Source organism: Nonomuraea sp. NPDC002799 (assembly GCF_053592075.1).
This window is the reverse complement of record NZ_JBSFVA010000008.1, coordinates 1-57,671: the sequence shown is the minus strand read 5'-3', so window position 1 is coordinate 57,671 and position 57,671 is coordinate 1. Positions and strand designations below refer to the sequence as shown.

53 protein-coding genes, 1 tRNA gene and 2 pseudogenes (1 of these 56 running past the window's edge) are annotated in these 57,671 nt (G+C 66.7%); 26 read left to right on the top strand and 30 right to left on the bottom strand.

The window, feature by feature from the left end:
- The 3 genes from ACWD0F_RS17270 to ACWD0F_RS17260 all read right to left on the bottom strand — a co-directional run.
- Positions 1-227: the 5' portion of a caspase, EACC1-associated type gene (locus ACWD0F_RS17270; protein ID WP_449876431.1), read on the bottom strand. Its footprint begins 1,426 nt before the window's first position; the window shows 227 of its 1,653 coding nt (coding positions 1-227); it begins with the start codon at positions 225-227; its stop codon lies off the left edge, out of view.
- Positions 224-574, bottom strand: a complete 351-nt coding sequence (locus tag ACWD0F_RS17265) for an effector-associated constant component EACC1 (RefSeq protein ID WP_449876429.1) — start codon at positions 572-574, stop codon at positions 224-226. The genes ACWD0F_RS17270 and ACWD0F_RS17265 overlap by 4 nt, the downstream gene beginning before the upstream one ends.
- An 868-nt stretch (positions 575-1,442) precedes the next feature.
- Complete coding sequence (locus tag ACWD0F_RS17260; RefSeq protein WP_449876428.1) at positions 1,443-1,679, bottom strand: hypothetical protein; 237 nt, start codon at positions 1,677-1,679, stop codon at positions 1,443-1,445.
- Positions 1,680-2,108: 429 nt separating this feature from the next.
- On the opposite strand from ACWD0F_RS17260, the gene ACWD0F_RS17255 reads away from it, so the two are divergent.
- The gene (locus ACWD0F_RS17255; RefSeq protein WP_449876426.1) at positions 2,109-3,092 is read left to right on the top strand and encodes a hypothetical protein; all 984 of its coding nucleotides are present in this window, start codon (positions 2,109-2,111) and stop codon (positions 3,090-3,092) included.
- Positions 3,093-3,245: 153 nt separating this feature from the next.
- Positions 3,246-3,605 (top strand): hypothetical protein, encoded by a 360-nt coding sequence (locus ACWD0F_RS17250; protein ID WP_449876425.1) that lies wholly within the window; start codon positions 3,246-3,248, stop codon positions 3,603-3,605.
- A gap of 235 nt (positions 3,606-3,840) precedes the next feature.
- Here ACWD0F_RS17250 and ACWD0F_RS17245 read toward each other — a convergent pair whose 3' ends face one another.
- Both ACWD0F_RS17245 and ACWD0F_RS17240 read right to left on the bottom strand, forming a co-directional pair.
- The gene (locus ACWD0F_RS17245; protein WP_449876423.1) at positions 3,841-5,139 is read right to left on the bottom strand and encodes a UDP-glucose dehydrogenase family protein; all 1,299 of its coding nucleotides are present in this window, start codon (positions 5,137-5,139) and stop codon (positions 3,841-3,843) included.
- 228 nt (positions 5,140-5,367) lie between these two features.
- A complete protein-coding gene (locus tag ACWD0F_RS17240; protein WP_449876422.1) occupies positions 5,368-6,204 on the bottom strand; it encodes a helix-turn-helix transcriptional regulator in 837 nt (278 codons plus the stop codon).
- A gap of 156 nt (positions 6,205-6,360) precedes the next feature.
- Between ACWD0F_RS17240 and ACWD0F_RS17235 the strand changes: the two genes are divergently transcribed.
- Both ACWD0F_RS17235 and ACWD0F_RS17230 read left to right on the top strand, forming a co-directional pair.
- Entirely contained in the window at positions 6,361-6,981 is a 621-nt protein-coding gene (locus tag ACWD0F_RS17235; protein WP_449876420.1) for an NADPH-dependent FMN reductase, read from the top strand.
- A 38-nt stretch (positions 6,982-7,019) separates the two neighbouring features.
- Complete coding sequence (locus tag ACWD0F_RS17230) at positions 7,020-7,676, top strand: DsbA family oxidoreductase (protein WP_449876418.1); 657 nt, start codon at positions 7,020-7,022, stop codon at positions 7,674-7,676.
- On the opposite strand, the gene ACWD0F_RS17225 is transcribed toward ACWD0F_RS17230, so the two are convergent.
- Positions 7,665-8,846, bottom strand: a complete 1,182-nt coding sequence (locus tag ACWD0F_RS17225) for a hypothetical protein (RefSeq protein WP_449876416.1) — start codon at positions 8,844-8,846, stop codon at positions 7,665-7,667. The two genes, ACWD0F_RS17230 and ACWD0F_RS17225, sit on opposite strands and share 12 nt — an antisense overlap.
- Before the next feature lie 142 nt (positions 8,847-8,988).
- On the opposite strand from ACWD0F_RS17225, the gene ACWD0F_RS17220 reads away from it, so the two are divergent.
- Genes ACWD0F_RS17220 through ACWD0F_RS17205 form a run of 4 tightly spaced genes read left to right on the top strand, consistent with a single transcriptional unit; the run spans position 8,989 to position 12,530 of the window.
- Positions 8,989-9,636 (top strand): ABC transporter permease, encoded by a 648-nt coding sequence (locus ACWD0F_RS17220; protein ID WP_449876415.1) that lies wholly within the window; start codon positions 8,989-8,991, stop codon positions 9,634-9,636.
- Entirely contained in the window at positions 9,629-10,804 is a 1,176-nt protein-coding gene (locus ACWD0F_RS17215; protein WP_449876413.1) for an ABC transporter ATP-binding protein, read from the top strand. The genes ACWD0F_RS17220 and ACWD0F_RS17215 overlap by 8 nt, the downstream gene beginning before the upstream one ends.
- Entirely contained in the window at positions 10,801-11,580 is a 780-nt protein-coding gene (locus tag ACWD0F_RS17210; protein ID WP_449876411.1) for an ABC transporter permease, read from the top strand. Before ACWD0F_RS17215 ends, ACWD0F_RS17210 begins: the two co-directional genes overlap by 4 nt.
- A complete protein-coding gene (locus tag ACWD0F_RS17205; RefSeq protein ID WP_449876409.1) occupies positions 11,577-12,530 on the top strand; it encodes a glycine betaine ABC transporter substrate-binding protein in 954 nt (317 codons plus the stop codon). Before ACWD0F_RS17210 ends, ACWD0F_RS17205 begins: the two co-directional genes overlap by 4 nt.
- A 55-nt stretch (positions 12,531-12,585) precedes the next feature.
- On the opposite strand, the gene ACWD0F_RS17200 is transcribed toward ACWD0F_RS17205, so the two are convergent.
- Positions 12,586-13,011, bottom strand: coding sequence for a VOC family protein (locus ACWD0F_RS17200; RefSeq protein ID WP_449876407.1), 426 nt, complete (start codon positions 13,009-13,011; stop codon positions 12,586-12,588).
- Between the two features lie 138 nt (positions 13,012-13,149).
- Between ACWD0F_RS17200 and ACWD0F_RS17195 the strand changes: the two genes are divergently transcribed.
- The 4 genes from ACWD0F_RS17195 (at position 13,150) to ACWD0F_RS17180 (ending at position 15,594) form a co-directional block, all read left to right on the top strand.
- Positions 13,150-13,497, top strand: a complete 348-nt coding sequence (locus ACWD0F_RS17195; protein ID WP_449876405.1) for a hypothetical protein — start codon at positions 13,150-13,152, stop codon at positions 13,495-13,497.
- 12 nt (positions 13,498-13,509) lie between these two features.
- On the top strand, positions 13,510-14,346 hold the full coding sequence (locus tag ACWD0F_RS17190; protein ID WP_449876403.1) for a universal stress protein: 837 nt from the start codon (positions 13,510-13,512) through the stop codon (positions 14,344-14,346).
- Positions 14,347-14,532: 186 nt separating this feature from the next.
- Positions 14,533-15,129, top strand: a complete 597-nt coding sequence (locus ACWD0F_RS17185) for a LuxR C-terminal-related transcriptional regulator (RefSeq protein WP_449876401.1) — start codon at positions 14,533-14,535, stop codon at positions 15,127-15,129.
- Between the two features lie 18 nt (positions 15,130-15,147).
- Complete coding sequence (locus tag ACWD0F_RS17180; RefSeq protein ID WP_449876399.1) at positions 15,148-15,594, top strand: L-2-amino-thiazoline-4-carboxylic acid hydrolase; 447 nt, start codon at positions 15,148-15,150, stop codon at positions 15,592-15,594.
- Between the two features lie 50 nt (positions 15,595-15,644).
- Here ACWD0F_RS17180 and ACWD0F_RS17175 read toward each other — a convergent pair whose 3' ends face one another.
- From ACWD0F_RS17175 to ACWD0F_RS17165, 3 genes are read right to left on the bottom strand one after another with little or no spacing between them, the layout of a single operon-like run.
- Positions 15,645-15,794 carry a hypothetical protein gene (locus tag ACWD0F_RS17175; RefSeq protein ID WP_449876397.1) on the bottom strand — a complete coding sequence of 50 codons (150 nt, stop codon included), beginning with the start codon at positions 15,792-15,794 and terminating at the stop codon, positions 15,645-15,647.
- The gene (locus ACWD0F_RS17170) at positions 15,769-17,949 is read right to left on the bottom strand and encodes a peptidase domain-containing ABC transporter (RefSeq protein WP_449876396.1); all 2,181 of its coding nucleotides are present in this window, start codon (positions 17,947-17,949) and stop codon (positions 15,769-15,771) included. Before ACWD0F_RS17170 ends, ACWD0F_RS17175 begins: the two co-directional genes overlap by 26 nt.
- Entirely contained in the window at positions 17,946-18,077 is a 132-nt protein-coding gene (locus ACWD0F_RS17165; protein WP_449876395.1) for a hypothetical protein, read from the bottom strand. The genes ACWD0F_RS17170 and ACWD0F_RS17165 overlap by 4 nt, the downstream gene beginning before the upstream one ends.
- A 122-nt stretch (positions 18,078-18,199) precedes the next feature.
- Between ACWD0F_RS17165 and hemH the strand changes: the two genes are divergently transcribed.
- A complete protein-coding gene (gene hemH, locus ACWD0F_RS17160) occupies positions 18,200-19,189 on the top strand; it encodes a ferrochelatase (protein WP_449876393.1) in 990 nt (329 codons plus the stop codon).
- Positions 19,186-19,647: a hypothetical protein gene (locus ACWD0F_RS17155; RefSeq protein WP_449876392.1), complete on the top strand. Its 462-nt coding sequence runs from the start codon at positions 19,186-19,188 to the stop codon at positions 19,645-19,647. Before hemH ends, ACWD0F_RS17155 begins: the two co-directional genes overlap by 4 nt.
- A gap of 44 nt (positions 19,648-19,691) precedes the next feature.
- Here ACWD0F_RS17155 and hemF read toward each other — a convergent pair whose 3' ends face one another.
- Complete coding sequence (gene hemF, locus ACWD0F_RS17150) at positions 19,692-20,606, bottom strand: oxygen-dependent coproporphyrinogen oxidase (protein WP_449876390.1); 915 nt, start codon at positions 20,604-20,606, stop codon at positions 19,692-19,694.
- Between the two features lie 252 nt (positions 20,607-20,858).
- On the opposite strand from hemF, the gene ACWD0F_RS17145 reads away from it, so the two are divergent.
- Positions 20,859-21,914, top strand: a complete 1,056-nt coding sequence (locus ACWD0F_RS17145; protein ID WP_449876388.1) for a cellulose binding domain-containing protein — start codon at positions 20,859-20,861, stop codon at positions 21,912-21,914.
- Here the strand turns inward: ACWD0F_RS17145 and ACWD0F_RS17140 are convergent, their stop codons facing one another.
- The 4 genes from ACWD0F_RS17140 to ACWD0F_RS17125 form a co-directional block, all read right to left on the bottom strand.
- A complete protein-coding gene (locus ACWD0F_RS17140; protein ID WP_449876386.1) occupies positions 21,915-22,415 on the bottom strand; it encodes a YbaK/prolyl-tRNA synthetase associated domain-containing protein in 501 nt (166 codons plus the stop codon).
- Positions 22,405-22,707, bottom strand: a complete 303-nt coding sequence (locus tag ACWD0F_RS17135; protein ID WP_449876384.1) for an ArsR/SmtB family transcription factor — start codon at positions 22,705-22,707, stop codon at positions 22,405-22,407. Before ACWD0F_RS17135 ends, ACWD0F_RS17140 begins: the two co-directional genes overlap by 11 nt.
- 49 nt (positions 22,708-22,756) lie before the next feature.
- Positions 22,757-23,425, bottom strand: coding sequence for an AIM24 family protein (locus tag ACWD0F_RS17130; protein ID WP_449876382.1), 669 nt, complete (start codon positions 23,423-23,425; stop codon positions 22,757-22,759).
- Positions 23,426-23,686: 261 nt separating this feature from the next.
- On the bottom strand, positions 23,687-24,073 hold the full coding sequence (locus tag ACWD0F_RS17125; RefSeq protein WP_449876380.1) for a response regulator transcription factor: 387 nt from the start codon (positions 24,071-24,073) through the stop codon (positions 23,687-23,689).
- A gap of 115 nt (positions 24,074-24,188) precedes the next feature.
- Between ACWD0F_RS17125 and ACWD0F_RS17120 the strand changes: the two genes are divergently transcribed.
- Positions 24,189-24,260 (top strand) — tRNA-Arg (locus ACWD0F_RS17120).
- A 122-nt stretch (positions 24,261-24,382) separates the two neighbouring features.
- The gene (locus ACWD0F_RS17115; RefSeq protein ID WP_449876379.1) at positions 24,383-24,733 is read left to right on the top strand and encodes a hypothetical protein; all 351 of its coding nucleotides are present in this window, start codon (positions 24,383-24,385) and stop codon (positions 24,731-24,733) included.
- A gap of 342 nt (positions 24,734-25,075) precedes the next feature.
- On the opposite strand, the pseudogene ACWD0F_RS17110 reads toward ACWD0F_RS17115, so the two are convergent.
- Together ACWD0F_RS17110 and ACWD0F_RS17105 are read right to left on the bottom strand one after the other, a co-directional pair.
- A pseudogene (locus ACWD0F_RS17110) lies at positions 25,076-25,540 on the bottom strand (recombinase family protein); the annotation flags it as partial.
- Between the two features lie 748 nt (positions 25,541-26,288).
- Entirely contained in the window at positions 26,289-27,227 is a 939-nt protein-coding gene (locus ACWD0F_RS17105; RefSeq protein ID WP_449876377.1) for a DNA-methyltransferase, read from the bottom strand.
- 497 nt (positions 27,228-27,724) lie between these two features.
- On the opposite strand from ACWD0F_RS17105, the gene ACWD0F_RS17100 reads away from it, so the two are divergent.
- The 7 genes from ACWD0F_RS17100 (at position 27,725) to ACWD0F_RS17070 (ending at position 37,642) form a co-directional block, all read left to right on the top strand.
- Entirely contained in the window at positions 27,725-28,780 is a 1,056-nt protein-coding gene (locus tag ACWD0F_RS17100) for a hypothetical protein (RefSeq protein WP_449876376.1), read from the top strand.
- A 152-nt stretch (positions 28,781-28,932) separates the two neighbouring features.
- Positions 28,933-30,384, top strand: a complete 1,452-nt coding sequence (locus ACWD0F_RS17095; RefSeq protein ID WP_449876374.1) for a conjugal transfer protein TrbL family protein — start codon at positions 28,933-28,935, stop codon at positions 30,382-30,384.
- Positions 30,381-31,322 carry a PrgI family protein gene (locus tag ACWD0F_RS17090; RefSeq protein WP_449876372.1) on the top strand — a complete coding sequence of 314 codons (942 nt, stop codon included), beginning with the start codon at positions 30,381-30,383 and terminating at the stop codon, positions 31,320-31,322. The genes ACWD0F_RS17095 and ACWD0F_RS17090 overlap by 4 nt, the downstream gene beginning before the upstream one ends.
- Positions 31,319-33,070, top strand: a complete 1,752-nt coding sequence (locus ACWD0F_RS17085) for a VirB4 family type IV secretion system protein (RefSeq protein ID WP_449876370.1) — start codon at positions 31,319-31,321, stop codon at positions 33,068-33,070. Before ACWD0F_RS17090 ends, ACWD0F_RS17085 begins: the two co-directional genes overlap by 4 nt.
- Positions 33,067-35,436: a type IV secretory system conjugative DNA transfer family protein gene (locus tag ACWD0F_RS17080; RefSeq protein WP_449876368.1), complete on the top strand. Its 2,370-nt coding sequence runs from the start codon at positions 33,067-33,069 to the stop codon at positions 35,434-35,436. The genes ACWD0F_RS17085 and ACWD0F_RS17080 overlap by 4 nt, the downstream gene beginning before the upstream one ends.
- 14 nt (positions 35,437-35,450) lie before the next feature.
- Positions 35,451-36,347, top strand: a complete 897-nt coding sequence (locus ACWD0F_RS17075; RefSeq protein WP_449876366.1) for a replication-relaxation family protein — start codon at positions 35,451-35,453, stop codon at positions 36,345-36,347.
- Positions 36,344-37,642: a C40 family peptidase gene (locus tag ACWD0F_RS17070; RefSeq protein WP_449876364.1), complete on the top strand. Its 1,299-nt coding sequence runs from the start codon at positions 36,344-36,346 to the stop codon at positions 37,640-37,642. Before ACWD0F_RS17075 ends, ACWD0F_RS17070 begins: the two co-directional genes overlap by 4 nt.
- Positions 37,643-37,824: 182 nt before the next feature.
- Here ACWD0F_RS17070 and ACWD0F_RS17065 read toward each other — a convergent pair whose 3' ends face one another.
- The 13 genes and pseudogenes from ACWD0F_RS17065 to cas2e form a co-directional block, all read right to left on the bottom strand.
- Positions 37,825-38,166 (bottom strand): histone-like nucleoid-structuring protein Lsr2, encoded by a 342-nt coding sequence (locus ACWD0F_RS17065; RefSeq protein ID WP_449876362.1) that lies wholly within the window; start codon positions 38,164-38,166, stop codon positions 37,825-37,827.
- A 364-nt stretch (positions 38,167-38,530) separates the two neighbouring features.
- Positions 38,531-39,013, bottom strand: a complete 483-nt coding sequence (locus ACWD0F_RS17060) for a hypothetical protein (RefSeq protein WP_449876360.1) — start codon at positions 39,011-39,013, stop codon at positions 38,531-38,533.
- Positions 39,014-39,104: 91 nt separating this feature from the next.
- Positions 39,105-40,205 carry a DUF932 domain-containing protein gene (locus ACWD0F_RS17055; RefSeq protein ID WP_449876358.1) on the bottom strand — a complete coding sequence of 367 codons (1,101 nt, stop codon included), beginning with the start codon at positions 40,203-40,205 and terminating at the stop codon, positions 39,105-39,107.
- Positions 40,120-41,181 (bottom strand): integrase core domain-containing protein, encoded by a 1,062-nt coding sequence (locus tag ACWD0F_RS17050; RefSeq protein WP_449876356.1) that lies wholly within the window; start codon positions 41,179-41,181, stop codon positions 40,120-40,122. Before ACWD0F_RS17050 ends, ACWD0F_RS17055 begins: the two co-directional genes overlap by 86 nt.
- A 20-nt stretch (positions 41,182-41,201) precedes the next feature.
- Complete coding sequence (locus ACWD0F_RS17045) at positions 41,202-41,546, bottom strand: hypothetical protein (RefSeq protein WP_449876354.1); 345 nt, start codon at positions 41,544-41,546, stop codon at positions 41,202-41,204.
- 242 nt (positions 41,547-41,788) lie between these two features.
- The gene (locus ACWD0F_RS17040; RefSeq protein WP_449876352.1) at positions 41,789-43,237 is read right to left on the bottom strand and encodes an ATP-binding protein; all 1,449 of its coding nucleotides are present in this window, start codon (positions 43,235-43,237) and stop codon (positions 41,789-41,791) included.
- A gap of 5 nt (positions 43,238-43,242) precedes the next feature.
- Positions 43,243-44,286 (bottom strand): DUF4192 domain-containing protein, encoded by a 1,044-nt coding sequence (locus ACWD0F_RS17035; protein WP_449876350.1) that lies wholly within the window; start codon positions 44,284-44,286, stop codon positions 43,243-43,245.
- A 157-nt stretch (positions 44,287-44,443) separates the two neighbouring features.
- Positions 44,444-44,605 carry a hypothetical protein gene (locus ACWD0F_RS17030; protein ID WP_449876348.1) on the bottom strand — a complete coding sequence of 54 codons (162 nt, stop codon included), beginning with the start codon at positions 44,603-44,605 and terminating at the stop codon, positions 44,444-44,446.
- A gap of 137 nt (positions 44,606-44,742) precedes the next feature.
- Positions 44,743-45,168, bottom strand: coding sequence for a hypothetical protein (locus ACWD0F_RS17025; RefSeq protein WP_449876346.1), 426 nt, complete (start codon positions 45,166-45,168; stop codon positions 44,743-44,745).
- Positions 45,169-45,916: 748 nt separating this feature from the next.
- Complete coding sequence (locus ACWD0F_RS17020; RefSeq protein ID WP_449876344.1) at positions 45,917-46,741, bottom strand: hypothetical protein; 825 nt, start codon at positions 46,739-46,741, stop codon at positions 45,917-45,919.
- 1,124 nt (positions 46,742-47,865) lie between these two features.
- A pseudogene (locus ACWD0F_RS17015) lies at positions 47,866-48,282 on the bottom strand (2'-5' RNA ligase family protein); the annotation flags it as partial.
- An 18-nt stretch (positions 48,283-48,300) separates the two neighbouring features.
- A complete protein-coding gene (locus ACWD0F_RS17010; RefSeq protein ID WP_449876342.1) occupies positions 48,301-48,432 on the bottom strand; it encodes a hypothetical protein in 132 nt (43 codons plus the stop codon).
- A gap of 31 nt (positions 48,433-48,463) precedes the next feature.
- The gene (gene cas2e / locus ACWD0F_RS17005; RefSeq protein WP_449876340.1) at positions 48,464-48,715 is read right to left on the bottom strand and encodes a type I-E CRISPR-associated endoribonuclease Cas2e; all 252 of its coding nucleotides are present in this window, start codon (positions 48,713-48,715) and stop codon (positions 48,464-48,466) included.
- Between the two features lie 469 nt (positions 48,716-49,184).
- On the opposite strand from cas2e, the gene ACWD0F_RS17000 reads away from it, so the two are divergent.
- Positions 49,185-56,696, top strand: coding sequence for a LamG-like jellyroll fold domain-containing protein (locus ACWD0F_RS17000; protein ID WP_449876338.1), 7,512 nt, complete (start codon positions 49,185-49,187; stop codon positions 56,694-56,696).
- A gap of 2 nt (positions 56,697-56,698) precedes the next feature.
- Positions 56,699-57,130, top strand: a complete 432-nt coding sequence (locus ACWD0F_RS16995; protein WP_449876336.1) for an Imm1 family immunity protein — start codon at positions 56,699-56,701, stop codon at positions 57,128-57,130.
- The last annotated feature ends 541 nt before the right edge of the window (positions 57,131-57,671 follow it).

The window sequence follows — 57,671 nt, the reverse complement described above, 5'->3', positions numbered from 1 at the left end:
TTAGCCTCTTCTCGAGCCTGCCACAACGGATCCATCATTGCGTCTACCGAGGTGGGGTTATGGACAACCGTGCAGTGCTCTGCCGGCAAGCCCCACAGGTCAGATCGCTGCAGAAGCCCACTCAGCGCCTGTAGGTTGTTTTCAACTGCAGGGAGAGAACCAAGGTAACTGTACTTACTCGTGCCAATCAGAACAGCACGCGACGTCAATGGGTCGGGGAGATTCACCCGTGATCCTTCATAGCCTTGAGAATCTGGACAATGAGCTCCGACTCTGCCTCAGACACCACGACGACAGTCCCCCCACGTTCAATGGTCACCTGTGGACGATGACGCCGCGTTCCACGCCACTGCGATAGTGTCTCGATGAATGCCGGCCATTGCAATCCGCTTGTCATAACCAAGGCAATGAGATCGAGCGTGTCACCCATCTCGCCGGGCTCTGGATCCTTCGACTGCAGACGCACGTCCATATAGTCAAGAGCGTCGAGGTCCCTCATCAGCCAGTCGTAGAGCGACCGAAGTTCCTGTTCGGCGAAATCTCCACTTATGCGAAGTTTGACCGTTTCGTCCACTACATTCACCACCAATCAGCTGCGAATCCGTGTTGAGGATGCTACCGCCACCCTCCCCGTATAGACGTCCAAACGCGGGGAAACCGGTCAGTTCGCGCGCTCTTCCGCTCTCAGCATTCGCCGCACCCTCAATCGTGCACACACAGGAACGCGAAGGGAAGATCGATCCACGACGGTTTCCATACCCGATGTCCAGGCAATACGCAGTTTGAATTCGCAGAGTCGCTCGTGGGTTTGCCGAGGCGTCCAGAGTGAGCCCGGCTCGAGCCAAACAGCCGTTGAGCGGTGGGGCGGTACTGGATCCTTTCAGTTCACGTCCGAAGATCCGGACCCGTCTGGCAGGTCGGCGACAACAAAGTCGACCCGTGGAGCGTTCTGATCCGGGACCAGATCCCTCAGTCGGCTTGTCCCAGCGTGGTGACAGCTGGATGAAGGGGATCAACGACGCTTATATCTCACAGAAGAGGCTTCTGATCCTCGAAGGAGCACATTCTTGGCAGCTTGGGTCATCTTGCCCATCACCTGGGCGTGCGGACGATGCCATGCAGCACGCGAGCGTCTGCGCCCGCGATGGAGGCGCGGCTGGTCATGACGGCGGCATGCGGCTTCGCCTTCCTTGGTGAGTCGGCGGAGTGCGGGATCCTGCTCCAACCTGAACACCCCCCGGACGCGATCCGAGCGCTTGGGCGATTGGGTCCTGGCGCATGTCTTGATCGTGGCTCGGGTGCGCGTCAAGGGACTGCCGGGGTGTGGTCATCGTTGGCTATAGACCTGTGAACGGGAACGGGCTCCCGGTAGCTGAGGCGTTGTCAGCAGCTCAGCGGCCTCATGAGGTCGGCGGTCTGGATCGGATCGATCGACCAGCCGACTACGCCCCGAGCCAGACGCCCAGCACTACGCAGCAGTACACCTTGCCCTCGCTGGTCAGGTGCTCGCTGATGTCGGTAATCCACAACTGAGCAGCCCCGGTCCGGGTAAACGCCCGCTCGACCAGGTCGGCGGTGATCCGGTCGGGCTTGGCGCGCCGCCAAGATGGGCCGCCCGCTATCAGCCAATCAGCCTGGCCTGCCAGATCGCACATGGCAGGGCGGACCTTGACGGCCATGACGAGGAGGCAAAGCGTTCCCGCTCTAGGGGCGCAGTGACTGTATATCCAGCCCCTAGCCCTCAAACCGCGCAAATCACCTTATAATCGGCCTCAGCCCTCAAGATCATCTCAACCTATCTCCCGCCCGAGGGGCTTCGGACGGGATCCAGAGATCGAGAAGGGACCTGACGTATGGCTTACTGGTGGGTAAATCAGCGTCATTCATTTCATCAGGAGCTAGAGGCTGGGATCCTCTGGGCACCTACCCTAACTCAGTCTGGTAGACGCCAATCACACTGGGAAACAATGGTGGAGGTGCATCCAGGTGACACAGTCATCCACTATGCCGACTTTCAAGTGCAAGCGCTCAGTCTCGCGACAACCAGCGCGATCCCCGCGCGACGCCCGCGAGATATCCCCGGCCTCTGGACTGGGGACGGCAGACTCGTGCGGTCCATCTACCGAAAGGCATCGAAGGAAATTCCACTAGCAGCCATTCCTCAGTCCTGGCGCACCATCCAGTCGCCGAATTGGCCGTTCAACCGCAAAGGTGGCGTGAACCAAGGTTATCTATTTCAGATAGACGATGCCTTTTTCGAGCGGTTTATGGAGCGCTTTGGTCATCTGTTTCCAGACACCCCCGTCGTGCTACCGGCTGAAGCGAGTGACAGCGCCACCGACTTGCTACGACGGTTACTTGGTCACGACATCCCGACGCTTCATGGAAGCAGCAATCGCATCATCGATGTGCAGCCTCTGCATGTCCTCGTGGTAACCGAAGACTCGCCGAACGGACAACGGGTGCCAATCGCTGACGTGGAGACTGCACTCGCAACTCTCAGGACTGCAGGTCGCGTGCAGTTTCCTCCGACCGAGGTGGGATACCGTAGTATCTTCGTTGGAGCCGTCCTTCTCACTCTTCCGGGAGTTGAGTCGGTAGGTGGGACACCGCCGGTCATCGCCGTACGCCCTCTTACAGACTCTGATGCGTCTGCAGAGTCTCAAAAGACACTCACTTACGAGGGCGATCTGAGTCGTCCAGTGACTGCAGCGCAGCGCCGCGAACAATCCGCCTTGCGTCAGCTTCTATTCGGCGCTGCCACTATTGCAACATGTGCTCTCTGTGGTGAGACTTATCCTGTCCGCTTCCTGATTGCCGCGCATATTAAGATGCGAAGCTTATGCAGCGACGAAGAACGCCGCGATCTAGCCAATATCGCGATGCCTGCATGTCAGTTTGGATGTGATGCCCTCTATGAAGCAGGCTATATATCCGTTGATCAGTACGGTGATATTATATCCTCCACAGTAGAGGCAAACGGTGTGCTTGCTGATCGACTTGCAAGCCTCGCAGGGCGCCCGTGCTCTTCGTTCTCGGAAAGTAGTCGCCGCTACTTCGAGTGGCATTTATCGACGCGATTTCGTGGCTGATGCTGGGTGGCTTAGTGCCCGCAGGCGTGCGGGTAAGGGCCAGCTTTGAGGTCCCGAAGCCCAGACACCTGCATTGATGTGCGCGATGGTGTCTGGTGGCCGGTCGACTGTATCTCCCCGACTGGCCCAGTAGATCGCTCTACACTTGCGATCGTGGACTGGATCGAGCGGGTCGCAGAGGTCCGGCGTTGGATCGGGGTTCGATCGGATCCTCCGGAGCGAGACTCAATGAACTGCTGTCCGACCTCCCCCCGGTGGGAGATGAAAACCTTCACCGTGACCATTGCCGGTCCCGAACGATTCGATGGGGAGGAGCCCTACACCTGGGTGGTGGTGGCACCCGACATGACGAGCGCCATGAACAAGGCCCTGGCCCACCATGCGCTCTCGCAAGCGCGGCGACTGTGCGACCTGGAAATCGATCCTCTGCACACGTTCGAGGGCCTTCCTCCTGAGAACTGCGCCTACCACTGGAACGACCTACGCCCTGCTCTCGACGCAGACGGAAGCTGATGGACGATCCGCAAGGGCTTCTGCTCGAAGCAAGGACGTGTCCGACCCGCAGCATGGAGGCGGGGGCAGTCTCAGCGTTGTAAGCCTGGGATTTGCACCTCAGCAGCGGTCGGAGCCAGCCTCGGGCGTGCCGCCGCGCAGGCAGCCGTCGAGGTCGTCGCCCAGCGGGCCGGCCTGGCCTGAACATGCTGCTGCCTCGCACAGCCCTCAGGGCAGCAGCATGCGCGGCGGCAGGCTACGGCCGCCCGACGCTGGTGTAAGTGAAGCCGAGAGCGCGCATCGCGGCCGGGTCCAAGAGGTTCCGGCCGTCATAGAGCACCGGCCGCCGCATCACCGAGGCGGCGTGTGCCCAGTCGACCTCTTTGAGCTGCGGCCACTCCGTGACCAGGATCGCCGCGTCCGCGCCGTCCAGCGCCAGCTCCGGAGTCGCGTGACGGCTCGTCGACGTCCACGGTTCCTGGTCGCCCAGGGCCGCCATCGGGTCCCAGCCGCGCACCTCGGCGCCCTCCGCCAGCAGTCGAGCCGCCAGCACCGTGCTCGGCGCCTCCCGCATATCGTCGGTCCCCGGCTTGAACGTCAGCCCGAGCAGAGCCACCCGAGCACCCGAAAGCGTGCCGAGTTCGTCCTTGAGCTTCTGGATCGCCCGGCGCTTCTGCAGGTTGTTGACCTCGATCACGGCCGACAGCAGTTGCAGGTGGTAGCCGCTGTTGCTGGCCAGTTGCCGCAGCGCCTCGGAGTCCTTCGGGAAGCAGGAGCCGCCCCAGCCGATGCCCGGGCGGAGGAAGTGGCTGCCGAGACGGTGATCCATGCCAACCGCACGGGCAACCTCCTCGACATCGGCACCGGTCTTCTCGCACAGCGTGGCGATCTCATTGATGAAACTGATCTTCGTGGCGAGCAGAGCGTTCGACGCCAGCTTCACCATCTCAGCGGACCGCACGTCCATCACCACGACGGGCCCGTCCACACCCTCATGCAGCTCCGAGATCAGGCGGGCCGTCGCCTCATCCGACGTGCCGATGACAACGCGATCCGGATGCAGGAAATCGTGGACCGCCCTTCCCTCAGCGGTGAACTCCGGGTTCGAGGCATACCCCACATGTTCGAGGCCGGCCTCATCCAGTACGGCCCGTACCCGTGCGCCTGTGCCCACCGGCACGGTGGACTTCACCACCACCGCACGTAGCTCAGCCGCCTCCTCCAGCGACTTCACCACCGACCACACTCGCGACAGGTCCGCGTCGCCGGACGCCGTCGGCGGCGTGTCCACGCACACGTACGCGATCTCGGCGCCCTCCAGCGCCTCCTGAGCATCCAGGGTGAAGGACAACCGCTCCTTGTTCCGGACGATCATGTCGCCCAGTCCAGGCTCGTAAATCGGCACATCGCCGGACTTGAGCAGCCGGACCTTCTCCGGCGCGATGTCCCGGACCACCACCCGGTGGCCGAGCTCGGCCAAGCAGCCGGCGGTCACCAGACCGATGTATCCCGCACCGAACACAGCCACCTGCCGTCGTTCCGGCTTGCTCACCATGGCTGACCATCCATTCTCACGCGGTCGATCCTCACGCCGAGCCACCACGTGGGTAGATCAGCGTCGAAGCCTGCAAAGGATGCCCCACCATAGCCCGTCACGCACCCAGCCCCTGACGCTGAAGGCCGAGGCCGGCATTTACCCGCGATATGCGATCGACTTAGTGGTTCTGCTGGCGAGTAGCAGCAGCGCGTTCGCTGGTCACGTAAGACAGCTCTCGGAGGCGGATCAGGCGGCGGGGTGATGGTCGTTGAGGCGGTCGAGGGCGGCGGCGGTGGTCTCGTCGGCGGCGAGGTAGACGACCAGTTGCTGCTCATCGGGGTCGGGCAGCTCCAGGCTCTCGTACGCCAGCCGCAGCTCCCCCACCTCCGGATGCGCCCACCGCTCGACCCCGGTGCGCGCGGGCAGGGCGGCGGAGGACTCGAACCGGTCGCGGAAGCGGGCGCCGGCGGTGATCGTCAGCTCCTCGGCGAGCAGCGCCGCGTGCGGGTCGCCGAGCGCGGCCGCGGCCCGCAGTGCGGCGGCCCGCTCGCCGGCGACCGCGTCCCAGTCGGGGTGGGCATCGTGCACCCGCGGGTCGGTGAATGCGTACCGGATCAGGTTCGGCGGCTCGGCCTCCAGCAGCCCGGTCGGGCCGGCGAGCCGCGCGAACCCGGCCGTCCACGCGAGCAGGTCGCCGGGTCGGTTGGCGACCAGCGCCGGCGCGGGCTCGAGCCGGTCCAGCAGCGCCTGCACGGTCGGGCGGACCGTCCGGGCCCGCGTTGTGGCGGCCCCGTCGCACGCGCCGCCGCCGGTGGTCTTCGCCAGCCGGTGCAGGTGGATCCGCTCGTCACGGGCCAGGCCCAACGTCTCCGCGAGCGCGTCGAGCACCTGGGCGGACGGGCTGCGGTCGCGCCCCTGCTCCAACCGGGTGAGGTAATCCACGCTGACGCCGGCGAGCGTGGCCAGCTCAGCCCGGCGCAGCCCGGGTGTGCGGCGCCGGTTCCCGTTCGGGAGCCCGACTGCGGCCGGCGGGACGGCCTCCCGGTGCGCGCGTAGAAACGCGCCCAGCTCTGTCTCCGTCATCAACCGCGAGTGTAATCGCGGCGAGCCTGGCCCTGCCAGGGCTAGGAAAACCGCAGCCTCCCCGGACCCGCCCAGTGCCGGGACACTCGTGGGCATGAGCACCTTCACCGACGGTGAGAGCGCTTCCTGACGAGACAGATCTCAAGGAGGAGGCCCATGATCCAGATTGCGATCATCTTGGGCAGCACCCGCCCCGGGCGCCGCGTAGAGGACGTGGCCCGGTGGGTCGCCGAGGCCGCCGGCCGGCATCCCGCTGTCAAGGCCGGAGAGGCCGGCCTCGAACTCGTCGACATAGCCGACTACAAGCTGCCCTTGCTGGATGAGCCCGCGCCCGCAGTCATCGGTTCCTACCAGCATGCGCACACCAAGCGGTGGGCGGCCACGATCGGCAGGTTCGACGGGTTCGTGTTCGTCACCCCGGAGTACAACAGCGCCATCCCCGCCGCGCTGAAGAATGCCATCGACTATCTCTACGCCGAATGGAACGACAAGGCAGCCGGGATCGTCAGCTACGGCGTCTACGGCGGCACCCGCGCCGCCGAACAACTACGGCAGACCATGGGTGAGCTCCAAATCGCCGACGTCCACGCCCAAGTCGCGATCAACCCGTACGTCGACTTCGACTTCACCGACTCCCAGGCCGGCGTCTGTGCCCCCGGCGAACGCCAGGAAGCCGCCCTGACCCTGATGCTGGATGAAGTCCTCGCCTGGTCCCAAGCCCTCCGAGTGCTGCGGGATCCCACCACGAGCGCCGGTGTCCACTCCGGGCCGACCTGATCCACGCACCTCCCCGACACACCGAGAAGGACCCCAGAATGAAAGTAGCGGTATACAGCGATATCGCGTGCCCGTGGTGCCGCCTCGGCACGCACCAGTTCCACCGCGCGGTGGCCGCGGCCGGTGCGGAGCCGGACGTCGAACTCGTCCATCGTCCGTACCAGCTCCTTCCCGACGCCCCCGAGGAGCCCCGGCCACTGATGGACACGGTGGTCGAGATGTTCGGTCCGCAACAAGCCGAGGCGATGCTCACGGAGATGGCACGGATCGGTGCCGGTGAAGGAGTCGATTACCACTTCGACCGTGCGGTGGCGGTCAACACCATGACCGCGCACCGGCTGCGGTGGCTCGCCCTGCACGAGCACGGTGCCAAGGTGCAGGCCACGCTGGCGACCGCCCTCTTCGACGCGTACTTCCGTGACGGCGTGAACATCGCCGACCACACGCGGCTCACCGAGCTGGCCGAGCGGGTCGGCTTGGATGGCGGCCGGGTGCGGACCTTTCTCGCCTCCGAGGAGGGGAGTGCCGAGGTACGTGAGCAAGTGGCCGCAGCGCTGCGGGAAGGCGTCACCACCGTGCCGAGATTCGTCTTCGGCGACGGCACGCTGATCGTCGGTGTGACCAGCACCGAGGCGCTCGGCGACGCCCTCCGCCAGGCCGGCGGCGCCGGTGAGGCGGCGGTCTCAGCGTTGTAAGCCTTTGGTCAGGCGGGTTGCGAGGGCCGGCGGCAGGGTCGGGAGGGCGGCTCGGATGTGTTTCGTGCCGAGGTCGCCGAAGCGGTGTTTGAGGGCGAGCTGGGCGGCTCGGCCTTGGACGGCGTAGGAGTCGTGGCCGAAGGCCATCACCAGGGCGGGAGCCAGGTCGTCGGCGAGGGCAGGCGATCTCCGTACGATCTCGTCGAACCAGCTCAGACCGGCCCGCACCAGCTTGACCTCCGCCCGGAACAACAACCCGGACAGAGCGTCGGCGAGGTCGGCGACGTCAGAGTCGGGAACGACGATGCGGCGGAGGTGATCAAGGGCGAGTTGGGCCACCGGACCGGGGGCGGACGGCAGCAGGCGCAGGTAGTCGCGAAGGTACGGCACCACCTCCGCGTCCGACGGTTCGAGGACTTCGTGCAGGCGGACGAAGAAGCGGAGGTCCTGGGCCGTGCCACCACGGAGGAACCGGCGCATGCAGCCGTCCAACAGGAGCTGACGATCACCCCACGTGTCCAGCGCTGTGAGCCAGCCCGTGGAGTGGGTGACGCGCTCGTGCTGGAGCACGCGTCCGACCCCCTCCGCCTCGAAGAAGCGCGGCAGAAGCGCCGGCCAGAGCGGGTCCGCGTGCGTGGCGGTGCCGCTCGTCACCCAGGCCACCACCAGGGGATCGTGCTGGGGCGGCTCGACGCCGGTGTGCCGGAGCAGCGCGAGGGCGAGGGGCGTGCCGGGGTCGCGCGGAGGGCGGAGTCTGGTGGCCAGGCGTACGGCCAGGTCGGCCTGCCAGGCGGCGGGCCGGTGGCCGAGGAGGCGGATCATCGGGGCCGGCTCGCCGAAGCCGCCCTCCGGCTCATACCGGCGAAGGATCAGGAGATCACGGCGGTTCAGCCAGGACACCACGGCGGTGACCGGGCCGAGGGTGCCCGCTCCGGTCAGGCGCAGCTGCTCGCGCCACCGCTCCCAGGGCTGGGTCGGCAGGTCTACCCAGTCGTCGTCCGCCCAGCGCGACTGCTGGGAGTCGGCGTGGTCGCGCAGGACGGGGATGTGCTCGCGCAACTCGGCGGCGACGGCCTTGCGCTCGCCGGGGTCCAGGGCGATCAGCCGGTCCACGAGATCGTCGGCGTCGCCCGCGTCGATGAGGCGGCGGATCTCGTCCCAGGCGGTCATATCAGAGCTTCCTCTCAGAGGGGCCGACCCTCTGACAAGGGACTGTAGAGATCGACTCTGACAGAAAAAATCCTGACAACTCATGTGACTGAAGTTACGTATGTGGTGTTTGAGACGTGGGATTCGGGTTACTACCCACGTGATGAGTCTTTGGGAGTACGTCGAGGATCGGTGGGATCTCATCGTCTTCGAGACGGTGCAGCACGCCAGCATGGTCGCCCAATGCGTCCTGGTGGCGGCGATCATCGGCGTGCTCGCGGGCGTGGCCACCTACCGCCACCCCCGCTCGGCGGCCCTGGCCACGGCGAGCGCGGGCGTGTTGTTCACGATCCCGTCGCTGGCCATGCTCGGCCTGCTCATCCCGCCGCTCGGCCTCGGAGTGGCGCCGAGCGTGACGGCCATCGTGCTGTACGCGCTGCTCCCCATCATCCGCAACACCGTCGTCGGCCTGCGCGGCGTCGACCCCATGCTGGTCGACGCCGCCAAGGGCATCGGGATGAGCCGGGCCAGGGCCCTGACCAGGATCGAGTTGCCGCTGGCCTGGCCGGTGATCCTCACCGGCGTCCGGGTGTCCACGCAGCTCGCGATGGGCATCGGCGCCGTGGCCGCCTACGTCTCGGGGCCGGGGCTGGGTGAGCAGATCTTCTCCGGCCTGGCCAGGCTGGGCGGCGCGAACGCGGTGAACGCCACGCTGACGGGCACGATCGGGGTGGCGATCCTGGCGCTGATCTTCGACGGGTTCTTCGTGCTGCTCGGCCGGTTCACGATTCCAGGGGGCGTACGTGGGTGACGAGCCTCAGCATGGGGTGCCGATCGAGCTGCGGAAGGTGACCAAGAGGTTCCCCGGCGTCGCCGAGGCGGCCGTACAGGAGCTTGATCTCGACATTCCGGCCGGTGAGATCGTGGTGCTGCTCGGCCCGTCCGGGTGCGGCAAGACGACCACCATGCGCATGATCAACCGGCTGATCGAGCCGACCTCGGGCGACATCCGGATCGGCGACCAGAACTCCCGCGACATCGACCCCGACCGCCTCAGGCGCAACATCGGGTACGTGATCCAGCAGGCCGGCCTGTTCCCGCACATGACCGTCGCCGCGAACGTCGCCCAGGTTCCCAAGCTGCTCGGCTGGGACAAGCGGCGCATCGCCGATCGGGTGGACGAGATGCTCACGCTCGTCGGGCTGGACCCGGGCCTCTTCCGCGACAGCTATCCGCGGCGCCTGTCCGGCGGCCAGCAACAGCGGGTCGGGGTCGCCAGGGCGCTGGCCGCCGATCCCCCGGTGCTGCTCATGGACGAGCCGTTCGGCGCGCTCGACCCCATCAGCCGCGAGCGTCTGCAGGACGAGCTGCTGCGCCTCCAGGACGACCTCGCCAAGACGATCGTGTTCGTCACCCATGACGTCGACGAGGCGCTCAAGATCGGCGATCACATCGCGATCATGCAGCGGCCCGGGCACGTCGTGCAGTACGCCACCCCGGCCGAGATCCTCACGAACCCGGCGGACGAGCACGTCGAGCAGTTCCTCGGCGCCGGGTCGTCGATGCGCCTGCTGCGGCTGACCAAGGTGGGCGACATCGAGCTGGACCGGGTGCCGTTCGCCTCCGAGGACGCCGACGCGGGAGAGCTGCGCGAGGAGATCGAGCGGGACGGGCGCGGGAGCGCGCTGATCTTCGACGAGATGCGGCGGCCGCTGCGCTGGGTGTCGGCCGACGACCTGGCGGGCCGCGACGGGCCGGTGGGGACGGCGGGCACGCTCGTGGGCGACACGATCGGGCACCGGGCGACGTTGCAGGATGCCCTGGAGAAACTGCTGAACGCCGAGCACGACATCGTCCCGGTGGTGGGCCGGCGGCAGGCGTACACGGGGGCGTTGTCGCTGGCCACCGTGCAGAACGCGATCCAGTCGATCAAAATCAGGGAACGCGAACGCCGCGTCAGGCGCGAGGCCCGCGGGTGAGCGTCGACACCGCGGCCGCCAAGGAGGCCACGCGGCCGGAGCCGAGCATCGGGCGCTCCTGGCACGTGCTGTTCCCTCCGCTCTGCTATCTCGCCGTCGCCGTCGCCATGATCATCTATACGCAGACCGTCAAGCTGGACAGCATCGAACAGGGCTCGCTCAACCTCCCCTTCATCCTGCGGCGCATCCTGGAGCACATCCAGCTGGTCTTCGTCTCGACCGTCCTGGTCCTGGCGATCGCGCTGCCGCTCGGCGTCCTGCTCACCAGGGGCGCGCTGCGCAAGGCGACCCCGTTCGTCCTGGTGCTGGTCAACCTGGGGCAGGCCACCCCGGCGGTGGGCCTGGTCGTGTTGCTGGCGGTGCTGTTCGAGATCGGGTTCTGGACGGCGGTGGCGGCGCTGTCGGCCTACAGCCTGCTGCCCACGCTGCGCAACACGATGGTCGGCCTCGAACAGATCGATCCGCGGCTGGTCGACGCCGGGCGCGGCATCGGCATGTCGGCCGCGCGGGTGCTGTTCAAGGTGGAGCTGCCGATCGCGGCGCCGGTGATCCTGTCGGGCATCAGGACCACCCTCGTGCTGAACGTGGGCACGGCCGGCATCGCGGCGTTCATCGGCGCGGGCGGGCTGGGGGATCTCATCACCACCGGGGTGAGCACGCAGCGCAACCTGGTGCTGATCACCGGCTGCGTGCTGATCGCCGTGCTGGCCCTGATCCTCGACTGGCTGGGCGGGCTCGCGCAGCGGCTCCTCTCGCCGAAGGGGCTGACGACGTGAGACACTTCGCCGCCCTGTTGCTGCTGGTGGTGGCCGGGTGCGGGCTGCGGCCGGCGTCGTCGTACGTGCCGCCGGTGGAGCCGGGCAGCATCCGGCCGCTGCCCTCTCTGGAGGGCACGCCGGTGCGAGTGACGTCGAAGGAGTTCACCGAGCAGCTCATCCTGGGCAAGATCGCGGTGCTCGCCCTCGCCGCCGCCGGCGCCGACGTGACCGACCAGACGAACGTCCAGGGCAGCGTGAACGCCCGCCGCTCGCTGGTCCGCGGCGACGCCGACCTGATGTGGGAGTACACCGGCACCGGCTGGATCACCTACCTCGGCCGGCCGAAGCCCATCCCCGACCCGATCAAGCAGTACGAAGCCGTCCGCGACCTCGACCTCCAGCGCAACGGCATCGTCTGGCTGCCGCCCGCGCCCCTGAACAACAGCTACTCGATCGGCGTCACCCGCGCCACGGCCACCGAATACGGCATGAAGACGATCTCCGACATGACGAAGATCCCGGTGGGCCGGCGCACGTACTGCGTCGACCACGAGACCTTCGGCCGCGACGACGGCTTCCTCGGCATGCTGAAGGGCTACGGCCTCAAGTACGGCACCGACGTGCCCGCCGGGAACGTGCGCCGCGTCTCGACGGGGGTGCTCTACGACGCGCTCGCGAGCGGCCAGTGCGCCATGGCGATGGTGACGACCACCGACGGCCGGGTCAAGGCGCTCGACCTGGTGCTGCTGGAAGACGACAAACACTTCTTCCCCAGCTACAACGCGGCCGTGACGATGCGGCGGCAGCTCGCCGACGCGCATCCGGAGATCGCGGCGATCTTCGCGCCCATCAGCGCCAAGCTGACCGACGACGTGATGCGCTCGCTGAACGCCAAGGTGGACGTGGACGGCGGCGTGCCGGTCCTGGTCGCCCGCGACTGGCTGCGCTCACAGGGCTTCGTGGGCTAAACCCCCCTGAGTCGGGCTAAGCCCCCTGAGTCGGGCTAAGACCCCTGGAGTCGGGCTAAGCCCCCTGGAAAGAGGCCAGGATCCGCAGATAGTGCGGGTTGTACATCAGGCCCAGGACGTTGCCCCACGGGTCGATCACGGAGGCGGTGATGAAGCCGTCGCCCCGGTCGCGCGGCGCGTCGTGCTGCTTCGCCCCCATGGCCACGAGCTTGCCGAGGACCTCGGGAACGTCGTCCACGTGCCAGAACACCACGGCTCCGGCCGGCCCGCCGATCGTGCCGGGGTCCGGGGTCATGGCCAGCTCGCTCCCGGCGTAGGAGCTGTTGATGAAGCCGACCTCGTGCTGGTAGTCGCCGATGCGCCACTCCATGTAGGCGGGGTTGTCCATGTACGGCGGGATGCCGAACAGCTCGGTGTACCAGCGCTTGGTGGCCTCGAAGTCGGGCGAGTAGAAGGAGACGGTGGTGAGTCCTCGTAGCATGTCCGGTTCCTCTCTTGCGGGCTGATGTGACCATCCTCCCGGGCAAAGTGCTCACCAATTGAGCACTTTACGCACAGGGTCGAAAAGTGATCAGGTTTGACGATCGCCCTCAGCGGTACGAGTCCTCTCAGGGGGACTATGAAGAAGATCGCCGCTGTCGCAGGACTCGTGGTGATGGGCACGTTCGGCGTGGCCGCCGCCTCTGGGGACGGGATCGACCAGCACGAAGTGAGCCAGGAGCAATACGACACCCTGATCGCCCAGTGCCGTTACGCCGACACCGGCCCCGCCAAGTGCCGTGCGACGGTCAAGGAGCTGTACCGCGTCGGCCGAACCGACCGTTCACTCGACTGCCGCACCTACTCCGGCACGTCCGTCTGCGGCACGCTCAAGCTGAGCAAGGCCGAGCGGGCGTGCGTCCGCGACTCCACCGAGAAGGGGTTGGCGTTCCGCCGCGCCGAAGTGGAGTGCTACACACTGACCTGAGGAGCTGGGGTCGTGATCATCGCTGGGGTGGACGGCTCGCGTACGGGCCTGGAAACGGCCGCCTGGGCCGCCACCGAAGCGGCGCTGCGCCATACGGCGCTGACCGTGGCGCACGTCGTGCCCAAATGGGTGTGCGAGCAGCAGCCCGGGGGCCACTACGCCGAGGTCGGCCGGTGGATGCGCGAAGGCGCGGACACCGTGCTCGCCGCCGCCCACGACCGGGCCCGCCGCGAGCAGCCGGACCTGCCCATCGAGACCCTGCTGCTGCCCGGCGACCCCCGATCGGCCCTGCTCCAGGCGGCCGAGGGGGCCGAGCTCCTGGTCGTGGGCAGTCGCGGGGTCGGCGGCGTGCGCGGGCTGCTGGTCGGGTCCGTCGCGCACGGGGTGGCGGCGCACGGCACCATCGACGTCGTCCTGGTCCGCTATCCGCCCCAAATGCCGCGTGGTGAGGTGGTCGCCGGGGTCGACGGCTCGCCGGGGAGCATGCTGGCCCTCGACTTCGCCTTCGCCGAGGCCGAGCTGCGCGGCGCGCGCGTACGAGCCGTGCAGGCGTGGGCCTGGCCGCGGGCCGGCGGCTTCGAGCCGGCCGACCGCGCGAGCGAGCAGGACGCGCTGCGCACGCTGAAGGAGTCGCTGGCCCCGCACCATGACCGCCATCCTGCGGTCGACGTGATCGCCGAGGTCGTGCACGGCCATCCCATCGAGGTGCTGAAGGACGCGGCGGCGCACGCCGACCTGCTGGTGGTCGGCTCGCGCGGGCACGGCCAGCTCACCGGGATGCTCATCGGCTCGATCAGCCAGGGCCTGCTGCACCACGCGCCTGGCCCCTTGGCCGTGATCCGGCGCTAGCGTCGGCCGTTCATCCGACATTTCGGCTTTTGCGGTCGAGCCCTTTCCGGAGCGATTCCCCAAGGTCCCGTCCATGCGCGGCTGCTGCGCGAATAGAACGGTGGCGAGCCGCTGAGGCGCCTTCACCTGCGGGGACGTGACACAACCATGGAACAGGTCATTCATGTGGGTATGGTCGGCGACCGCATGCTGATCGAGGGTTTCCAGGCCTGGGCGGCCAGGATGGGCGGGCTGCGGTTCGTGGCCCAGGCGCGGACGGTCGGCGAGCTGCTCGGCGACAATCCCGGTTCCCTGCCTGACGTGACCGTGCTGGACCTTTTCCTGCCCGACCACTCGGCTCCCGACACGAACGTCCGCCGCCTCGTCGGCACCGGTCACCGGGTCGTCGTCTACGGCGCGGCGGCGGACTCCGCGCGCATGGCCTCGGCGCTGCTGGCCGGCGCGCACGGCTACGTCCACCGGGACCAGGACCTGAACGCCCTCGCGGCCGCGATCCGCGCGGTCGCCACCGGCGAGGCCGTCTGTCCCCGGCAGTTCCTGGCCACGATCTCGCTCCCGTGCCGCCCGCGGTTGTCCGACCGCGAGCACGCCGTGCTCCTCGCCTACGGCTCGGGAATGACGCTCAAGGCCGTCGCCAGCCACATCGGCATCAGCATCGCCACCGCCAAGACGTACCTGGAGCGGGTCAAGGCCAAGTACGAGCAGGCCGGGCGGCCCGCGTACACGAAGCTCGAACTGGCCGCGCGGCTGCGCGAGGACGATCCCGCCGAGCAGCTCTACTGAGACGGAGAGGAACCCCCCGTGAACGAGCAGGAGTACCGCGAACGTATGCGCGACCGTCTGGTCGACTACCTCAGGCTGCGCGACGAGCTCGGCGACGAGAAGGCGCGCGAGACGCTGCTGGCCCGCTACGTCGAGCTGCAGGAGCAGCGGATGGGGCCGCTGATCAGGAGCCGGAGTCTGGCCGGCGGGTTCGGCATGGTCGTGGGGGCCTTCGCGGAGCTGGGCGTGCGGATCGACATCGTGGACGTCTCCGCCGACGGCGTCGACGCGGCCGTCGAGGTGCTCTCGACCTGCGAGTGCCGGGCCGCGTGCCAGGCCGCGGGCGTGGCCGAGCCGCTGTCGGTGTTGTGCGAGCTGGACAACGAGGCGACGCGCCGGGCGTTCCCCGAGCTGACCGTCGAGGTGACCCACCAGCAGGCGCGTGGCGCGTACGCGTGCCTGTTCAGATATTCACGCGGTAAGTGAGCGAGCGGGTGGGGCGGGAGATCTCCCGTCCCACCCGCGAATGTCACCTTCTAGACGCCGGGCAGCGACGGGTCCGCGCTCATGCCTCGCGTGCACGCACCACCGTCAGCGCTGAGCCCGGGGTAGCCGCCGTGAATCTGGTCGAGCTCCTCATCGCTCAACTCGACCTCGGCCTCATGCGGGTTCGTGAGCTTTTCCATGCCGATCACCTCCTTCCAGTGTGGGATCGACCTGGGCGGCGACGAGCGAGGTGTACCGGCCGCCGAGCGCGAGCAACTGCGGGTGGGTGCCTGATTCGGCCGGGTGGCCGTGGTCCAGCAGGATGATCTGGTCGGCGTCCCGTACGGTGCTCAGCCGGTGCGCGATGACGATCTGCGTGCAGCGCAGCGCGCGCAGGTTGGCGTGCACCCTGGCCTCGGTGACGGCGTCCAGATGGCTGGTCGCCTCGTCGAGCAGCAGCACGGCCGGTCGCCGGACGAGCGCCCTGGCCAGCGCCAGCCGTTGCCGCTGGCCGCCCGACAGGCCGGCGCCGCGTTCGGCCAGGCGGGTGTCGTAGCCCCGGGGCAGTGCGGCGATCTCGTCGTGCAGCGCGGCGACGCGCGCGGCGGCCACCACGTCCTCGCGGGGGATCGAGGGGTCGTGGAAGGCGATGTTGTCGTGGATGGTGCCGCTGAACAGGTACGGCTCCTGGAGCACGGCGCCGATCGCGCCGCGCGGCACCCGGGGGTCGAGGTCGGGCAGCGGGGTTCCGTCGATCGTGATGACGCCGGCCTGCGGCTGGTGGAGCCCGAGGACCAGCAGCGCCAGCGTGGTCTTGCCGGCGCCGGTGGCGCCCACCAGGGCGACCCGCTCCCCCGGCTCGATCCGCAACGACGCCTCCCGCAGGGCGGGCGGCCCGTCGGGGTCGTAGCGGAAGGTGACGCCGGCCAGCTCGATCGCGCCGCGGACCGGCGGATGCGCGGGCGGCGGCGCGGCGGGGAACTCCGGCTCGGACTCCAGCACGTCGGCCAGCCGCTGGAGGTAGGCGCCGGCGAGCTGGAGCCGCTGCCCGCTGGCGACCAGCACCGACAGCGGCGCGACGACCGAGGCCGCCATCCAGGTGACCGCGATCAGCGTGCCGGGCGACATGTCCCCGGCCAGTACGCGCGCCGTGCCCAGCCAGAGCACGGCCAGCGGGGTGAGCACGCGCAGCGAGCCGACCGCCGACTCGACGGCCGCGCCGGTGTGCCCGCGCCGCATCGTGGTCCGCATCCAGGCGAGGAACAACCCCGTCCAGCGGTCGAGGGCACGCTCCTCGGCGGCCGACGCCTTGACGGTCTCGATGCCCTGGAGGATCTCGATCAGGTGGCCCTGCTCCTGGGCGTGGGTGGTGATGTCGGCGGCCATGCGCTCACGTACGAGCTGGGCGGTCCGTACGAGCAGGGCGAGCTGCACGGCGACGACGGCGAGCACGCCGAGCGCGGTCGTCACGTCGATCGTGAACAACACCGCGACGTAGGCCAGCACGGTCGCCGCGTCCAGGATCGAGCCGAGCGTCTGCCCGGTGAGCTGCTCGCGCAACAGCACGATGCCGCCCATCCTGGCCACGATGTCGCCAGTGCTGCGCTGCTGGAAGTAGCGCAGCGGCAGCCGCAGCAGATGGGCGCAGAAGTCCAGCATGGCCTGGGTGTCCAGCCGGCCTTGCAGGTAGAGGACGAGGGCCGAGCGCAGGTACGCGGTGACGAGCTGCGCCGCCGCGACCACCGCGATGCCCGCCCCCACCAGCCCGAGCAGGCCGGGGTCGCGCAGCGCGGGGCTGTCGTCCACGACCACGCGCACGGCCAGCGGCATCGCCAGGCCGAGGAGCTGGATGAGCAGCGAGGCCAGCAACACCTGCGCGAGCAGCCACCGCACGCCCCGCACGCGCAGCAGCCTGCCGACGTACGTGCGCCAGTACGGCGCCTGCGTGGTCCTGGCCCGCACGAAGTCCGGCCCCGGCACGAGCTGGAGGGCGACGGAGCCGAGCCCGTCGGCGAACTCCGCATGCGTCAGCCGCCGCCGCCCGGTCTGCGGATCGGCCACCCGGACGTGCCGGCGGCCGATCCGCTCGACCACCACGTAGTGATCGCCCGACCAGTGCGCGATGGCGGGCAACACGATCGTGCGCATCAGCTCGGGCGAGGCGCGGTAGCCGGTGGCCGTCATGCCGAGCGCCCGCGCGGCCTTGACCAGCGTGCCGGCACTGGCGCCGGCCCGGCCGGGGCGGCAGCGGTCGCGCAGCTCCCTGATGGAGGTGTGGTGGCCGTGGTGACCGAGGACCATCGCCAGGCAGGCGATCCCGCACTCGACACGGGTGTTCTGGAACAACATCCTCATCGCAGAGCCGCCGCGACCACGAGCCACAGGGTGCCGCCCAGAACCGCCAGGGCCAGCCACATCAGCCGCCGCGCGGGCGGCCGGAGCGGCCAGGGGAACATCTCGGGCACACGCTTCGGGTCCACCATGCCTGAAGGCTGACAGTCGCCGCACTCACTGTCATGCCAGCAAAAAAGCCGACATGACGTGCGGGTGTTGTCCGGCATTTCATCATTCGCAGGCACCTATCAGCTCCGGGAGAACGTTTGCGATGACGACCGGCATAGTCCTGCTCAACATGGGCGGTCCCTGGACCCTCGACGACGTGCGCCCGTTCCTGCGCCGGCTCTTCGCCGACCTCGACATGCTGCCCGCCAAGCCCGTCCTGTCCCCGCTGCTGATCAGGGCCCGGCTGGCCCGGGTACGGCGGCAGTACGACCTGATCGGCGGCGGCTCACCGCTGCGAAGCTGGACCGAGCGGCAGGCCGCGGCCATGATCGGCGAACTCGACGCGATCTCCCCCGGCACCGCGCCGCACCGCGCCTACCTCGCCTTCCGCTACGCCGAGCCCGGCGCCGACGCCGCGCTGGCCGCGATGCGGGCCGACGGGGTGCGCCGGGCCGTGGCGTTCCCGCAATATCCGCACTATTCCGTCACCACGACCGGGTCCAGCCTGGCCGACCTGTGGCGGGCCGTCGGGCGGGCCGGACTGGAGGACGCGTTCGAGTGGAGCGTGATCGACCGGTGGCCGACGCATCCCGCGTACGTGGCGGCGCTGGCCGAGACCGTGCGCGCGGGGCTGGCGGGGTTCGAGGACGCGCACGTGGTGTTCAGCGCGCACTCGCTGCCGGTACGGGTCGTCTCGTGCGGGGACCCGTACCCGATGGAGATCCGCGCGACCGTCCGGGCCGTCATGGCCGAGCTCGGCATCCCGAACCCGCACCTGCTCGCCTACCAGTCGAAGGTCGGCCCGCTGCCCTGGCTGCGGCCGAGCACGGTGGACGCGGTCGAGCAACTGGCCGAAAGCGGCGTGCGCCGAGTGCTGATCGTGCCGGTGTCGTTCACCTCCGACCACATCGAGACGCTGTCGGAGATCGACATCGAGCTGGTGGAGACGGCGCGGCAGGCCGGGATCGCCGAGCTGCGCCGCGCCCCCGCGCTGAACGACCGCCCGTCGTTCACCCACGCCCTGGCCCAAGTCGTGGCCCAGCGGCTGGTGACGGAGAAGGCCGCGCCCGCGGCCGGAATGAGGGAACGATGAACGAGAAGGAAACCGAGTTCCGCGCGTCGATGCGCGACCGGATGAGCCGCTATCTGGAGCTGCGCGAGAAGGTCGGCGAGCGGGAGGCGCGCGAGGCGCTGATGGAGGGCTATCCCGCGCGTCAGTACGCCTGCATGGCCCCCTACCTGGAGAACAGCACGCTGCCGGAGGCGATCGCGAAGGTGCTGCCGGTGTTCGAGGAGCTCGGGCTGCAGGAGGAGGTCGTCGACTGCTCCACCGCCGAGCACGAGGTGGCGCTGGTCGTCACGCGCACCTGCCTGTGCCGGGCCGCCGCCATGGACCTCGGCATCACCGATCCGCCGTCGCTGCACTGCGAGATGTCCGGCGAGGCCACCAGCCGGGCCTTCCCCGACATCACGGTCGAGGTCATGTTGCGGCAGGTGCGGGGAGCACACGCGTGCGCGCTGCGCTACACGCGGGCCACCGCCGCCGAGTGACCTCTGGGCCGGCCCCTTACAGGCCGGCCCAGTTCCGTGGCTCCTTACAGGCCGGCCCAGTTCCGTGGCTTCAGGAAGTCCGCGACCTCGTCCTCCGGGCTGCCCGGCTCCGGTACGAGGTCGAACGCCCACCTGGCCATCGGCGGCATCGACATCAGGATGGCCTCGATGTTGCCCTTCGTCTGCAGGCCGAAGCGGGTGCCGCGGTCGTAGACGAGGTTGAACTCCACGTACCGGCCCCTGCGGGCCAGTTGCCACGCGCGCTGGCGCTCGCCGTACGGCATGTCGCGGCGCCGGTCGAGGATCGGCAGGTAAGCGGGCACCACCGTGGCGACGCCGTCCCCGATCAGGGCGAAGCAGCGGTCGAACCCGCCCTCGGCGAGGTGGTCGAAGAAGACGCCGCCGACACCGCGCATCTCGCCCCGGTGGGCGATGGTGAAGTAGTCGTCGCAGGCGGCCTTCCAGTCGGCGTAGCGGCCGTTCGGGTGCCGGTCGCACCAGGCCCTGAGCGTACGGTGGAAGTGCGCGGCGTCCTCCGCGAAGCCGTACATCGGGGTCAGATCGCACCCCCCGCCGAACCACCACGCCACCCCCGGCACGGTGAAGAAACGGAAGTTGGCGTGCATGGCCGGCGCGTACGGGTTGAGCGGGTGCAGCACCATCGAGATCCCGGTCGCCACGTACGGACGCCCTTCGGCCTGCGGGAGCGTCTGCGTGATGGTCTGCGGCGTCCGGTCGCCGTGGATGAGGGAGACGTTCACCCCCGCGCGCTCGAACACCCGCCCGCCTTCCAGCACGCACGCCCGGCCGCTGCCCAGCGTGTCCCGCCGCCATTCCGAGACCCGGAAGCGGCCCGCGCCGTCGTACTCCTCGAACCGGGACACCAGCTCGGACTGGCCGGCGCGCAGCAGCTCGTGCACGACGGCCCCGGTGCGGCCCGTCTCCAGCGTGGACGTCATGGTCTCTCCTTGCGGGTTACCGTCGTCATGCCCGACGGTAACCGGCGAAGAATGGACAAATCACGTCCGCAATTCGGTGGACACCGGACGACCGCGCGCGGCTTGGACCGGACACCCGCGCTCGGCGCGCCGCTGAAACTTACACGCCGGACCTGGCGTCTTCGCAGGTCGTCCGCGCCCCGGCACCGGCCGCCTTCCCGCTGCGGGCAGCGCTCCTTACGATCTGCGCAGGCGACGACGGGAGAGCAGACGATGCGCAGGATCAGCGCCCTGCTGGCGGCGATGGTGGCACTGGTGGCGGCGATCATGTTCGCGACGACGACGCAGGCCAGTGCCGCCGCCACCAGGATCATGCCCTTGGGCGACTCGATCACCGGATCCCCCGGCTGCTGGCGGTCCCTGCTCTGGAACCGGCTCCAGAGCACCGGCTACACGAACATCGACTTCGTCGGCACCCTCCCGCCGCAGGGCTGCGGAGTCACCCACGACGGCGACAACGAGGGCCACGGCGGCTACCTGGCCACCAACATCGCCAACCAGAGCATGTTGCCCGGCTGGCTCTCGGCGACCAAGCCCGACATCGTCATCATGCACCTGGGCACCAACGACGTGTGGAGCAACATCGCACCGGCGACGATCCTCAGCGCGTTCACCACGCTGGTGGGCCAGATGCGGGCCAGCAACCCCGGCATGAAGATCCTCGTCGCCAAGATCATCCCGATGAACCCGTCCAGTTGCGCCGACTGCGCCCAGCGGGCCGTGACCTTCAACAACGCCATCCCCGCCTGGGCGGCGACCACCACGACCCAGCAGTCGCCCGTCACGGTGGTGGACCAGTGGACGGGGTTCAGCACGAGCACGGACACCTACGACGGGGTGCACCCGAACGCCGCCGGCGACCAGAAGATGTCCGACAAGTGGTACCCGCCGCTGGTGAACGCCCTGTCCGGCATCTCCACCCCGACCCCGACCATCACACCGACCGTCACCCCGACCGTGACGCCTCCCCCTGGCGGGTGCACGGCCACGTTCAAGAACGCCGGTCAGTGGCAGGGCGGCTTCCAGGGCGAGGTGACCGTCAAGAACACCGGCAGCGCGGCGATGAGCGCGTGGTCGGCCGCGTGGACGTTCGCCAACGGCCAGCAGATCACCCAGATCTGGGGCGGGACACTGAGCGCGACCGGCTCCGCCGTGACGGTGAAGAACGTGAGCTGGAACGGCTCTCTCGCGCCCGGCGCCACGGCCACGTTCGGCTTCCTGGCCTCCTGGACCGGCGCCAACACCGCCCCAGCCCCCACCTGCTCCTAGTTATGGCGTGGTGATGGCGGCCACGCGCGGCGCGGCCACCCGGACATAGTCCTCGGTGGCCAGCGCCATCGAGCGATCGAGCCGTCCCGCGTTGAAGTACAGCTCGGGCTGGTCCAGCAGTGCCGGATCGGCGACCAGTTCGAGCCGGGGGTCGTAGCTGAACGGCAACACCGTCCCGCTCACGCTCCCGGCCAGCTCCTCGGCCTTCTCCTTGGCGGCGAAGGCGACGTACGTGCCGTCCAGCATCGCCTTGACCGCCTGCAGGTCGAGCCGGGCGTCACCAGGCACGACGGCCAGCACGTGGCGGGTCTGCTTCTTGCCGACCTTCACCATCACGATCAGGCACTTGGCCGCCTGCGCGACGTCGTTCCCGCGCAGCGCGCTCACCTGCTCGGTACGCCCTTCCGGCGCGTGGTCGATCAACCGGTAACGCGCCCCCGCGCCGTCCAGGTCGGCGATCAGCCGGTCGTACGCGGACCCGTTCAGCTCCTCACCAGTCACTGCTCAACAACTCCTTCGCCTCGGCGATGCGATCCTCGTCGCGCTGGTAGAACACCCACTGCTTGATCCTGCTGCCGTGGATCAGCCGGGCCTTGACCAGCACCTTGAGATGCTCGCCGCAGGTGGGCCGGCTCACGCCGAGCTTTTCGGCGATGAACAACGAGCAGACCCCGTCGCGTACGAGATCGCCGTCCCGCTGCGGCGGAAAGTGCCGCTCGGGCTCGCGCAACCACTCCAGGATCAGCAGGCGCTTGTCATTGGCCAGCGCTTTGACCAGGTCGACATCAAGCACCAAGCCAGTATGGCAATTAGCTAATTCCCTCGTCCAGCCCGCTCCCGGCTCAGGAGGAGGCGGTCACCACGGGAACCCCTTCGCTGGCCTGCACCAGCACGAACCCCTGCCCCCTGAACGAAAGCTGCATCGCCTCCCCGCTCCCCCGCCCGATCAGAGAGCCCACCTTCATCGTCCGGTTGACGCCGACCTGCAGCCCCGTGCTCCAGCACACCGCCGACTGCCCGTCGGCGAAGGTGGGCATACGCGCGGCGTCGAGCAGCACCGGCGTGCCATGCGTGGTCACCGCCACCCAGCCCGTCCCGGTGACGGTCGTGTTGAACAGCCCGCCGGCCGCGATCCCGGCCCCCTGCACCCGCTGGATGTCCCACGTGAGCTGCGGCTGGAAGGCCAGCAGGTTACGCCCGTTGACGGTGATCCCCTCGTTCTCCAGGAAGAACAGGTGGATGTCGTCGGCATTGTCGGCGAGATAGAGCAGCCCGTCACCGCGTACGCGCATCAACGAGGCGCCTTCCCCCGTCATCGCCTTCTTGAACAACTTGCTGATCCCGCCGGACCCCTCGTAGTCGAAGTCCATCTGCCCCTGGAAGGCGACCATCGAGCCTTGCTTGGCGAGCACCTCGTGCGGGAGCTGCACCCGGAGCATCTTGCCGTTCTCCAAGGCGAAGCCGCCGGGCAGTTGTTGCGTGTTGAGATTGCCGAAGATGGAGCTACGCACGGTGAGACCTGCCGATCGCGAGACAATGGTGCCGATAGCGTACGGAACTCCACCTGCTCACGCGCTTCTACCAACCGACCGCATACCCTCACGCCCTGCCGGCTTCCGCGACGACCGCAACCTCATCCACCGTCGCCCAGCCGCATCCAGCGCCGCGCTCAGCGGACGTGCTCAGGCTCGGCAGACGTGCTCAGCGGCGGTGGCGCTGTACGCCAGGCTCACCGAGTCGAGCTGACCGCCGCCAGACCAGGCAGAGAACCCCTACCGCTGAGCTTCCAAAGCCAGATCCCGAACCACCTGAATGAGCTCCGCCGGATCAAACGGCTTGGTGAGGTAGGCGTCCACCCCGATGCCCGCCCCCCTCAGCTTGTCATCATCCTGCGCCCGCGCCGTGATCAGCACGACCTTGATGTGACAGGTCGCCTCCTGCGTGCGCAACCTCTGCGCCGTCGCCCATCCATCCAGGCACGGCATCATCACATCGAGCGTGATGACATCCGGCATGACGTCCAACACGCGATCAAGGCAGTTCTGCCCGTCGGTGGCGGTCTCGACCTCGAACCCCTCAAGGTTCAGGTTGACCGCGATGAGCTGACGGATGACCTCGTCATCGTCAACGACCAGTACTTTGCCAAGAACCTCGCCCACGGGCGCAAAGCTAACCTGTAGCGGGGTGGTCACGGGCGGTTTTCCCCGGATGCGTTCGACGACTGTTATCCGGTGCCGAGTGGTACCGCGGAACTGATAGCCTTTCAGTCGTCGCGCCCCCTTAGCTCAGGGGATAGAGCACCGGCCTCCGGAGCCGGGTGCGTAGGTTCGAATCCTACAGGGGGCACCCAGAACAAGGGAAACATCATTGATCGCCGATCCTCCTCCGGGAGGGTCGGCGATTTTGCTGGTCAGGGCCTTGATCGCGGGCAAGTTGTCCTCCTTGACGGTGATGCGGATGAGCACTTCGTGGGTGTCCACGCGGTAGCGCAGTTCGAGATTGAACGCGTCGAAGAGCTTGCGCTGGAGCTCCTCGCCGATGGTGGCCAGGTTGGCGGCAAGCTGCGGGAGCTCGCCGAGCAACTCCGTGTCCTCCTTAGGCGGAGCACTCGCGGCCAATGCCTTGAGCTCTTCGGCCTTCGCCTTCCGCATACGGGCCAGGTCGGCGTACCGGCGCTGGAGACGTTCACGGAAGTCCCGGTCAATGTCCTCGTCACCGCTGGGTACTTGTTCTTCGATCTGGGTCAAGACGTTGTCCTGCCGCTTCCCCAGATCAAGAATCTCCCCCTTGAGCCGATCCCCGCGGGTGTCGCCTTGTGAGGGCGCCTGAGGGAGCTCACTGCGTAGAGCCTCGATGCGCGCAGCGCTGAAAACGCGGCCGGCGAAGAACTCATGCACAAGATCAAGCAGATCGTCCTCGCGGACCCACAGGCTCTTGGGATGGCTCGCGTACCAGTCGCTGCGATCCTTGTGATGCCGCATGTCCGGCTCGCAGGCGTAGTACTGGGTGTCCCGGCGGCTCTTGCCGCACATACGCCGGTCACAGATCTCACAGACGAGGTACGAGCGCAGCTCATACGTGCGATTGGCCTGCGGATGGCTGCTGGCCCCGGAGGCAGTCCGTGAGCCCTGCCGCGCGCGGCCGATCGTCGAGGCCGACTGGAACAGCTCCTTGGTCACCAGCGGCTCATGCGTGGGACGGGGTGACCAGACCCACTCGCTGAGCGGGTTGCACTTGCCGCCCTTCTTGGTGGCGCGGCGATTCCACACCATGTAGCCGGTGTACTTCGGATTGGAGAGGATCTCCCGGACCGCCGAGCCGCTCCACCGCCCCAGAGCACGCCTCGGGTCCACCGGTACCGGCGGCGGGTACTTCTGGGGCTCAAGATTGAGCTTGTCGGCGATGGCGTCGTAGCCGAGCTTGTGGACGGCGCGCAGCAGGAAGATCTGCGTGACCGTCGGCCCTTCCACAGGATGCGGCACCAGCCGACTCTTACTCCTGCCCTCCGCGCGCTTGGCGGCCACCGGGTGCGGAATCTTCTTGGCTCGGTACCCGTAACAGGGCTTGCCGACGTTCCAACCCTGCTCGGTGTGCTCGCAGAAGGCATCCCAGGACAGCTCCAGCATCTGCAGCACATACCACTCGGCTACGGCTTGCTTGACGCGCCGCGTGAGCACCGGAGTCGCACGCTTGCGCGAACGGCCTCCTTTGGGGCGGTCGAACGACGGCATCGGCTCGTCGGCCGCCAGGAGCATCACTCCGGCCTGTTCGAGCTCGTACTCGATCTTCGTCCCGAAGTACGTCCGCCGGGCTACCCGCTCCACCGACTCGCAGATCACGGCGGCGAAGCGGCGGTCCGGCCGCTTCGCCTCGGCCAGCAGATCCTTGATGCTCCCGTCGCGGGCGATGGGAATGTCGAAAGCCTCATGCGCACGGCCGCGACCACGCGCGGCCAGATCCATGCGCCCGGACTCCACGTCGTAGAAGTGGGCGACGATCACACAGCCCTCTGGCAGCGCGTCTCTGGACGAGCGGAGTTGCCGCGGCAACGAGAGGGTGGGGTCCTGCTGGTCGTCGGTGGAGGTGCGGCCGAGCCAGGCCACCGAGAGAGGAATCCCGGTGGCCTGGACGGCTGCGACGCCATCGGCGTCATCCCACGGAAAGCTCACGGCTTCTGCCGCTCGACCAGGCAACGCAGGACCTCCATGATGACGGCGAGCTGACGCGCCTCGATCTCGTCACCCTCGACTCCGCCAACGGTGACGATCTCTATACGCACCCCCAGCCGACGATTCAGAGGTCGGCCAGAGCCTGAAGAGTACGCCGCCGCAGGCGATTCAGGAGGCCCTGAGCAGGCCCTTTGTAGCCTTTCCGTCACTGTCCGACTTCTCTGGTCGGTGGCTCCGCGGCGGCGGTGTCGGCCACGATGCGTGCCCGAGCGAGGTCGCAGAACGGTTCGCTGATCTCGATTCCGATGAATGATCTGTCGAGCTGCCGCGCGGCAAGCGCTGTGGTTGCCGCTCCGGCAAACGGGTCACAGACGGTGCCGCCGGGGCGGCAGCCGGCTGCGATGGCCCGCAGCGGGATATCGATGGGGAATGCCGCGAAGTGCGCCGCCTTGAGCGGGCGGGTGGAGATGGACCACACGTCTCCCGGGTTCCTGCCACACGGGTGCGCGGCGATGTGCCTTCGTCCCGTTGGCTGCATGGAAGTGCCATAGCGTTTGCCGCGCAAGGCACCCTGGTCATCGCGGTACTTGCCGCAGACGGGCGAGCCGGCCGCGGTCGTGGCGGTTGACGGGCGGTCTCCGGTGTGCGACTCCCGGATGGCGTCCAGGTCGAACCAGTACCGGCGCTGCTTCACCAGCATGAAGATCATTTCGTGGCGGGTGGACACCCGGTCCAGGACGGACTGCGGCATCGCGTTCGGCTTGTGCCAGACGATGGCATTCCGCAGGATCCAGCCGTCCTCCTGGAGAGCGAAGGCGACTCGCCACGGCATGCCGAGGAGGTTCTTGGGCGGCACCGCCAGCCGGGAGCGGGGGCGGACAGCGGGTTGGTAGGGGTTGTAGTCGACGCCCCGTGCCCAGCCGTCTGAGTTCGCGGCGTAGCAGTCCCCGAGGTTGAGCCAGAGCGTCCCGTCGTCGGCCAGCACTCGCCGCGCCTCGCTGAAGGTGACTCTGAGCGTCTCCACGTAGGCGGCCGGCGTGGGCTCCTGACCATACTGTCCCTCCACGCCGTAGTCGCGAAGGCCGTAGTACGGCGGGCTGGTGACGATGCAGTCCATGGAGCCGGCAGGGAGCTCGGCGAGCACCTCGCGTGCGTCGCCGAGGTAGAGGCTGGAAGGGCCGTTGGTCCAGTAGGGGTGCCTCATCGCGCCGTCCTCTCGTCGGCGCTGCCCATGGAGAGCGTCGTGGATGGCACTTCGGCGCCCGGCGACAGCAGTCGCAGAGCCGGGGTCGGGGATGGCCTTGCGCCTTTGCGGCCATCCGGATCGGACTGATCGGTGATCAGGAAAATCGGTGATGCGGCGTTGGTTCGCGTCGTCATCGCCAGTTGGGGCGGGCCTCAGATCCGCAACGCCCACGCCGGCGTGTGAACCGCCGTGGAGCGCATTCACAGACGACCAAAGACTTTCGGCGAGCCTTTGGCGCAGCTCTAGCAGGTAGTGGCGGACAGCAATTGATCTCTGGCGGATCGAAGTTCTCAGCTCCCGCGCAAGCTCGACCTTCGAGGCCGCCTTAGGCCGGCCAGAGGTGGCTCCTACACCTGATTGCGAGACCGAAATCCCCCTCGCAGTGGAGCAAGCCGATGAGCACCGACCTTCGCGACACATCCTTCCCGGACCGCTCACCCCTCGACGTCGCCGAGCGCGCCTTCCAGCTCGTTTCATGTGCTCCGGGCGGCCTGGCACTCGATGGCAGCGAACTCTCCCCAGGTGTGCCTCAACGCCAGATCCTGCTGACGGAGCTGCGTGACCTTCTGGCCTCTCCCACGCTGTGCACGGCCACCCGCGACGTCGTCTGGCGCGAGCTCGTGATGCGAGCTCGACGCGACGGGCCACAGTGGCTGGTAGGAGCGGTGGGGATGGCCGTGCCCGCCTTGCGGCGCATCTGCGGACGGCTCCGTCTCTACCCTGTCGCCGGCGGGTCCCCGAACATCGACACCGAGGTCTTGACCGCCTTCATCGCCGCGGTGAAGACCATCGACCTCGATCCGCCTGACCTCCTGTCCCGGATGTGCGCCGCCACCCATCTGACTGGCGAGCACGTCCGGCGCACCGCCGAGGAAAAGGCCGAGCTGCTCCTTGCCGATGCCGTTCTGGCAAGAGACGCCGACCCCGTGCGGTCGCGTGCGATCGCTTCCGCTCTCCGTAAAAGGGCGGAGAACCCCTCCGAGACTTCCGCGCGGAGCCGGATCACCTCAGATCCGGAGCCCATCACCACCGACCCGAAGGGAGGCTGGGGCAGCCCCACCGGCTCCGCGCGGAACCCCTTCTCATCACGGCATTGCCGCAGGCGCTGTACGTTCCGCAGCGTTCTGGTGGCGTCAGCGGTCGTCATCGTCCTTGCCGCCGCGGCAGCGGACGCGCTGGCCGAGTCCACCCTGATCCTGCGCGCTGCCGCGCCGCCGAAGGATCTCAACGCGGTCTTCGACAACCTGCGGAACTGGCTCATCGGGCTGCTTGCCGCTCTGGCAACGCTGATGCTGACCGTCGGCGGTCTCCGTTACCTGGTGGCGGGCGGCGATCCGGGCGAAGTCCAGAAGGCCAAAGCGGCGCTCAAGGCCGCCGCGTTCGGCTACGGCCTGGCCGTGCTGGCTCCGCTGTTCGTCAGCGTGCTCAAGCGCATCGTCGGCGGCGGGTGACCACCATGACATCACCTCGATCGACCACGGCAATGACTCGCGCTCTGCTCGTGTCCGCCGTTGCCGCAGCGGCACTCGGAATTGCCGCCGGCAGCGCCTGGGCGACCCCGACGCCGTCCCCCACCCCGGACCTGCTGCCATCCCCTCCGCAAGTGACCTTCGGCTTCGGCGACTGGATCACCAAGCAGATCAACGGCTGGTTCGCCAATCTCGCCGCCTCGGCCATCAAGCCGCTGCTCGACGCGCTCGCGATCACGCTGCTCGCCACGCCTGACGTCTCGGGCTCCGGCCGGGTCTTCGACCTGTGGAAGGTCACCACGGCCATGGCGGACTCGGCTTTCGTCCTGCTCGCCACGATCGGCGCCATGATCGCGATGGGTCACCAGACCGTCCAGACGCGCTTCGCGGTCAAGGAGGTCCTGCCGCGCCTGGCCATGGCCATCGTGGCGTCCAACACGAGCTTCCTGATCTGTGGAAAGGCGATCCAGGTCGGCAACGCCCTGTCGCAAGCACTCCTCGGGCAGGACTTCGACACCAAACGAGCCGCCGCCCAGCTTCGGATGCTGATCCTGCCACCGAGCAACACGCAGATCTTCTACATCCTGCTCGAGCTCGTCGCGATCATCTTGCTGATCCTCCTGCTGATCAGCTTCGTGATGCGATCCGCGCTGGTGCTGGTTCTCGTGGTCGCCGCACCGCTGGCCATGGCCTGCCATGCGCTGCCACACACCAACGGGGTGGCTCGGTTCTGGTGGCGAGCCTTCATCGGTCTCCTGGTCATCCAAGTCGCCCAGTCGCTCACGCTCGTGCTGGCAGTCCGGATCTTCTTCAACCAAGACGGCAGGTTCCTGCTCGGCCTCGCTCCCACCGGACAACTGATCAATCTGATCCTCGCGCTCTGCCTGCTCATCATCCTGGTCCGGATCCCGTCCTGGATCTCGCGGCACATCTTCATCCAGAGCCGCGGCTCAACGCTCATGCGGATCGTCAAGTACGCCGTGGTGTCCAAGCTCGCCACGCCCGTCCTGAAGGCCCTGCATCTCAGAGGCGGCCAGGGAGGCCGCAAGGGCCGCGTCGGCAGGACGGCAACCAGGGCGCTGGCAGGCAAGGTCGTCGCCGGCGCGATCGGTGGTCCCGCCGGCGCTACCGCGGCAACGGCCCTCACTGCCGCTGCTGCCGCGCGCGGCGGCCCTGGGCCGATGAAGCACGCGCCGACCTGGGCCCGGCGTCCCGTACGCGCCTCTGACTGGCTGCCCGCGCCGATCAAGCATGCTCCGACCGGACCGGCCATCCAAGGCAGGTACAAGCCGGCACCGAGCCCCAAACCGCCCGTGCAGCCCAACACTCCGGTGTACGGCTATCCGCGTCCGGCCTACTACGCCAACGGCCCGGCCGGCCTCGGCCAGATGATGGCGCTCCGGAACCGCGGTGTTTCCAGCCCAAGCCGAGCCGTCGAGCCTCCGAAGGGACAGCGTCCCGTCCGGCCGATCGTCTCGCCGAACGCGCCGATCCCCGGCCAGGTGGAGTGGCCGGAGAACCGTGGCCGTACGCCCACCCCGCCGCGTCGCCGCCCACGCAAACCGCGAGGGGGTGGCAGCAAATGAGCTGGGAGGAGTCGGTCGCCCGGATCCCGGCCGACGTGGAACAGCCCGACAAGATCATCGGGTCGTTCACCGCCCGGCAGGTGGCCATCCTGCTCGGCACCGGCGCCACGCTGTACGGCGCCTACATGGCGGTCGGAGATCACGTGCCGCTCGTGGCCTGTGCCGCGGTGGCACTGCCGGTGGCAATCGCCGCGATCCTCCTGGCCATCGGGCAACGCGACGGCATCTCCCTCGACCGCTACCTGCTGGCCGCCATCCGGCACCAGCGCTCCGCCAAGCGCCTGGTCTCATCCCCCGAGGACATCCCCATGCCACCCACCTGGATAGCGGCCGGCCCGCAACGCCTGCCCGCTCCGCTCAAGCTCCCCGCCCGCGGTGTCGCCGGCGACGGCCTGATCGACCTCGGGCCGGACGGGGTCGCCGCCGTCGCCGAGGTCTCCACCGTCAGCTTCGCCCTGCGCACGCCCGACGAGCAGGACGCCCTCGTCGCCGTCTTCGGCCGCTGGCTCAACTCCTTGTCCGGCCCCGCTCAGATCCTCGTCCGAGCCGAAAGCGTCGACCTGACCGACACCATCGCGTCGCTGCAGGACAACGCCCACCAACTCCCCCATCCTGCGCTCGCCTCCGCCGCACTCGAACACGCCGACTTCCTCCACGAGTTGTCCACCCGCCACGACCTGCTGCGCCGCCAGGTGCTGCTGATCATCCGTGAGCCCGCCATCGGCGCCAACAGCCGCGACGTGTCGGCCGCGCGAGCGCTGCGCCGCCTGGACGAGGCCGCCAGAGTGCTCAGCTCCTGCGGGCTGACCGCGCGGCTCCTGGACGCCCGAGCCACAGCGGCCCTGCTGGCCTCCTGCTTCGACCCCTCAGGACCGCCCCTGCCCGACGACGGCATGGCCCTGCCGGGTGAGGTCATCACGACAGGAGACACCTGGTGAAGATCCGTCGCAATCCGCCCAGCTCACCCGGCTTCGGTCCCCAGGCGGTGGAAGTAGAGGCCCGGCACGTGACAGTCGGCGAAAGCCCGTGCGCGACCCTGGCCATCACCGGCTACCCCCGCGAGGTCGCCCCCGGCTGGCTGGAGCCGCTGCTCACCTATCCGGGCCGGCTCGATGTCTCCCTGCACATCGAGCCCGTCCCCTCTCTCGTGGCCGCTGACCGCCTGCGCAAGCAGCTGGCCCGGCTGGAGTCCGGTCTCCGCTCCGATCACGAGCACGGCCGGCTCCTGGACCCGGGCGCCGAGGCCGCCGCCGAGGATGCCCAGGAGCTGGCCTCCCGCATCGCGCGTGGGCAGGCCAAGCTCTTTCGGGCCTCGATCTATCTCACCGTGCACGCCACCTCTGTCAGCGAGTTGGACGACGCCTGTGCCCAGGTACGCGCGCTCGCCGCCTCCCTGCTCCTGGACGCGCGCCAAGTCACCTTCCGCCAATTGCAGGGCTGGATCTCCTCGCTCCCGCTCGCCTACGACAACCTCGCCATGCGCCGCACCTTCGACACCCCGGCCCTGGCCACGGCGTTCCCCTTCACCAGCCCCGACCTCACCACGGAGCTCGGCTCCACCGCCGTGCTGTACGGCGCCAATACCGCCAGCGCCTCTCTGGTGGCTTGGGACCGGTTCGCCCAGGACAACCACAACTCCGTCACGCTGGCATGTTCCGGCAGCGGCAAAAGCTACCTGACCAAGCTCGAAGTCCTGCGCTCGCTGTACGCGGGCATCGAGGTGGCCGTCATCGATCCCGAGGACGAATACGCCCGCCTCGCCCACGCGGTCGGCGGTGCCTACGTGCACCTCGGCGCCCCGAGAGTCCGCCTCAACCCCCTCGACCTGCCTCCGAAGAACCAGCGGGGCGAAGACCCACTCACCCGGCGGGCGCTGTTCCTGCACACCCTCATCGCGGTCATGCTCGGCGAGCCCCTCGGCAACACCGGCAAAGCGGCACTGGACCGCGCGATCCTCGCCACCTACCGGAAAGCAGGCATCACCACCTCCCCGAGCACCTGGAACCAACGACCCCCGCTCCTCAGCGACCTGGCCGCGACCCTCGCAGAAGACTCCGACCCCATGGCGAAGGAACTGGCCGCCGGCCTCGCGCCGTATGTCTCCGGCAGCCACCGCCAGCTCTTCGACGGCCCCACGACCACTCGCCCCGACTCCCACCTGATCGTCTTCTCGCTCCGCGATCTACCGGAAGAGCTCAAGGCGGTCGGCACCCTGCTGACCTTGGACGCCATCTGGCGCCGCGTCTCCGATCCCTACAACCGCCGTCCCCGCCTGGTCGTCGTCGACGAGGCCTGGTTGCTGATGAAGATCCCCGAAGGCGCGCAGTTCCTGCTCCGCATGGCCAAGTCCGCCCGCAAGCACTGGGCCGGCCTGTCCGTGGTGACCCAGGACGCCGCCGACCTGCTCGGCTCCGAACTCGGCCAGGCCATCGTCGCCAACTCCACCACCCAGATCCTCCTGCGCCAGGCACCGCAAGCCATCGACCAGGTCACCGAAGCCTTCCGTCTCTCAGACGGCGAACGACAGTTGCTCCTATCCGCTGAGAAGGGCACCGGCCTGCTCACCGCCGGCACGAGCGGCCAGCGCTGCCCACTCCAGGTCATCTCCAGCCCGCGCGAGCACCAGCTCGTCACCTCCTCGCCGCAAGAGCTGGCGGAGCTCGACTACGAGGAGGACGACCTATGATCTACGACCTTCTCGAAGACCCCGACGCCGTCCTGGATCACGTGCTCGATTGGCTGGCCGTTCATGGCTGGCACATCGTCGCGATCCTGTTCGCCATCGAGCTGCTTGGTGTCCTGCTCCGCGCCTGCGCCGTGCGACTGCGTCACCGCCGGCTCGTACGAGGCGCGCGATGTGTGGAGATCCTCGCACCCCCGGTGGCCAACATGCCAGGCGCCGAAGCACTCTGGGGCAACCTCATCGGGCTGCTCCGTCCCGCGTGGAAACGGCTGATCTTCGGACAGCCGCACCTCGCCTTCGAGTACGCCTTCAGCTCCGGCGGCGTGAAGATCATGATGTGGGTGCCCGGCTCGATCCCGCAACACCTCGTCGAGCATGCGATCGAAGCCGCCTGGCCCTCCTCTCGCACCGCCGTCCACACGGCAGACGCGCCCGTACCCACCGACGGATATGCGACCGGCGGCCAACTCGTCCTGGCGCGACCTGAACGCCTGCCGATCCGATCCCACCACAGCAGCGATCCGCTCCGCGCGCTCATCGGTGCGGCAGTCGGGATGCCCGGCTGGCAGCACGCCTGCGTCCAGATCCTCGCCCGTCCAGCTACCGGCGGACGGCTCACCAGCGTCTGGGGCGGCGCCATGGCTCGGCTGCTGAGGTCTCTCCTCGACCTCATAGTTCCTGGACCCCGCCACGTGCGTCAGCCCGCCGGCGACCGGGTCGCCCGACTGGAGGAGACAGCCGAAGCCCAGGCCATCAGAGACAAGACCCATCACTCCCGATACGAGGTCGCCATCCGCTACGCCGTACAGGCAGACAAGCCCATATCCGCAGACCTCGCCACCACGAAAGCCGCCCACGAGATCCGCAACAACGGCATCCGCGGGCGCGCCCACGCCCTCGCCTCGGCGTTCGCCCTCTACAGCGGCCACAACCGGCTGGAGCGACGGCGGCTGTTCCTGCCCGCGAGCCGCCTCGCTTCCCGACGGATGAACCGCGGCTACCTGTTGTCGGTGCCCGAACTGTCCGCCATCGCGCACCTTCCCCTCGACGACGCGGTGCCAGGACTTCAGCGAGCAGGAGCGAACACCGCCCCGCCATCCCCCAAAGTCGCCCACGGCGGATCGCACGCGAAAGTGCTCGGCTTCTCCGACGCCGGGCACGATCGCCCGGTCGCCCTCCGGGTCGCGGACTCCTTCCATCACGTCCACGTGATGGGACCGAACGGCACCGGCAAGTCCACCCTCCTCGCCCAGATGATCCTGTCCGACGTCGAGGCCGGCCGCGGCGTGGTGGTCATCGAAGCCAAAGGCGACCTCGTCCGCGACCTGCTCGGACTGATCCCGGAAGAACGCGCCGACAAGGTCATCCTGATCGACCCTGACGACCGGCACTCTCGGCCCGCACTCAACGTCCTGGGTGGACCCGACATCGCCATGGGCGTGGACAACCTGGTCGGCATCTTCCACCAGATCTACGCCGACTACTGGGGTCCGCGTACCGACGACATCCTGCGCGGCTGCGCCCTCACCCTGGCCGGCAACGGCGGCACCCTCGCCGACATCCCGACCCTGCTCTCTGACACGGCCTTCCGCAGGCGGCACACCGCCGCCATCGGCGATCCCCTGCTGCGCGGCTTCTGGAGCTGGTACTCCGCCCTGTCGGAGGCAGCCCAGGCGAACGTCACCGCCCCCATCATGAACAAGCTGCGAGCCTTCCTCCTGCGCCCCTTCGTCCGAGATGTGCTCGGCTCCACCAGCTCGACGTTCGATCTGAGCGAGGTACTCGACGGCGGGATCCTCCTCGTCCGGCTGCCCAAGGGCGTGCTGGGTGACGACTCCGCCCGCCTGCTCGGCTCGATGATCCTCGCCCAGGTCTGGCAGGCCGCCTCCCGCCGAGCCAAGTTCGGCCACACCCGCAGCCCGGCCGCGGTCTACGTGGACGAATGCCACAACTTCCTCACCCTGCCGCACGCCCTGTCCGACATGCTCGCCGAAGCCCGCGCCTACCGCGTCTCCCTAACCCTCGCCCACCAGCACCTGGCCCAGCTCCCCCGCCAGCTCCGCCACGCCATCTCCTCCGACGCCCGCAACAAGGTCTACTTCTCGCTCTCCCCCGAGGACGCCCGCGAAGTAGAGCACCACTTCACGCCCTTCCTCACGGCGCACGACCTGGCCAACTTCGACGCCTACCAGGCCGCCGCCCGCCTCGTCGTGCGCTCGGCCGAGGCACCCCCGTTCACCCTGCGCACCAGGCCCCTGCCTGAACCCTCCAACGACGTCGCCAAGCGCATCCGCGTGGCCGCGGCGCAGGCACACGGCCGTACAGCCACCACAACCGCCCCCAAGCCGGACGCCCGGCGCACCTTCTGAAAAGGAGAACCACCATGTCCAGAACCCACTACACCCCCCGCATGCTCGGCGAGCTGGCCGCCCGCCTCACCCAGCGCGACCGCACCCTGATCCGCCTCATCCGCGACTTCCGGGTACTGACCTCACCCCAGGTCGGCGAGATGTTCTTCGACACCGACGACGCCGCACGCAGGCGACTGCTCGCGCTGACCCGCATGGGTGTCCTGGAGCGTTTCCGCCCCAACCTCCCTCCGGCCATGGGCACCGCCCCGTACCACTACGTCATCGGCGAGACCGCCGCAGCGGTGCTCGCTTCCGAGGACGGCGTCGACCTGAGCGACTTCGGATATCGCCGCGACCGAGTCCTCAGCATCGTCTACAGCCAGCGACTGGCCCATACCGTGGGCGCCAACGGGATCGCCACCAGCCTGTACGGCTTCGCCCGCCGTCATCCGAACGCGGAACTGACCACTTGGTGGCCTGATCACCGTTGCACCGCCGAATGGGGATCGATGGCACGCCCGGACGGCTATGGCCGCTGGACCGAGGGCAACCACAACATCGAGTTCTTCCTCGAATACGACACCGGCACCGAGCCCCTCGACCGTGTGGCCCACAAACTCGACGGCTACGCCAGGCTGACCGAGTCCAGCCGCATCGTCACCCCCGTCCTGTTCTGGGTCCAGGGTGAGCGCCGTGAGACCAATCTCCGCAGGAAGCTCAAGCACCACCCCGGCAACATGTTCGTCCCGATCGCCACCGGCCACGCCGCCACCGTCGACGGCACGGTAAACGACGGCCCCGCCGGAGCCCGCTGGATGCCAACCGACCTCGACCACCCCCGATGCCGGCTGGCAGACCTGACCAAGCACTGGCCCGGTCTCGGACCGCAGGTTGCCCCCGAAGAGACGGCCGAGGAGGCGAGCGAATGATCCTCGAAGCCGGACTCGTCAAAGCCATCGCCGCAGGAGGAGGACTGATCTCCAGCGTCGCTGTCATCGCTGGAATGGCCGGCGGAGGCCAGTACGCCAAAGCCCAGGCCGACCCCGCACAACTCGCCTCAGCGGTCTGCGCCTACACCAGTAAGAAGACGCAGTCCTCACGTATCGACGCAGCTCGCAAGGAACTCCGCCTCACCTCAAAGCAGGTAGCCAACGCACGGATCATCATCGACACGTCCGATGATCTGGCACTACCGCGCCGCGCCGCAGTCATCGGTATCGCCACGGCCTTGCAGGAATCGGCGCTCATCGGAGACACCGAGCGTGATCACGGTCAGGCCTTCGGCATCTTCCAGCAGCACCCGCAGTACGGCTGGGGCACACGGGCCCAGGTCTCCAACCCACGCTATGCCGCACGGGCCTTCTTCTCCCGGCTGATCGAAATCAAGAACTGGACGAAAAGGCCCCTTACCGACGTAGCCCAGGCCGTCCAACGATCAGCCTTCCCCGACACCTACGCCAAGCATGAAGCCCACGCCAAACGCCTCGTCGCCACGCTCGCCAAACCACCGGGGAAAGGAAGACCGCACAACACCCTTGGCTTGTCCCCGGCGGATGCCAAAGCGGTGGCAGACAGCATCAAACTGGCGACGTCACTGGGCGTGCCCCGGGCCACCGTCGTCGCCGATGTCAAGATGGCCTTGCAGGCCGGTGCCCTACGCAGTGTGGTCAAGCGCGTCAAGGCGGGAGCGGACACTTCCGAACTTGCCGAGAAGATCGTCGACACCATCGCCGATCGCCTGTGCAAGGAGCTGTCACAGAAGATCAGCCAAGTCCTGGACCCAGAAACTCTCGCGGCCATCCGAACGTCCGGCCGCGGCGCGGTCGCTCTTGCTGCCGCGCTCAAAATGATCGGAGTGCCGTACTCCTGGGGCGGCGGCGGTCCGATGGGGCCGAGCTACGGCATCGGCCACGGCTCCGGAACGAAGGGCTTCGACTGTTCCGGTCTTGCCGAATACGCCTGGGCCAAGGCCGGCGTGAAAATTGGCGGACACACCTCATCCCAATGGGGTAAGGGTGCCCGCGTGCCGCGCTCTCAACTGAAGCCGGGCGATCTAGTGTTCTTCGCCACCAACCCGAAAAACCCGGCCACCATCCATCACGTGGTTCTGAACATCGACGGCAAGCGCTACGTGCATGCTCCGACCACCGGCAGCACGGTACAGGTGGGGCACTGGACAGAGAAGCGAGAGACCGAGTTCGCAGGGGCAGTACGCCCTGGATGATCTCAGCGTAAACTGAAGCCGACCGCTCTCACCTTTTGACCAATTGGTATGAGTAGGTCAGCGGAAGGGTCCGCGCCACGGGCGCGGGCCCTTCCGTGCTTGCGGCTATGTGGCATTAGTTCATCGCGGTGCTCAGCGCTCCGGAAACACGGCGGCCGATTCGCGGACTGTTGCCACACGTCCTAGTGGGCGGCTTCGTACTTCTCCACGATGGCGGCGGCGATACGGCCTCGCTCATTCACCGTCAGGCCCTGAGCCTTGGCCCACTGCCGGATCTCGGATGACTTCTCCCGGCTTATGGCGCGGTTGCTACTCCCTGCCCCGCGCCGGCCACGACCGCTACGCTCTCCCTTCACAGGGCGGGCCGCTTTGAGGAAGGGAGCCAGTGCCTTCTCCAGCTTCTTCCTGTTCTGACCCGACAGGTCGATCTCGTAGATCGTGCCGTCGATCGAGAACTTCGTAGTACCAGACGCCTTACTTCCGTCGAGGTCGTCAATAAAGCTTTCTATGATCTGCTTTGCCATGCTGGCGCTCCACGCTCGATTCGGACTGATGTGTACTGCAACGGTCTTCAGTAGGGCAGCAACCGCCTAGCACCTTCGTGCCCACGAAACGAGTCAGCGAACTGGCACTGGGCTATGAAATCATTCGCCCATGCGTTGGGCTTCCTTGCCACTGAACTACACACGGAACTGCAGCGGGAGGCTATCGCATCCGCAGGCAAAATGCGTAGCTGACGCTCAGGCTATCGAAGCCAAATTCAGATGGCTTGCCGTTGTACTCGCGCGGAAAGTCCGAAAGCCTCGGTGACCGACGCACGGCACGATCCATACTCGTTGCTACTGAGGTGCTTCTGGTAACCGCAACTGCAGGAGCCGCGACGGAAGGCTAATCTTCTGGGAAGCACGCCTGAAGGAGCGTGTAGCCCGGCATGTGCTCAGCGGGTCGCACCCCTACCGTGAATGCCTCCGGCTCGTCGAACACGGGCTCTCCGCTGGGACGGCGCGTATACGGCACCCGCCCATAGTCCACGCCGTCACCGTGATCGAAGCTCATCCACGTGATCGCCTCTTGTTCACCTGCACGGAGAGGGTGGTTCGAAACCGCGCGGCTGAAGACCGAGTCCGGCGTGATCAGCCACACCTGTGGGACGGCGAAGATCCATCGAATCGCCGCGATCTCCTTGGCCTTCGTAGCCGCGCGCGCTTCAAAAGCGGTAGCGGACTGCTCATCACGAAGATAGTCATAGTCGCTGAGCAGGAGGCGACGCTCTCCCTGGAGAGCGACGATCGCTGGACACTCACGGGCGAGGATGCCTTTTTCGAGTCGCTCGACCACGTCGAAGAGCAACGCAGCCGTCTCATCGTTCATCGCGTCCTCCGAACCCCCGCTTTCCCTCAGATCCTGCCACGACACGGCAGGGTGCGGGCCACCGATTACGATGACCCGCACCCCCACGTAGTCAGACCGCCTTGGCCAGGATGGGGCGACTGAGCACCTTCTCCAGCGTTTGAACGGTAGCGAGGTCCAGCCCGTCCACGTCTCCGGTGACCATACGGTGCATGTTGCGCTCAGCACGCACGGCTCCCCTGACGATTTGCCCATGGTGCGTGAAGGTGTTCACGGCTTGGAGCACGCCGAAGGCGGTGCCGCGCCAGGGGCTGACGCGCTCGTCGTGATCCCACAGACGTGTCAGGGCGTGACGCTTGGTCTGGGCCATGGTGCGTCCCCGTCCGCGCTCCTTGGGGACGGGGACGTGCAGGTCGAGGAAGGAGCGCCAGTGTGCCGGCGAGACGTCGACCCTGCACAACTGGCGCACCTCGGCGGCGAAGTCGTCAGCGGCCTGGTGGATGATGCCGAGGGCGTCGCGGACGTCGACGATGCGATCGAGGCTCTTGCGCGAGTGCTTGATCTTCACACGCTTCGCGTTGCTGGAGGCGAGGGCCGCAGAGAGGGTGTTGTCGCACACGATCAACTGGGCGCCAGTCTGGTACGTCGAGGACAGAGAGCCGTCCAGGGAGGTGGCGGCCGACAGGAACGGACGGTACGCGATTCCCTCCGGTGTGGTGCAGGTGTCGGGCAGCTCGACCTGAACCCAGGCCACCGCGCCGTCTTTGAGCAGGCCGGCAGAGCCGATGGCGAGATCGTCGTCCAGGATGGTCTCGATGTGCTCGACGAGCCAGCGCTTGTATTCGTGGATGCGGAAGCCCTGCTTGAAGACGCCGAGTATGTGACCGGTGTCGGGGCGGATGATGGTCTTGCGGCTGGGGTCGGCCACGCGGGTGACGCCGTCACCGGTCAGATAACTCGTCTCCAGGGTGCCCTCGACGGGCTCCCAGTTGAACAACCGCCGGTTGACGTCGGCCACCGGGATCGGGCCAGTGTAGTGGTTGGGCTCGTCGCCCTGCTGGCTGGCGCGGTAATGCCAGGCGGAGCCATGAGGCGTTTCTGACTTAATGATGCAGATCGCGGATTCTTCAGCCAGCATCGTCGGCTCCCCGTGTGGGTGATGTGCCCCGGTGTGCCCGGTGCCATTCCAGGCGGTGCTGCCGGGATTCTTCAAGACCTTCCTGCCGGGCTTTGCGGATCTTTGGGCCGCGGCCTTCGTGCTCGTCGTCGGGCGTGACGTAGCCCAGTCCCTCGTGCAGGCGGGTGCCGTTGTAGAAGACACGAACGCGAGCTAGCTCGGCCCGTAGCACCGCCGGTTCAGTGATCTTGGTGAGGTGCGGGAACTCGGCCTTGAGGTGTCCGAACAGCGTCTCGATCCAGGCCTGGTCGGTCGGCGTGCCGGGCCGGCCGAAGTGGGTGGCGATCGCCGAGAGCGCCATGAACTCGCGTGTCTTGCCCGCGGTCATCTGCGGCCCGTTGTCACTCATCGCCAGCAGCACCGGCCGGGCCGGGTTGTCGAGGTCGGTGCCGACGTCGACCAGGCCGTCGGCCCGGGCGGCGATCAACGGCAGCAGCCCCTCGCGTTCCAGCGCGTCGGTGAAGCCGAGGATGACCTGGGTGTGGGTCTCCTCGACGGAGACCACCTCGCAGATCCACTTGCGCGAGACCAGATCCATGATCGCCAGCGCGGCCATCCCGCACGCTGAGAAATGCGTCGTGTCGTAGATCCAGATCTGCAACGGCCGGTACTCCACCCAGTCCGGGAACGGCCTGCGCTTGGAGACCCCCGGTCGTGGGCGGGCGCGCACGCGCAACCCGTGGGCCTCCAGCACTCGGTGCACCGAGGACGGTGAGACCCACACCCGGCCCAGATAGGAACCGCGATGGGCGAGCTTGCGGTGCGAACGGTCCACCTCGCCCCACTCGTGAAACAGCGCGACGATCTGCTCGGCCTCGGCCGGCAGCAGGCCGTGCACCGCCCCGCCGCCCGGAGCCTGATCGGTCAACTGCCCGCGCTCGCGGCGTTCTGCCCAGCGATAGACCCGCAGCGGAGTGATCTCCAGCACCCGGCAGGCGTCCAGGAAACTCCAGCCCTCGCGCTGGGCGTGCTCGACCAGGTCCAGCAGCGCGTCCTTGACAGCCGCCTCCACCCGGACCGGGATGGGACCGCTCAGCCCCAGCCCTCTTTTCCCTCGATCAGCGTCAGCTTCACCGCCATCTGCTTGACCGCCTCGGCCAGCCGGGCATTGTCGGCCCGCAACGCCTCGACCTCCCAGTCCCGCTCGCGCGCTCGCGCGCCGGGCTTGGACTCCGACAACGCCGTCAGCGCGCCCTCCTTGGCGACCGCCTTGATCCGTGTGACCGTGGACGGGTCGACCTGCCAATTGATCGCCGCCCCGGCGACTGTGGTCTCCTGACGGATCAGTTGCAACCAGACTTCGTACTTCTGCAGCGGGGTGAGTATCCGCTTGGCCCGCCGTCCCCTGCGGTCGGTGCCACGGTCGAGATCGGTCATGATCAGAGCCTCCTTGACCTGCTGTTGTAGCAGTTCTCGGAGCACGCCGATCTTGTCTGATTCTTTCCGGGATCTGTATCACGAAGTCAGACGCAACCCAGCCACGCTTGGCGGTGAAGCCGATGAGGGTGTTCTGGTTGAGCCAGGTCAGAGATTCGCGAGACATGAGTTCTCCGATCACGCGGTGTGGACATGCCGAAGGCGCCCCGGTGGAGGTGGACCACCGGGGCGCGTGGTGTGGGCTAGGCGGACTCGCCGTACCAGAGCTGGAGGGCTTGCTGGGTGTCGTCTCTGGTCGGGCGGTTGGCGGCGCGTAGGTCTGCCAGGGTCCAGGCCAGCCGCAGAAGCCGGGTCAGGGTCCTGGGCGTCAGCGCGCCGGACCTGAGCCTGCTTTCCAGCGGGTCGAGGGCATCGGGGTTGAGGCGGTAGGTGGTGCGCAGTTCCATGGCCGGGATCTGAGCGTTGGTTCGCCAGCAGGAGGCGGCGAGCCGGTGGGCAGCGCGGGCGCGGGCGGCCGCCACCCGTTCGGCCACGGTGCTGCTGGCCTCACCCGGCTTCGCGTGCCGGTCGAGCGGGTGGATCGGCGCGGTGATCTCGATGCGTTCGCGTAGGGTCGCGAGCCGGTTGAGGTAGCGGCGCCGTCCCGTCTGTCCGCATACGCAGGAACCGCTGCATGGGCAAGACGAACTTGCCAGCAGGAGTTGGAAGCGGGCGGGTAGATGCAGAATGCCTGCTTGATCGGCGAGGATGACTTCGCCGCTGTCCAGAGGCAGGTGCAGACCGTCGAGAATGCTGCGGGCGTACTCGGGCGCCTGGTCCAGGAACAGTACGCCTCCGTGCGCCAGCGACACGGCTCCAGGCCGCAGCACGTTCGCTTTCCGGCGGCCGAAGATCGCGGCGGCGGTGTTGGTGTAGTGCGGAGCGCACAGCGGCGGTCGCCTACTGTTCCTGAGGCTCTCCGTCAGCGAGTAGATATCGGCCACCTGAGCGGCGGTGATGTCGTCGAGTGGCGGCAGGATGCCCGGTAGGCGTTCAGCCATCATCGCGGCTGGGCCTTCTCCGAGCAGGAGCAGGTGATGCCCACCGGCTGCGCAGATCTCCAGCGCCTGGCGGGCGGCATGGTTGCCGGAAACGTCGGCGAGGTCGAGTGAAGGAGGATCCTCACCCGAGCCGGGCGGTGCCGGCCTGTCGCTATTGAGGCGTTGGACCAGCTCGGTCAATGACGTGGCCGGGATGAGGGCGCATCGGGGGCTGTCTCCGGCGTTGCCGAACGGGATGGCGACGCATCGGATTCCGGACATGATCAGCACTCGGATGGCGCAGGGCAAGCTGCGAACTGGCCGGATGGAGCCGTCCAGGCCGAGTTCTCCGAGGAACGCCGTGTCGGTCAGGCGATGGAGAGGGATCTTACCGTCGGCGGCCAGAATGGCGACGGCGATGGCCAGATCCAGGGCAGCACCGTACTTGGGCATGCCAACGGGGAGGACGTTGACCGTGACCTGCTGGTCAGGCCATTCCCAGCCGCTGTTGATGATGGCGGCACGTACACGGTCCCGCGTTTCGGCGGTTGTGGTGAGCGGCATGCCCATCAGGTGAAAACCGCTTGGCCCCATGGAGAGGTCGGCCTCGATGCGGACGATGTGTCCGGACAGTCCGATGACGACCGCTGAGGAGGTCGCGGCGAAGGTCACCGCGCTCACCGCCCTTCGACGGACTCGGGCAGCCGCGGCAGCGCGGCAAGCGGGCACTTGACGACCTGTTCCTCGATCACCTCGGCCATCTCGGTCACTCGCATGGCATGGATTACCGACGGTGACTCGCAGTTGCTGAGGCCGTAGTCCAGCAGAACCGCGAGGCGGTAACGCGGGTCGTCGGCCTGGGCGCGGTCGAGTGCGATGCGGGCCAGGGTTCCGGCGCCGGTGCTGTAGGCGGCGAAGGCCAGCAGGGTCGCGGGGGCGGCGACGTAGCCGGGTTCGGCTCGGCGGGTTACCTCGCCCCACAGCTTGATGTGGGCTGCTTCGGTGTAGGTGCCGAGGAGCGTCATCGCGGCATCGCGTACCAGGATGGAGGTGAGTAGCACGCTCAGCCACGCCAGTTGCTCCGGCGTGATCGGCTTATCTTCGGCGCTGCGGGCGAATGCGTCGTGGATCTGGCGCAACCCTTCGTCGTACCAATAGCGCGGAGGAGCACTGGTGAGGAGAGTCGCGGCGCGCTCGCGTGCGGCGTGGGTGGCCTGTTGTACGGCCGCACGGTCTCGACCTTCCGTAGCCCCCAGGCAGGCGGCGAAGGCGTCCCGGTCCGGACAGGCGGACAAGCCCGCCAAGACGGCACCGGCGGCGGCCTGGCTGCTTCTGATGTCGAACGGGATGCCGTCGAACGGATCCGTGTCGAGGTGCGACCAGTAGCGATCGCCCTCGCAGCGAAGCATCTGTGCGAGGACTACCCCGGCGGAGGCGATCGCCTCTTGCAGGCCATCCAGCAGCGGGGCGACCTGGTCGGCTGGACCGTACCCGATCACTGCCACCGCGTCGGCCTCGTTACAAGCCAGGACGTGGCCGCAAGCGGTGATGGTGTCACGAGCCTCGTCGGGCCTTCGGGGCAGGTCGTGTCGGACCCCGGTGACCAGAGCCTGCCCACGGAACACGAGCATGACCAGGCTCAGTGTCGGGTGGAAGCCCAGTAGGTAAGGCGCGATCGCGAGGTAGTCGACAGGGTCGCTAAGACGCACGGTTTCGAGCACGGCAGAACACCTCCGGAACTGGAGACAGCGGTTGTGAGCGGGAACAGCAAGCGGGCCGCGCAATCGGTGAGGGAACCAGCGCGGCCCGATGACTGGATGTGGTGGCGAGGTCAGACCCGGCAAAGGCCGGACAAAATCGATCTGGAACGTTCCAATATCAAAGCCAGGCACGGCAGAGCCGCTGGTGGCGGGTGGTGATCAAGGAGTAGCGGCACTCAGGGATGATCACCTCCCCATCCACGCGGACCCAGGCGATGGGGGTGGCGTAGGACAACACCACGTACACGAGGTGCGGTGAGTCAGCTTCGTACCGGTGCACCCATTCGACGGGAAGGCGCCCGGTTTCGGTTGGAGGGTGGCATACAGCCGAAAGCCCGCCAGTGGTGATGAAGGCAGTGCGCTGGGCCATCCTGATGGCAGGGAATCGAGTGGAACGAGGGCTTGGCGGCATGACGCTCACTCCGTCCCGCACCCGGATGAAGGATGGTTGCCGCCGCAATACCCGCACGCATCCTCCAGGGCGTACAGCGAAAGCTCCTCAGCGAAGCGATCACGCCAGGTGATCTGCGTGCGGGTGTAGCCGTCGAAGTATTCGGCCTCGGTATCTCCTGGGCGCAGAGTCAGGTAGTTGAGCACCGTCATGGCTGATGAGATCAGAGCGCTGGTGGACAGCACGATGCCGACCGGCGATGCGATGTCCGTAGCAGAGAAGATCGTGCGGTTGCGGTGAGCCAACCGATACAGCCAACGAATGCGTCCATCGGCCGTACGACCGTGTGGCCACAGTTCGAGAGTGTGATCGGCGTCGATCGGCCAGCCTGCCAGCAGCCGAGACGTGATCAGCCATTTCGGCGGAAGGGCGATGCCGTCAAGAACGGCCATAGGGGTGTCCTCCTCGCGGGCGATGTTCACCCTGACGTGGCGGCGATTCTTGACCCGGTGGAGTAGAGCTGGCTTGCGAGATGTCGTGTTGCAACACGTCAAGCAGGCACTTGTGGAACAGCACACCGGGGAAGAGCTCGCGAATCTGATTGAGATCGGTGACCGTCCCGCTCCAATCCCCCGGTCGATCAGGTCCAGGACCCAGGAAGAGATGCCGGAAGGAGCACTCTTGCCCGTGGGCAACGGGTGCGAACTGCGGGCACAGCACCACGATGGTGATTCGTTCGGCAGGGGCGGCGTCCATGAAGGGACCTCCTTACAGGCATGGGGACGCCGGGCGGGCCTGCCATACCGCCCGGTTAATATCAGCAGGGGGAAATGCGAAGCTTCGCACGCGATAAGCGACCGGCTCTGCGCAGTGACCGGTGCTAGCCCCGCTTACCCGGTAGACATCATCGGACCACGCGCCACAATTCAGGAGACACGCGACGATGCTCAGTGCTTCGACCTCACTTAAATACGGTGGCAGAGCAAGCTCAACCGTCCGCGTTTTCGTAATTATTTGACGACGTACGCATACTTCGCCATGCAGACGCGGAGCGCATTCCTTTCCACACGATGAGACGTTGGGCTCCTACTTAAATACGGCCCTAGAACCAGCTCGACCGTCCACACCCATAGCACTTTGTTGCGGAAATGCTAAAGGGCTCCAGAGTGCAACGCACTCTGGAGCCCTTATGTGACCGCGTCAGTCTTTCGCAGGGGCCTCTTCCCCTGCCGCATAAACCATCGAGCCTCGCGCATCATCGAGGCGCCCTGAAAGCTCCCGGAGCTCCGCGCGTGCAGCGTCCCTGACACGGATCACCGCACGGCGGGAGCCGTAAGCCCCACCCTCACGGCTCTGGGCGACGTTGGCCAGAATCCCCGCGCGGCCTAGATCTTCTGCCTGCTCCGCTTTCTTGATGATCTCGCGAAGAACGGGGAACTCCTGCCCGTCTCCGAATGCCTGACGGAAGATCTCAGCGCTGTGTTGAGCTGTAGAGAACGCGACCGCAGCACGGGTCACGTTCTCTGCGTGCGGCAGCCCACGCATTAGCTGGGCGCCCGGGACCGCGTCTATCTCAGCCGGCGGGACGTCCACGCGGTAGCCGTTGCGAGCGGCGGCATCGCGGACGGCCCACCGGGAGAGCGTGGTTCGCGTGATGGTCATCTCCGTACCGTCGCGCCGGACGTAGATCCACGCCTGAGCTTCCCGCGTCGCACCGCTGCCGGGAGCCTCCTGGTACTTGTTCAGCACGTCACGGAGCCGTTGTGCGAACAGAAGGATGGCGTCTTGGTTGACGTCGTCGGACACGTCGTCGGTGCCGTAAGGGGCGTGGCCGCCCTTGACGATCGTGGCGCTTCCGTCCATGCGCTTGCGGGATCGCGTGGCGTCCACCGTGCGGCAGTAGCCGCGAGCCAGCTTGCGGATCTCCATCCAGTCCTCCGGCGTGACGCGCGCCATGTCTTCGGGCGTCAGGCTCCCGCCCGGAATGCTCGTCGGAACAGACTTCGCGATTGCGCTTTTCCCCATGACCGCTCTCCGATCCGTTCGCGCCCGGCTTATCACGGGCACCTCACCTTTTGACCAATTCAATTAAATCTCAAAATAGAGATCGAATCAACGAAGTCGATGCAAAGAATATTCCGACATTCAAGACAAACGCTAAAAGCAAAACGCCACTCTCAATAGCATTGAATAGAATATTTATTGAGGATGGACCAGTAGTTATTCGTGCTTTCATCGAAAGAGATACGACATCTTGCTTCCTGGTCCGCACCTTTATGGCAGTGCTCCCGCGACATGAGTCGGAGCGGTCAGAGGGCTACAAACGCGCTCCTGAACTGGGCTTTTGCGCCTGAGCAGTTCTGCGACTTAATTGGGAGAGGCGCTGGTACGCCTACCTGGGGGTCCAATGGGGTAACTGACGGCATGGCCAGACCGGAGGACGCATGTCATAGAGATCCGCTAGGCAAAGGCGGTAACGGATACATCGTCAAGGCGCGCTGAGCGCACTTGAGCGGCCGTCTCGGCCGAAGCCGCATTGCTTCTTGGCGTCAACCCGACGAGGTCGCCTTGACAGGACGATCCAGAGTCCGCCTGGCGTGCTCGCCACGTAGGGGCCGCAACGGAACCCGTCTGCCCCGATGACCTGTCAATGCCCTATTAATGCCCTGTCATGGCCCTGGTCCCAGTACTTTCGATCTGTGAGTTTTAGCTCCATGAAAAAGATCGCTCTGTTGGTATCGACGCTGGCCGCAGCCAGTATCGCCCTGACAACACAAGCCGGCCCCGCAGCAGCCAGCCCCATACCACCTGCGGCCATCCCGCCGCCTCAATGTATTGCACAGAGCCAGGGCAACGGAACCTACGAATGGGAATATCAATACACTTCAACCCTCGGCAAGGGGGGCCACGGTACTCGGACTCATCACTTCTATGTCTACTACCTGCCGGTTACGTGGTTCAGTACGGGCACGAAGGTGACATGTAGCTTGTCGTTCTAAGTAAGTGCCGACACCCTTGTATTAGCGGCATCGGGGCGAGAGCCGCTAATACAAGGCGGCATGGGGCAGCGGCACACGACACAGTCGAACAGAAAGAGACGAGGATCATACAACCTACTTCTCCTACCCTGACGACTAAATGGAGGCTCTTCAGAACTGCTGGTTGGTTGCTGTCGCAAAGAAAGGAATGTCCACCCGAGCGGTCCAGCGATATACATGTTCGTCGCGGTCCAGGATGATGAGCTGGATATGGCGGACGGCGATACTGACCGGTTCGGCTCGCACGCTGCCAAGCGCTTTCGCGTACGGCTCAACGGGACCATCGGAATTGCTGTAGGAAATGCTGACGTGTGGGATCCATTGTTCGGAGTCTGGGACGCGTTCCTGGCCCCAGACGTCGGCGATGGCCTGCCGTACCGCTCGCCGAAGCTCCCGCATGTGGTCGGCCGGCTCAACGTGGAGTTGCAGGGCTTCGGGGTCGGTGACAGGGCGGGTGAAGGTGAGCTGGGCAGGACCCATCGCCGCCAGCCTGGCCATGGATGCCTCGGTGACGGCGGTGATGTCCGCGTCGGTGAAGCCGACGCCCTACATGGTCAGGTGCAGCCACCGGTGCGGGTTCAGATCCAGGCCCTTCAGAGCGGACAGCGGAGCCTGATAGGCCGCGACCAGGCGGTGAAGGGCGGGCTGGTCCTGGAAGGTGGTGTGGAAGGCGTACATGCCGCGCCCGACCCGGTGCGGGCAGAGAGAATCAGTCCGTCGAAGTCGACGGGATATCAGCGGTCTTTCCCAGCGGTACGGACTGCCCAGCTCTGTTCGTGGAGGCGGGTTCGACGAGGATGGCCTGGCCGTCGCCGATCCGGTAGGCGAGAAGTTTCCAGATGTGATCGCGGATGCGCTTGCTGGGGTTGCCGACGAACATAACGGCGCGGACTTCCACCATCCAGCGGGTGAGGTGCCCGCAGATCCCTTCTGGGGCGGCCACGAGAACGATGACAGTCATCGGTCGTCCGCCTCATCTCGCTGACGACCTAGACCCGTACTGAACCTTCCACGTCGACCAAGAGAACCAGCGTCCGCCACCGTCACCAGGACGAATACACCCTCAGGCTTTGATCGAACCAGTCACTACGGAAGCGCTACACCCATTCGAGTTCTTGAGCCCCACAGGGTAGTCGTGGCGTCGGCTGACGATGATCGCTCTTACCTGTGGATGGTTGGCAGGGGTCCGCTCCTCCGTGCCCTGACAGATGTAAGCGCGAGCCTGGATGAGGCTCTAATCGCCTCGCCATCCCGTACGTCACATCTTGTCCTACTTGCCCCATAAAATTGACTCTTGTCGCTTGATCATGCGTAAGCTACGCTTCTCCCGTTTCCTAGGGCTCCAGAGCCGCACGAGTCAGGTCGCACCTGCCGGGTGGGTGGAGCGACGTTTGGCACCCGTCGTGGTGTCCCTCGTTGTGGTTCGGAGTGTGACGGCTTTGCGCCGGTTGTTTTCGCGTGCCCTTTTCTCCCGATCGACGGCCATTGTGCTGGTCGCCGGCCTGCCAGGGTTGCTCTCGCTGACGGCAGTGCCCGTTTCCGCGCAGGCGGCCCAGAGCGGTGAGGCGAGCGTCACGCAGGGCACCGTGGCGACGCCGACGCAGCAACGGGGTTCGGCGGATGTCTTGCCGAGCCTGACGGTCACGTCCGCTGCGGCAACGACATCGAATGGGGCGGAGGATCCGCCCGTGCAGGGCGCCCTGCCGCGAGATGGCGGCGCGTGGCCGCGGACGGCGTTGAAAGCTGAGTCGGGGTCGGATCTGCCGGCAGGTATTCAACGTGCCGAACAGCAGGATCAAGCGACCGCGGCGGGCACCTTCCCGTTGATCAATGACGCGTATCCCGCAGCGGGATCGTTGGTGGGAACAACGACTCCGCTGCTCACCGTCCGGGCTAAGCGCCTGGGTGTGCCTGAAAATCCTTTGAGCACTATGAAGTACACGTACAACATTTGTGAGAAGCCGGAAGAGGACGAGGAAGATGCGGGCACTCCTCTTCCGACTCCGCCGTGTTGGGACTCCGGCGCCCAACCGGACATGGACACGTGGCTCGTCCCCGCTGGAACGCTGGAGTGGGGTAAGCAGTACGAGTGGTGGGTCCGTGTGGTGGACTCGGAAAGTAAAGCGGTCGCCACGAGCGCCAAGCAGCTCATCACCACCGGGGCTCGTCAGCCGTTCAACAGCTCCCATCTGGGTGAGCGTGTCGGCGACCAGGAGGAGTTCTCCCTGGTCAACGGTAACTACACCACGACCTCGGTGGATGCACAGGTGCAAGTGGCCGGTCCCACCCTGGCGGTGACGCGCACGTACAACAGCTCCGACTCACGCGCTGACGGGATCTTCGGGGCCGGCTGGTCAACGGCCTGGGACATGAATGTGGTGGCCGAGCGGTCGGGGACATCCATCACCGGATTGCTGATGACCTATGCCAGTGGCCGCCGGGTCCGGTTCGCGACCAGGGGCGATGGCACCTACCAGCCACCGCCCGGCATGAAGGACGCGCTGGCGGACGTAGACGGCGGCGGGTGGCGCCTGAAGGACACCACCTCGACGACGTACGTCTTCAACGACGCCGGGCGGCTGCTCAAGCTCGAAGACGATCGGGGGCGGGCGCAAACGCTGGACTACAACGCCGACGGCACCTTCGATACGGTGACCGGCGCCGGCGGCAGAAAACTGCACTTCACTTGGAACGGTCCGCGGGTAGCCACCGTGTCTGCCGACCCGGTAGACGGCAAAACGCAAACCTGGACCTACGGCTACACCGGCGACAACCTGACGTCGGTGTGCACGCCGTTGGCCGCGCCGAACTGTACCACTTACAGCTACGGCGATGGGTCCCGTTACAAGGGCCTGGTGCTCGATTCCGAACCGCTGGGCTACTGGCGGCTGGGCGATGCGCAGTACAAGCCGGCCGCCAACCTCGGCAGCGAGGGAATCAGCGGCCAATACACGAACGTGACGGTCGGCCAACCGGGAGCGCTGGAGGGCAGCGCCGACACCGCCGCAGGCTTCACTAAGTCCACGATGATGCTGCCGGTGAACATGCTGGACCGCGTCCGGAATCAGGTTTCCATCGAAGGCTGGATCAAGACTACACAGCCCGGCCTGATCTTCTCAGCCGATGGGTCCGGCGCTGGGCTCGGTGCGGCACAACCGGTCCTATACGTGGGGACGGATGGGCGACTACGTGGGCAGCTGGGCGAGCTGAGCGAGTCCGGGTATACGCCGATCACGTCGGCGGGCCCGGTCAATGACGACCAGTGGCATCATGTGGTGCTCTCCGTGGCGGGCGACAAGCAGAAGCTCTACCTCGACGGTCAGGTGGTCGGCGAGCTGAATGGCGCCCTGAAGGGCACGAACCGTGCGTACGCCTTCGTGGGCAGCGGCGATCGGGCCAGCTCGTGGTCCGATGTCCCCGGCGGCCCCACCGCGAAGGGCGCCTGGCCGTTCCAGGGCACGATTGACGAGTTCGCGCTTTACGACAAGCCGCTGACAGACGCCGAAATTCAAACTCACTGGGCGGCTCGGACCAAGGTCAGCCACGAACTGTCTCAAGTCACGCTGCCGTCTGGACGGATCTGGGCCAAGAACACCTACGACCCGGCAACCGACCGGCTCCTGACCTACACCGACCGACACGGCGGGCTCTGGCAGCTGGGCGATTTCGAGATCGACTGGGTCGAGCAACTCTACAAGATCACGCTGACCGATCCGCGCGGTGGCACCCTGGATTACGCCTACGACTCGCTGCGCAACGAGCAGCCGGCGTACATGACCGACCAGGTCGGCGCCAAAACCAGCTTCGAGTACGACACCGGCGGTTTCTCCATCAAGACAACCGACCCGAACGGCAACGTGTTTAGAGGGTGGAACGACAAACGCGGCAATCTGATCAAGGCAAAATCCTGCCGCAAGGCCAACGACTGCCAGTACGCCTACTACGACTACTACGTCAACGAGGACGACGACCTCGACCCGCGTAACGGCAAGCGACTGGCTTTCCGCGACGGCCGCTCCTCCGATGCAACCAGCAACACCTACGCCACCAGGTGGGAGTACAACACACACGGCCAGGTGACCAAGCAGACCACCCCTGCTACCACTGACTTCCCCAACGGCCGCTCCACCACGATCGCCTATACCGATGGCAGCGAACCCGCCCTCGGCGGCGGCACCACCCCGCCCGGCCTGGTCAAGATTCGCACTGACCCCAAGGAGAACGCCATTGAGCTGCGCTACGACGCGGCCGGCGACCTGGCCGAGCAGAGCGATCCGTCCGGGCTGGTTACCAGGTTTGAACACGACGCGCTGGGCCGCTTGACCGCGCAGACCCAGATCTCCGATGCCGAACCTGACGGTGTCACGACCACCTTCGCCTATGACGCCATCGGTCGACCCACCACCTCGACAGCACCCGGCGTAAAGAACGAGATCACCAGCGTCACGCACACCGCCCAGACCAGCTATGGCTACGACGCCGACGGCAACACGCTCATCGTAACGATCAAGGACCTGACCGGCGGCGACGCTGAGCGGACCACCACCTACACCTACGACGCCTTCGGCCACGAGGAGACCACGACCGATCCCGAGGGCGGCGTGGTCCGCACCACCTGGGACACGTTCGGCCAGCAGGCAGCCCGCACCGATCAGCTGAGCTCGGTGTTCGGCTACACCTACACCCCGCGCGGCGAGTTGGCCACGGTAACGCTGAAGAACTGGACCGGCAGCCCGGTTGACCCGCAGGCGGCCAAGGAAATCGTCCTGCAGTCCAATTCGTACGACCCCGGCGGGCGCCTGACCGCACAGGCCGACGCGATGGGCCGCAAGACGTCCTACACCTACTTCGGTGACAACCTGCTATCGCAGGTGATCGGTGACGACGTCAAGGTGAACCCCGACCTCACCACCAAGGATGTCACCCTCGAGAACAACACCTACGACAAGGCGGGCAACCTGATCAACCAGGTGACCGGCGGCGGGATCACCACCACGGCGTATGACTACGACGCCGCTAACCGTCTCACCTCGGCCACGCTCGATCCTGCCAAACTCAACCGCAAGACCGTTTTCGAATACGACGCCAACGACCAGACCATCAAAGAGACGCACACCGGCACAGCGGGCGGCACCCGCCAAGAGATCGTTGCCTACGCCTACAACGCTGCCAGGATCCTGACCCGGCAGACGATCGAAAACGGCAATCAGGATCTGACCACCACCTGGACGGTCGACGACCGCGGACTTACCACCGCGACCACCGACCCGCGAGGTAACGCCGACGAGGCCACCGCCGCCGACCACACCACCGCCAACAGTTATGACGCGCTCGGCCGCCTGATTGAGATCAAAGCACCCACTGTCAAGATCGAGAAAGCCGGGACCACCGAGCAGGGTCGCCCCACAACCCGGATCGGATATAACAGCGCGGGCTGGCAGACCCATGTCATCGACCCGGAAGGCCGCCTATCCACCGCAGTCTTCGACCGGATGGGCCGCCGCACTTCCCAGACCGCCATGCCGTACACGCCGCCCGGCGGCACCCAGGTCACCCCCAAGGTGGGCTACGCCTACGACGCCGCAGGACATCTGACCAAGGTCACCGACCCGCGCGGACAAATCACCACGACCGAGTACGACGCGCTCGGCAACCCGGTCCGGGTCACCGACCCACCCGCAGCCCCGGGGCAGCCCGTCGGACAGTGGGTGTCGGAGTATAACCTCCTCGGCGAACAGCTGACCGCGGTCGACCCGACGGGAGCCCGCACCCAGGCCACCTACGACGACCTGGGCCGGCAGATCACCCACACCGCGCTCGAACGCAAGCCCACCAGCGCGGCCTACACCACCAATCTGTACTACAACGACGCCGGCTACCTCACCAAGGAAGTCCTGCCGGGCGACAAAACCACCGACTTCAAGCCCAACGCGGCCGGCGAGGTCGAAACAGTTACAGACCCTGCGCGCCAGACCACCAGCTACACCTACGACCTGGCCGGACGGCCCGCCAAGACCACTGATGCGCTCGGCAACGCCATGGTCGGCGACTACGACCTGGTCGGTCGTCTCACCAGCATCAAGAGACTGAACAGCACCGGTGGGACGGTTCGTACCGTCGGCCTGGGCTACGACGCCGCCGGCAACGCCACCACGTATACCTCCGGCGAGGGTCATGTCACCCGTCGCAGCTACGACGCCAGCGACTTGCTGGTCGAACTAGTCGAGCCGGTCTCCGACAGCAAGTCCATCACCACCAGCTTCGGCTACGACGCCACCGGCTCCCAAACCCGCATCACCGATGGCCGCGGCAACACCACCTGGACGGGCTACAACACCCTCGGCCTGATCGAAACGCTCACCGAACCGGCCACCACCGCCCACCCGGACCTGGCCGACCGCACCTGGACCCACATCTACGACGCGGCCGGCAACGAGACCGCGCTCATCCAGCCAGGCGGCGTCCGCCACGACAAGCAGTACGACCAGCTCAACCGCATCACCAAGGTCAGCGGGTCTGGGGCCGGCATTGTCGCCGACGACAAGACCTACGGCTACGACCTGGCCGACCGGCCCACCACGGTGAGCGACCATAAGCTGGAATACAACGACCGCAGCCTGCTCACCAACGTCACCGCACCGTCGGGCACCAACACCGCGTTCGCTTACGACGCCCTCGGCAACCCGACCCAGCGGGTCGACGTCACCGGCACCAGCACCTACACCTGGGACGCCGACAACCGGCTCAAGACCGTCATAGACCCTGTCAGCGGCCGCACCAACACCTACGACTACGACGGCGCCGACCGGCTCACCACCATCACCTCGGCCAACCCCGCCAACACCCAGGTCTTCACCTACGACGCCCTCGACCGGCCCGAAACGCACACGCTGAAGAACAGCAACGGCAGCCAACTCTCCAAAATCACCTATGGCTGGGACAAGGACGACAACCTCACCTCCAAGGTCACCGAGGGCCTCGCCGGAGCTGGCAGCAACGCCTACAGCTACGACCACGCCGACCGGATCACCTCTTGGACCGGCACCGATGGCAGTACCACGGCGTATGAGTGGGACGCCGCAGGCAACCGCACCAAAGCCGGCGACAAGACCTACACCTACGACGAACGCAACCGCCTCACCGCCGGCGACGGCAGCACCTACACCTACAACCCCCGCGGCACCCTCGCCACCCAGGCCAAGAACGGCAATACCCGCAACTACACCTTCGACGCCTTCGACCGGCTCATCAACGACGGCGACGCCACCTACACCTACGACGCCTTCGACCGAATGCTTACCCGCCAAAAGAGCGGCAGTGGCCAGCAGCGGTTCGTCTACGCCGGACTCGATAACGACATCATCGCCATCACCGACCCGGCCGGCTCTGTGCAAGCCAGCTACGGCCGCGACCCCTTCGGCGACCTGATCAGCATCAAGGAAGGCACCACCCCCGCCCTCGGCGCGCTTACCGACCTTCACCAAGACTTGGCCGGCACCTTCTCCGGCACCGCCCTAGCAGCCACCACCGCCTACAACCCGTTCGGCGAAGTCACCGCCCAATCCGGCGCCAAGGCCAACCTGGGATACCAGAGCGAATACACCGACCCCGACACCGGCAACATCAACATGCACGCCCGCTGGTATCAGCCCAGCACCGGCAGCTTCGCCAGCCGCGATGACTGGACACTTCCCGCCAACCCATCCGTGCAGGCCAACCGCTACACCTACGGCAACGCCACTCCCCTCATCTACCGAGACCCGACCGGACACGCCCCGTGCGGGAGCAACGGCGGCGGCAACACGTCCCGTGACAACTCCAGCGGCGGGAACGGCCGAGATTACAGCTGGTACCGCTCGCAAGTCTCTTACAAGAGTGGCAACAGTAGCTGCGGCGGCACACCGATCAACGCCCAGAGCACTCCAAGATCGGCGCCTAGAACTGCCGGAAAGAGCCAACCCAAGCCCCCGGCACCCAAGCCTAAAGCCCCCAAGAAGACTACGGCCCCCCAAGTCAAGGCCCCCAAGAAGACTCCGGCGCCCAAGCCCAAGACGCCCAAGAAGACCGAGGATGAGCTTCCTCCCGAACTGGAGGGCGGCCTCAGCGAGGCTGTCTACCCCAGCAATCCGTACTCAGGTAACGGCGCATCCGCCTGTACCTTTTGCTCTACATCCGGCACACCGACCGTAACCCCTGTCGATCTACCCTCGGGTGGCGGCAGCGGCGCACCACTGGAAATAGGGCATCCCACCGCACCAGAAGGCGACGGCTGGGATTATTTCTGGGGATGGGTCGACGGATTCTCTCATTTCACAAATCCGTTCTTCCCGGCTAATCCATGCCAGTCTGATGGCCAATGCGATCAGCCGTTCGGCGATCCGCTGTCAAAGGAGTACCGGGACGGGCAGAGTTTTTGGGATACATGCCCTCAGCCATCGGCAGGAACGTTGCCGGACGGAGCCACGCTCGTCTGCGGCTATCCACCCACGGGAATAGGCAGGGGGGCACTGCCCGGAGGTGGACGTTTCCCGTTTAATCGCGTGGGTGAGGCAGCCCATCTCCCAGTCTACGAGAAAGGCGCCGCGACGTCCGGCCACGCCGTGGCTGCCAATGGAGCTGTATATGATCTGACCAGCGGTAATAAGAAAGCAGATGCCGACTTGGTCGCTTGGGTCAACGGCACCCTTCAAAAGCAAGGCATGTTGCCGGGAAAGGCTACCTCTTGGCGCGCAAGTGATGTCGAGCAAAAATTTGCTGCTATCATGGAGCGAGACGGAATCACAGATGCGAATCTGATAATCAACAAGCCCGAAGGCCCCTGCGCGGTCATGCTGGGCTGTGACCAAGTGCTTGACTCCCTACTTGGGGATAAGCGTAAGCTTACGGTACACTGGCAAGATTCAAGCGGCAGCTGGAATGAGCGAACATATGGAGGGCGCTAGCCATGAATGCCGGGGCAGAAGCGCGATATCAGTTGGAGCACGGCAATGCGCCAGCACTGCTCACCACACCCGAGGAAGCCGATGCTCTAATCGATAAGCTACTGACGGGTCCACCTCTCCAAAACCTCGCTCAAATTCATTCTCTAGAGCGGCAGCGCATGCCTTCTGGATATCCCGATCACGAGCTTTTGGTAGGAGCCGACGGAGATCGCCAAGTGGGAATTCTTGCATTCCTTGATGCCGATGGGAATGTCGTGACGGCGGGGTCGCCAGAATTTCATGATCAGCCGATCTATTATATCCAAGGACATCCGACGGAATTTCCGGTCCATTCCGAAATTTCGATCGACCTTGTGCGTCAGGCCTTTAAGGAGTTTCTGCTTTCGGGAGGACAGCGTCCAACCTGTGTGCAATGGCAGTTGGTACAGCCATGATTTCCATGTCGTTTAGTCATGGTGTGAATGGTTGCGGAAACACCGCCACTCGTGCCCCCAATCGCCACCCCGACCACCCGCCTCGGCGGACCAACGTCGGTTCTACCGGCTGAGAGCTCGGGCTCTTCCACCAGCCGGGTCGCCTCGTCCAGGATCTCCCCTACAGTCTCCCTGGCGATCACCAACTGCGACAACCGGCTTTCCTCGGCCTCAAGAGCTGCTGGTTCAGCTCGGCGATCTGCTCACGGATCCCCTCGATCCGTCGACGCGCCGCCGTTTCCCGTTGCGCCAGTTCCTCCAGTAACAAACCCATCGCCACCACCGCCTCGCACGCTCGCTCACACGGTAGACAACGACCACCCGGCCAGACAGTCCTGGCAAGGAAACGCAGCTCGGGTGTGTCCAGTCAGTGGTGTATCTCGATTTTGCTTGATTAGCGGGTGATCGGGGTCAGGCGGCCTTCGAAGGTGATGGCGAAGGCGTTCAGGGCAGCCTTCCAGCGGGTGATCCAACGCTTGCGGCCCTTGCCGGTCGGGTCCAG

Excerpts from the sequence above, each read along its gene's own strand:
- ACWD0F_RS17260 (WP_449876428.1), bottom strand. The coding sequence starts at position 1,679 with ATGGCCGTCAAGGTCCGCCCTGCCATGTGCGATCTGGCAGGCCAGGCT.
- ACWD0F_RS17245 (WP_449876423.1), bottom strand. The coding sequence starts at position 5,139 with ATGGTGAGCAAGCCGGAACGACGGCAGGTGGCTGTGTTCGGTGCGGGA.
- ACWD0F_RS17240 (WP_449876422.1), bottom strand. The coding sequence starts at position 6,204 with ATGACGGAGACAGAGCTGGGCGCGTTTCTACGCGCGCACCGGGAGGCC.
- ACWD0F_RS17235 (WP_449876420.1), top strand. The coding sequence starts at position 6,361 with ATGATCCAGATTGCGATCATCTTGGGCAGCACCCGCCCCGGGCGCCGC.
- ACWD0F_RS17230 (WP_449876418.1), top strand. The coding sequence starts at position 7,020 with ATGAAAGTAGCGGTATACAGCGATATCGCGTGCCCGTGGTGCCGCCTC.
- ACWD0F_RS17225 (WP_449876416.1), bottom strand. The coding sequence starts at position 8,846 with ATGACCGCCTGGGACGAGATCCGCCGCCTCATCGACGCGGGCGACGCC.
- ACWD0F_RS17220 (WP_449876415.1), top strand. The coding sequence starts at position 8,989 with ATGAGTCTTTGGGAGTACGTCGAGGATCGGTGGGATCTCATCGTCTTC.
- ACWD0F_RS17200 (WP_449876407.1), bottom strand. The coding sequence starts at position 13,011 with ATGCTACGAGGACTCACCACCGTCTCCTTCTACTCGCCCGACTTCGAG.
- ACWD0F_RS17195 (WP_449876405.1), top strand. The coding sequence starts at position 13,150 with ATGAAGAAGATCGCCGCTGTCGCAGGACTCGTGGTGATGGGCACGTTC.
- ACWD0F_RS17185 (WP_449876401.1), top strand. The coding sequence starts at position 14,533 with ATGCTGATCGAGGGTTTCCAGGCCTGGGCGGCCAGGATGGGCGGGCTG.
- ACWD0F_RS17175 (WP_449876397.1), bottom strand. The coding sequence starts at position 15,794 with ATGGAAAAGCTCACGAACCCGCATGAGGCCGAGGTCGAGTTGAGCGAT.
- ACWD0F_RS17170 (WP_449876396.1), bottom strand. The coding sequence starts at position 17,949 with ATGAGGATGTTGTTCCAGAACACCCGTGTCGAGTGCGGGATCGCCTGC.
- ACWD0F_RS17165 (WP_449876395.1), bottom strand. The coding sequence starts at position 18,077 with ATGGTGGACCCGAAGCGTGTGCCCGAGATGTTCCCCTGGCCGCTCCGG.
- hemH (WP_449876393.1), top strand. The coding sequence starts at position 18,200 with ATGACGACCGGCATAGTCCTGCTCAACATGGGCGGTCCCTGGACCCTC.
- ACWD0F_RS17155 (WP_449876392.1), top strand. The coding sequence starts at position 19,186 with ATGAACGAGAAGGAAACCGAGTTCCGCGCGTCGATGCGCGACCGGATG.
- hemF (WP_449876390.1), bottom strand. The coding sequence starts at position 20,606 with ATGACGTCCACGCTGGAGACGGGCCGCACCGGGGCCGTCGTGCACGAG.
- ACWD0F_RS17145 (WP_449876388.1), top strand. The coding sequence starts at position 20,859 with ATGCGCAGGATCAGCGCCCTGCTGGCGGCGATGGTGGCACTGGTGGCG.
- ACWD0F_RS17100 (WP_449876376.1), top strand. The coding sequence starts at position 27,725 with ATGAGCACCGACCTTCGCGACACATCCTTCCCGGACCGCTCACCCCTC.
- ACWD0F_RS17090 (WP_449876372.1), top strand. The coding sequence starts at position 30,381 with ATGAGCTGGGAGGAGTCGGTCGCCCGGATCCCGGCCGACGTGGAACAG.
- ACWD0F_RS17080 (WP_449876368.1), top strand. The coding sequence starts at position 33,067 with ATGATCTACGACCTTCTCGAAGACCCCGACGCCGTCCTGGATCACGTG.
- ACWD0F_RS17075 (WP_449876366.1), top strand. The coding sequence starts at position 35,451 with ATGTCCAGAACCCACTACACCCCCCGCATGCTCGGCGAGCTGGCCGCC.
- ACWD0F_RS17070 (WP_449876364.1), top strand. The coding sequence starts at position 36,344 with ATGATCCTCGAAGCCGGACTCGTCAAAGCCATCGCCGCAGGAGGAGGA.
- ACWD0F_RS17065 (WP_449876362.1), bottom strand. The coding sequence starts at position 38,166 with ATGGCAAAGCAGATCATAGAAAGCTTTATTGACGACCTCGACGGAAGT.
- ACWD0F_RS17060 (WP_449876360.1), bottom strand. The coding sequence starts at position 39,013 with ATGAACGATGAGACGGCTGCGTTGCTCTTCGACGTGGTCGAGCGACTC.
- ACWD0F_RS17045 (WP_449876354.1), bottom strand. The coding sequence starts at position 41,546 with ATGACCGATCTCGACCGTGGCACCGACCGCAGGGGACGGCGGGCCAAG.
- ACWD0F_RS17025 (WP_449876346.1), bottom strand. The coding sequence starts at position 45,168 with ATGGCCGTTCTTGACGGCATCGCCCTTCCGCCGAAATGGCTGATCACG.
- ACWD0F_RS17020 (WP_449876344.1), bottom strand. The coding sequence starts at position 46,741 with ATGGGGAAAAGCGCAATCGCGAAGTCTGTTCCGACGAGCATTCCGGGC.
- ACWD0F_RS17010 (WP_449876342.1), bottom strand. The coding sequence starts at position 48,432 with ATGTACGCCTTCCACACCACCTTCCAGGACCAGCCCGCCCTTCACCGC.
- cas2e (WP_449876340.1), bottom strand. The coding sequence starts at position 48,715 with ATGACTGTCATCGTTCTCGTGGCCGCCCCAGAAGGGATCTGCGGGCAC.
- ACWD0F_RS16995 (WP_449876336.1), top strand. The coding sequence starts at position 56,699 with ATGAATGCCGGGGCAGAAGCGCGATATCAGTTGGAGCACGGCAATGCG.